The 52579-nt window shown below is 62.8% G+C and carries 42 protein-coding genes and 2 rRNA genes (2 of these 44 running past the window's edge); 19 read left to right on the forward strand and 25 right to left on the reverse strand.

The features are described 5' to 3' along the window. Positions 1–1202: the 5' portion of a homogentisate 1,2-dioxygenase gene (gene hmgA / locus K3F44_RS15425; RefSeq protein WP_150570683.1), read on the reverse strand. 94 nt of this gene lie to the left of the window's left edge; the window shows 1202 of its 1296 coding nt (coding positions 1–1202); its start codon is at positions 1200–1202; its stop codon lies off the left edge, out of view. A 185-nt stretch (positions 1203–1387) separates the two neighbouring features. Here hmgA and K3F44_RS15430 point away from each other — a divergent pair, with 185 nt between their 5' ends. Next, on the forward strand, positions 1388–2164 hold the full coding sequence (locus K3F44_RS15430) for an IclR family transcriptional regulator (protein ID WP_101322084.1): 777 nt from the start codon (positions 1388–1390) through the stop codon (positions 2162–2164). 206 nt (positions 2165–2370) lie between these two features. Here K3F44_RS15430 and yjiA read toward each other — a convergent pair whose 3' ends face one another. The 3 genes from yjiA to K3F44_RS15445 form a co-directional block, all read right to left on the reverse strand. Then, positions 2371–3342 (reverse strand): GTPase, encoded by a 972-nt coding sequence (gene yjiA / locus K3F44_RS15435; protein ID WP_101322085.1) that lies wholly within the window; start codon positions 3340–3342, stop codon positions 2371–2373. Between the two features lie 78 nt (positions 3343–3420). Further along, positions 3421–3618 carry a YbdD/YjiX family protein gene (locus K3F44_RS15440; RefSeq protein ID WP_101322086.1) on the reverse strand — a complete coding sequence of 66 codons (198 nt, stop codon included), beginning with the start codon at positions 3616–3618 and terminating at the stop codon, positions 3421–3423. A 17-nt stretch (positions 3619–3635) separates the two neighbouring features. Next, positions 3636–5702 carry a carbon starvation CstA family protein gene (locus tag K3F44_RS15445; protein ID WP_101322087.1) on the reverse strand — a complete coding sequence of 689 codons (2067 nt, stop codon included), beginning with the start codon at positions 5700–5702 and terminating at the stop codon, positions 3636–3638. Positions 5703–5868: 166 nt separating this feature from the next. Here K3F44_RS15445 and K3F44_RS15450 point away from each other — a divergent pair, with 166 nt between their 5' ends. Continuing rightward, complete coding sequence (locus tag K3F44_RS15450; RefSeq protein WP_150570684.1) at positions 5869–6231, forward strand: PilZ domain-containing protein; 363 nt, start codon at positions 5869–5871, stop codon at positions 6229–6231. A 264-nt stretch (positions 6232–6495) separates the two neighbouring features. Beyond that, positions 6496–8013 (forward strand): nucleobase:cation symporter-2 family protein, encoded by a 1518-nt coding sequence (locus tag K3F44_RS15455; protein ID WP_150573013.1) that lies wholly within the window; start codon positions 6496–6498, stop codon positions 8011–8013. Positions 8014–8088: 75 nt separating this feature from the next. Here the strand turns inward: K3F44_RS15455 and radA are convergent, their stop codons facing one another. Next, the gene (gene radA / locus K3F44_RS15460) at positions 8089–9456 is read right to left on the reverse strand and encodes a DNA repair protein RadA (protein ID WP_101322090.1); all 1368 of its coding nucleotides are present in this window, start codon (positions 9454–9456) and stop codon (positions 8089–8091) included. 187 nt (positions 9457–9643) lie between these two features. Between radA and mscL the strand changes: the two genes are divergently transcribed. Beyond that, complete coding sequence (gene mscL / locus K3F44_RS15465; protein ID WP_101322091.1) at positions 9644–10063, forward strand: large-conductance mechanosensitive channel protein MscL; 420 nt, start codon at positions 9644–9646, stop codon at positions 10061–10063. A gap of 26 nt (positions 10064–10089) precedes the next feature. Here the strand turns inward: mscL and K3F44_RS15470 are convergent, their stop codons facing one another. Beyond that, on the reverse strand, positions 10090–10866 hold the full coding sequence (locus K3F44_RS15470; RefSeq protein ID WP_101322092.1) for a ferredoxin--NADP reductase: 777 nt from the start codon (positions 10864–10866) through the stop codon (positions 10090–10092). A 320-nt stretch (positions 10867–11186) separates the two neighbouring features. On the opposite strand from K3F44_RS15470, the gene K3F44_RS15475 reads away from it, so the two are divergent. Next, entirely contained in the window at positions 11187–12311 is a 1125-nt protein-coding gene (locus K3F44_RS15475; protein ID WP_220632534.1) for a methyltransferase, read from the forward strand. A gap of 9 nt (positions 12312–12320) precedes the next feature. On the opposite strand, the gene K3F44_RS15480 is transcribed toward K3F44_RS15475, so the two are convergent. Genes K3F44_RS15480 through K3F44_RS15490 form a run of 3 tightly spaced genes read right to left on the reverse strand, consistent with a single transcriptional unit; the run spans position 12321 to position 14918 of the window. Further along, positions 12321–12464 carry a DUF2474 domain-containing protein gene (locus tag K3F44_RS15480; protein ID WP_150570687.1) on the reverse strand — a complete coding sequence of 48 codons (144 nt, stop codon included), beginning with the start codon at positions 12462–12464 and terminating at the stop codon, positions 12321–12323. A gap of 12 nt (positions 12465–12476) precedes the next feature. Beyond that, positions 12477–13484: a cytochrome d ubiquinol oxidase subunit II gene (cydB, locus tag K3F44_RS15485; protein WP_150570688.1), complete on the reverse strand. Its 1008-nt coding sequence runs from the start codon at positions 13482–13484 to the stop codon at positions 12477–12479. Positions 13485–13487: 3 nt separating this feature from the next. Continuing rightward, positions 13488–14918 (reverse strand): cytochrome ubiquinol oxidase subunit I, encoded by a 1431-nt coding sequence (locus K3F44_RS15490; RefSeq protein WP_188036650.1) that lies wholly within the window; start codon positions 14916–14918, stop codon positions 13488–13490. Between the two features lie 344 nt (positions 14919–15262). On the opposite strand from K3F44_RS15490, the gene K3F44_RS15495 reads away from it, so the two are divergent. Then, positions 15263–16528, forward strand: coding sequence for an MFS transporter (locus K3F44_RS15495; RefSeq protein ID WP_150570689.1), 1266 nt, complete (start codon positions 15263–15265; stop codon positions 16526–16528). Here the strand turns inward: K3F44_RS15495 and K3F44_RS15500 are convergent. Then, complete coding sequence (locus K3F44_RS15500) at positions 16505–17011, reverse strand: GNAT family N-acetyltransferase (protein ID WP_220632535.1); 507 nt, start codon at positions 17009–17011, stop codon at positions 16505–16507. The genes K3F44_RS15495 and K3F44_RS15500 overlap by 24 nt on opposite strands. A gap of 203 nt (positions 17012–17214) precedes the next feature. Between K3F44_RS15500 and K3F44_RS15505 the strand changes: the two genes are divergently transcribed. After that, on the forward strand, positions 17215–18510 hold the full coding sequence (locus tag K3F44_RS15505) for an NCS2 family permease (protein WP_101322099.1): 1296 nt from the start codon (positions 17215–17217) through the stop codon (positions 18508–18510). Further along, complete coding sequence (gene trmA / locus K3F44_RS15510; RefSeq protein WP_101322100.1) at positions 18507–19592, forward strand: tRNA (uridine(54)-C5)-methyltransferase TrmA; 1086 nt, start codon at positions 18507–18509, stop codon at positions 19590–19592. Before K3F44_RS15505 ends, trmA begins: the two co-directional genes overlap by 4 nt. A gap of 212 nt (positions 19593–19804) precedes the next feature. Here the strand turns inward: trmA and pcaG are convergent, their stop codons facing one another. Further along, positions 19805–20410 carry a protocatechuate 3,4-dioxygenase subunit alpha gene (gene pcaG, locus K3F44_RS15515; protein ID WP_150573010.1) on the reverse strand — a complete coding sequence of 202 codons (606 nt, stop codon included), beginning with the start codon at positions 20408–20410 and terminating at the stop codon, positions 19805–19807. Positions 20411–20421: 11 nt separating this feature from the next. Next, positions 20422–21141, reverse strand: coding sequence for a protocatechuate 3,4-dioxygenase subunit beta (gene pcaH, locus K3F44_RS15520; RefSeq protein WP_220632536.1), 720 nt, complete (start codon positions 21139–21141; stop codon positions 20422–20424). A gap of 199 nt (positions 21142–21340) precedes the next feature. Here pcaH and K3F44_RS15525 point away from each other — a divergent pair, with 199 nt between their 5' ends. Both K3F44_RS15525 and K3F44_RS15530 read left to right on the forward strand, forming a co-directional pair. Continuing rightward, positions 21341–22225: a neutral zinc metallopeptidase gene (locus K3F44_RS15525; RefSeq protein ID WP_101322103.1), complete on the forward strand. Its 885-nt coding sequence runs from the start codon at positions 21341–21343 to the stop codon at positions 22223–22225. Positions 22226–22611: 386 nt separating this feature from the next. Continuing rightward, entirely contained in the window at positions 22612–24396 is a 1785-nt protein-coding gene (locus tag K3F44_RS15530) for a methyl-accepting chemotaxis protein (protein ID WP_409077676.1), read from the forward strand. A gap of 64 nt (positions 24397–24460) precedes the next feature. On the opposite strand, the gene ggt is transcribed toward K3F44_RS15530, so the two are convergent. The 3 genes from ggt to K3F44_RS15545 all read right to left on the reverse strand — a co-directional run bounded on the left by ggt (position 24461) and on the right by K3F44_RS15545 (position 27943). Continuing rightward, on the reverse strand, positions 24461–26128 hold the full coding sequence (ggt, locus tag K3F44_RS15535; RefSeq protein WP_101323105.1) for a gamma-glutamyltransferase: 1668 nt from the start codon (positions 26126–26128) through the stop codon (positions 24461–24463). Between the two features lie 240 nt (positions 26129–26368). After that, the gene (locus K3F44_RS15540) at positions 26369–27265 is read right to left on the reverse strand and encodes a LysR family transcriptional regulator (protein ID WP_101322105.1); all 897 of its coding nucleotides are present in this window, start codon (positions 27263–27265) and stop codon (positions 26369–26371) included. Between the two features lie 87 nt (positions 27266–27352). Continuing rightward, a complete protein-coding gene (locus K3F44_RS15545) occupies positions 27353–27943 on the reverse strand; it encodes an NAD(P)H-dependent oxidoreductase (protein ID WP_101322106.1) in 591 nt (196 codons plus the stop codon). A 181-nt stretch (positions 27944–28124) separates the two neighbouring features. Here K3F44_RS15545 and K3F44_RS15550 point away from each other — a divergent pair, with 181 nt between their 5' ends. From K3F44_RS15550 to K3F44_RS15585, 8 genes are all read left to right on the forward strand, one after another. Beyond that, a complete protein-coding gene (locus tag K3F44_RS15550; protein ID WP_150570696.1) occupies positions 28125–28439 on the forward strand; it encodes a putative quinol monooxygenase in 315 nt (104 codons plus the stop codon). Positions 28440–28537: 98 nt separating this feature from the next. Beyond that, positions 28538–29143 (forward strand): CDP-alcohol phosphatidyltransferase family protein, encoded by a 606-nt coding sequence (locus tag K3F44_RS15555; RefSeq protein WP_150570697.1) that lies wholly within the window; start codon positions 28538–28540, stop codon positions 29141–29143. A 45-nt stretch (positions 29144–29188) separates the two neighbouring features. Then, positions 29189–30943: a bifunctional alpha/beta hydrolase/class I SAM-dependent methyltransferase gene (locus K3F44_RS15560; RefSeq protein ID WP_220632538.1), complete on the forward strand. Its 1755-nt coding sequence runs from the start codon at positions 29189–29191 to the stop codon at positions 30941–30943. After that, positions 30943–32268, forward strand: coding sequence for a phosphatase PAP2/dual specificity phosphatase family protein (locus tag K3F44_RS15565; protein WP_150570699.1), 1326 nt, complete (start codon positions 30943–30945; stop codon positions 32266–32268). The genes K3F44_RS15560 and K3F44_RS15565 overlap by 1 nt, the downstream gene beginning before the upstream one ends. Next, complete coding sequence (locus tag K3F44_RS15570; RefSeq protein ID WP_150570700.1) at positions 32253–32684, forward strand: hypothetical protein; 432 nt, start codon at positions 32253–32255, stop codon at positions 32682–32684. Before K3F44_RS15565 ends, K3F44_RS15570 begins: the two co-directional genes overlap by 16 nt. Before the next feature lie 10 nt (positions 32685–32694). After that, on the forward strand, positions 32695–33318 hold the full coding sequence (locus K3F44_RS15575; RefSeq protein ID WP_101322112.1) for a lysophospholipid acyltransferase family protein: 624 nt from the start codon (positions 32695–32697) through the stop codon (positions 33316–33318). Position 33319: 1 nt separating this feature from the next. Then, entirely contained in the window at positions 33320–34252 is a 933-nt protein-coding gene (locus tag K3F44_RS15580) for a phosphatidate cytidylyltransferase (protein ID WP_220632539.1), read from the forward strand. A 111-nt stretch (positions 34253–34363) separates the two neighbouring features. Continuing rightward, positions 34364–34708, forward strand: a complete 345-nt coding sequence (locus tag K3F44_RS15585) for a cupin domain-containing protein (protein ID WP_101322114.1) — start codon at positions 34364–34366, stop codon at positions 34706–34708. 120 nt (positions 34709–34828) lie between these two features. Here the strand turns inward: K3F44_RS15585 and mmsB are convergent, their stop codons facing one another. Then, positions 34829–35716 carry a 3-hydroxyisobutyrate dehydrogenase gene (mmsB, locus tag K3F44_RS15590; protein ID WP_103438574.1) on the reverse strand — a complete coding sequence of 296 codons (888 nt, stop codon included), beginning with the start codon at positions 35714–35716 and terminating at the stop codon, positions 34829–34831. A gap of 9 nt (positions 35717–35725) precedes the next feature. Beyond that, on the reverse strand, positions 35726–37252 hold the full coding sequence (locus K3F44_RS15595) for a CoA-acylating methylmalonate-semialdehyde dehydrogenase (protein WP_101322116.1): 1527 nt from the start codon (positions 37250–37252) through the stop codon (positions 35726–35728). A gap of 122 nt (positions 37253–37374) precedes the next feature. On the opposite strand from K3F44_RS15595, the gene K3F44_RS15600 reads away from it, so the two are divergent. Continuing rightward, the gene (locus K3F44_RS15600; RefSeq protein WP_101322117.1) at positions 37375–38325 is read left to right on the forward strand and encodes a LysR family transcriptional regulator; all 951 of its coding nucleotides are present in this window, start codon (positions 37375–37377) and stop codon (positions 38323–38325) included. Between the two features lies 1 nt (position 38326). On the opposite strand, the gene K3F44_RS15605 is transcribed toward K3F44_RS15600, so the two are convergent. The 8 genes from K3F44_RS15605 to K3F44_RS15640 all read right to left on the reverse strand — a co-directional run. Continuing rightward, positions 38327–38791 carry an OmpA family protein gene (locus K3F44_RS15605; RefSeq protein WP_150570711.1) on the reverse strand — a complete coding sequence of 155 codons (465 nt, stop codon included), beginning with the start codon at positions 38789–38791 and terminating at the stop codon, positions 38327–38329. Between the two features lie 38 nt (positions 38792–38829). Further along, positions 38830–40101 (reverse strand): diguanylate cyclase domain-containing protein, encoded by a 1272-nt coding sequence (locus tag K3F44_RS15610; RefSeq protein WP_220632540.1) that lies wholly within the window; start codon positions 40099–40101, stop codon positions 38830–38832. Continuing rightward, complete coding sequence (locus K3F44_RS15615; protein WP_259407075.1) at positions 40098–40670, reverse strand: YfiR family protein; 573 nt, start codon at positions 40668–40670, stop codon at positions 40098–40100. Before K3F44_RS15615 ends, K3F44_RS15610 begins: the two co-directional genes overlap by 4 nt. Before the next feature lie 71 nt (positions 40671–40741). Further along, positions 40742–42817, reverse strand: coding sequence for an exodeoxyribonuclease V subunit alpha (gene recD, locus K3F44_RS15620; RefSeq protein ID WP_220632541.1), 2076 nt, complete (start codon positions 42815–42817; stop codon positions 40742–40744). Next, positions 42814–46491 (reverse strand): exodeoxyribonuclease V subunit beta, encoded by a 3678-nt coding sequence (gene recB / locus K3F44_RS15625; protein ID WP_220632542.1) that lies wholly within the window; start codon positions 46489–46491, stop codon positions 42814–42816. The genes recD and recB overlap by 4 nt, the downstream gene beginning before the upstream one ends. Continuing rightward, positions 46488–49967, reverse strand: a complete 3480-nt coding sequence (recC, locus tag K3F44_RS15630) for an exodeoxyribonuclease V subunit gamma (protein WP_220632543.1) — start codon at positions 49965–49967, stop codon at positions 46488–46490. Before recC ends, recB begins: the two co-directional genes overlap by 4 nt. A 252-nt stretch (positions 49968–50219) precedes the next feature. Beyond that, positions 50220–50335: ribosomal RNA gene (gene rrf, locus K3F44_RS15635) — 5S ribosomal RNA — on the reverse strand. Between the two features lie 126 nt (positions 50336–50461). Next, positions 50462–52579 (reverse strand): 23S ribosomal RNA (locus tag K3F44_RS15640); it runs 775 nt beyond the window's last position.

A 52579-nucleotide genomic window follows, 5' to 3' on the forward strand; every position in this document is an offset into this window, starting at 1 on the left:
GGGCGCAGGACCTGGCTGGTCTCGAACATGAAGGCCATGGTGTTGTCGATCTTGTGCGGTGCCAGCTCGCCATTGATGGCCTTGTGGCAAGTCTCGGCATCCGGGCCATGGGCGCTCATCACCCCATGCAGCGACGCGCCACCGGGCAGGAAGCCGTCGGCCTTGGCGTCGTAGGCGCCCTGGATCAGGCCCATGAATTCGTTCATCAGGTTGCGGTGGAACCACGGCGGGCGGAAGGTATTCTCGGCGACCATCCAGCGTGGCGGGAAGATCACGAAGTCCATGTTGGCCAGGCCGTGGACGCTGCTCGGTGAAGTCAGCACGGTGAAGATCGATGGGTCCGGGTGGTCGAAGCTGACCGTACCGAGGGTATTGAAGCGACGCAGGTCGTATTTGTACGGGACGTTGCTGCCGTGCCAGGCGACCACATCCAACGGCGAATGCTGCAGTTCGCAGGCCCAGTGTTCGCCGAGAAACTTCTGCACCAACTGGACCGGGCCGCTGCTGTCTTCGTAATGCGCCACGGGGGTGAGGAAATCTCGCGGGTTGGCCAGGCCGTTGCTGCCGATCGGGCCAAGATCGGGCAGGCGCAGTGGCGCGCCGTGGTTTTCGGCCAGATAACCACGCGCCTGACCGTCGAGCAGCTCGACGCGAAACTTCATGCCGCGCGGAATCACGGCAATCTCCAGCGGTTCGACATCGAGTACGCCCAGCTCGGTGGCGATACGCAGGCGGCCTTGCTCAGGCACCAGCAGCAGCTCGCCATCGGCATTGAAGAACACCCGCTGCATCGAGCGGTTGGCGCTGTAGATATAGATGCTGACGCCGGATGGCTTGTCCGCCGCGGCGGTGGCAACCATCGGCCGCCAACCTTCGATGAAATCAGTGGCTTCGGCCGGTAGCGGCTGCGGGTTCCAGCGCAGGCGGTTGGGCGTCACCGCGCCCAGTGGCGCCGCCAGCGGTTGGCGCGCAAGGCGTTCGAAGCGCGGGTGCAGCGCCGACGGGCGAATGCGATACAGCCAGGTGCGCCGCAGTTCGCTGCGGGCCATGGTGAACGCGGTGCCCGAGAGCAACTCGGCGTACAGGCCGTAAGGCGCACGCTGGGGTGAATTCTGCCCGACCGGCAGGGCGCCAGGCAGCGCTTCACTGGCAAACTCGTTGCCAAAGCCGCTGAGGTAGTCGAGGGCGGTGTCGCGGGTCATCTGTGCCTCCAGGCTCACTGAGAGCCATGCTGGCAGGGGCTGCTGGGCTGAACCGGGCCGTATCACGGTGGCTGGCAGCGCGTCTGCATTGTTATTGTCGTAATCAGATTACGAATAACGTAATTTGCTCGCCGCCCGTCGTCAAGTTATAAAGTCGCCATCTGTCAATGTGGATTCCTTTCCCCATGTCCAAAGCCAGCACCCCTGCCGACACCGGCAAGCAAAAGGTCCGCTCGGCGGAAGTCGGCACCGATATCCTCAAGGCCCTTGCCGAGCTTTCGCCGTCGACCTCGCTGTCGCGCCTGGCCGAGCACGTCGGCATGCCGGCGAGCAAGGTGCATCGCTATTTGCAGGCGCTGATTGCCAGCGGTTTCGCCGAGCAGGATCGCGCCACCAACCACTACGGCCTGGGCCGCGAAGCGTTGCGAGTGGGCATGGCCGCGCTGGGCAGCATCGATGTGCTCAAGGTGGCGGCGCTGCCGCTGTCGGCATTGCGCGACGCGCTCAACGAGAGCTGCTTCATTGCTGTGTGGGGTAATCAGGGCGCGACCGTGGTCAGTATCGAGCCGGCGGTGCGCGCCGTTACCGTGGTGACGCAGATCGGCTCGGTGCTGCCGCTGCTCAGCTCATCGACCGGGCTGGTGTTCGCTGCGCATTTGCCCGAGCGCGAAACGGTTGACCTGCGTGAACGTGAGTTGGCCGCCATGACGCAGACATTCGACGCCTATCAGCCACTTTTGGCAGGGATTCGCGAGCAGGGGCTGCACCATGTGCATGGGCTGTTGATGCCTGGCGTCGACGCACTTTCGGCGCCGATCTTCAATGCCATGGGGCACATCGTAGCGGTGATGACCGTGGTTGGGCCGACCTCGATTTTCCATGCCGATGAGCATGGCCCGGCGGCGCAGCAGTTGCTGGCGGCCACCCGCGACATCAGCTGGCGGATGGGCTACGCGGCCTGAACAGTGACTCTTACTCGGCGCGTAAAGGTGAATGTCGCCTGAGGCTATTTTTCTCGCCGCAACAGCGGCTTATGCTGACTTCACTGGCCAGCACGCAGCGCACTCCCCCGCCCTGAGTGCAGGCCACGCTCGACGACGTTGATTTTGAAGCTCCTTGATCTAACGTCCAGATTGGCCACTGCACGTGCAGTGGCCTTTTTTTTTGCTCAGGTCAGCGCGGCAAAGCCTGCACGGATCTCGTCTTCGGGCAGTTCATCGCCGATAAACACCATCACACTTTCACGCGCCTCGTCGGCCTTCCATTCGCTGTCCCAGTCGAAGCCGTACAGCTTCAACACGCCCTGAAACACCAAACGGCGCTCATCCCCAGCGATATTGAGCACGCCTTTGTAGCGCAGCAACTGCTTGCCGTGGTTTTCCAGCAGCTCGTTCATGAACTCGCTGAGGCGATCGATATCCAGCGCCGTGCTGGTACGCAAAACCAGCGTCGAGATGCGATCCGGGGTCGCCGGCTTGAGCACCGGGCGCAGGCTGCGGGTGATACTCGCGCCCAGGTCAGGATTGAGATTGAAGCCGCGCACATCAAGCAACTCAGCCAGGTCGATGCGGCCCTGCTCGACGATGCGAATCGCCGCGCGGCCGTTGATCCGCGCCAGGCGCTCCTGCAAGGCCTCGACAGCCTCAGCCGTGACCAGATCGGTCTTGCTCAACAGCAAGCGGTCGGCAAAGCCGACCTGAGCCTGGGCAATGGCCTGGGTCAGGTGGACATCGGCGTGGGCGGCGTCGACCAGGGTGATGATGCCGTCGAGGATGTAGCGATCGCGCAGCTCTTCTTCGATGAAGAAGGTCTGCGCGACTGGCGCCGGATCAGCCAGACCGGTGCATTCGATCACCAGCCGGTCAAACGCGATGTCGCCGGCATCCAGCCGCTCCAGCAGCAGGTACAGGGCTTTGGTCAGGTCAGTGTGGATAGTGCAGCACACACAACCGTTGGCCAGGGTCATGACCTGCACCGGCTCGTCTCCGAGCAATTGGCTGTCGATGCCGGCTTCGCTGAATTCGTTTTCGATCACGGCGATCTTCAGGCCATGCTCGGCCTTGAGCATGTGCTTGAGCAGGGTGGTCTTGCCCGCACCGAGAAAACCGGTGAGGACCGTTACAGGAATAGGCGTTTGCACGCAGACATCTCCTTTGGCCATAAATGAAAGTGGGAGCCCGGTTGCCCGGGCTCCCACTCGATCACACTTGCCGCTGGTTCAACAGCACTTGGGCCCGGACTTGCCGCCGTAACGGGCTTCCTGTCGCTCGCGGAAGAACTCCTCGTAGCTCATCATCGGCTTGTCCGGGTGCTTGCCCTGCATGTGCTCGACATAATTGTCGTAGTCGGGCATGCCGACCATCAGCCGGGCAGCTTGCCCCAGGTACTTACCCAGGCGACCCAGGTCGTTGAACATGGCTGCAGTCCTCTCGTTTACGCGTCAGGCAGCGCCTGGAACGGGGTTTCTTTATCGCTGCGCTCTTTGCGACCCAGTGCCGAGTAACCGACTCTGAGGGCGAAGAACAGGATGCTGAACACCACCACCAGGAACAGGATGGTCAAGCCAGCGTTGGTATAGGCGTTGAAGATCACGTGCTGCATCTGACCAACGTCCTTGGCCGGGGCCAGTACCTGACCGGCGTCCAGCGCGACGCTGTACTTGTTCGCGAGGGCCAGGAAGCCAACAGCCGGGTTCGGATCGAACAGCTTGATGAAGCCTGCAGTAGTGGTGCAGATCAGCAGCCATACCGCCGGTACCAAGGTGACCCACATGTAGCGCTGGCGCTTCATCTTGATCAGCACCACGGTGCCGAGCATCAGCGCGATACCGGCCAGCATCTGGTTGGAGATACCGAACAGCGGCCACAAGGTGTTGATGCCACCCAGCGGATCGATCACGCCTTGATACAGCAGGTAGCCCCACATCGCTACGCAGCCAGCAGTGGCAAGCAGGTTGGCGCCCCACGATTCGGTGCGTTTGAGTGCAGGCACGAAGCTGCCGAGCAGGTCCTGCAGCATGAAGCGCCCGGCACGGGTACCGGCGTCCACTGCGGTGAGGATGAACAGCGCCTCGAACAGAATCGCAAAGTGGTACCAGAAGGCCATGGTGTTTTCACCCGGCAATACCTGGTGCAGGATCTGCGCGATACCGACTGCCAGCGTTGGCGCACCACCGGCACGGGCCAGAATGGTGTGCTCGCCAATGTCGCGGGCAACCGCTTCAAGTTGCTCAGGGGTGATCAGGAAGCCCCAGCTGCTGACCGTCTGCGCGACGCTTACCACGTCGGAGCCGACCACTGCTGCCGGGCTGTTCATGGCGAAGTACACGCCTGGCTCGATTACCGAAGCAGCAACCATGGCCATGATAGCCACGAACGACTCCATCAGCATGCCGCCGTAACCGATGTAACGGGCGTTGGTTTCGTTGTCGAGCAGCTTGGGCGTGGTGCCCGAGGAGATCAACGCATGGAAACCGGATACCGCACCGCAGGCGATGGTGATGAACAGGAACGGGAACAGCGTGCCCTTCCAGACCGGGCCAGTGCCGTCAGTGAACTGGGTCAGCGCAGGCATCTTCAGTTCAGGCGCGAGGATCAGGATGCCCAGCGCCAGCGCGACGATGGTACCGATCTTGAGGAAGGTCGACAGATAGTCACGCGGCGCCAGTACCAGCCATACCGGCAGTACAGCGGCAACGAAGCCATAGCCCACCAGCATCCAGGTGATCTGCACACCGGTGAAGGTGAACGCCGGGCCCCAGACCGGGTCGGCAGCCACCAGGCCACCGATCCAGATTGACAGCAGCAGCAGGACCACGCCGATGATCGAGATCTCACCAATCCGCCCCGGGCGGATGTAGCGCATATAGATGCCCATGAACATCGCGATCGGGATGGTCGCCATCACCGTGAACATGCCCCACGGGCTTTCAGCCAGGGCCTTGACCACGATCAGCGCCAGCACCGCGAGGATGATGATCATGATCAGGAAGCAGCCGAACAGGGCGATGGTGCCCGGGATCCGGCCCATTTCTTCACGGACCATGTCACCCAGCGAGCGGCCATTGCGGCGGGTGGACATGAACAGGACCATGAAGTCCTGAACGGCACCTGCCAGGACCACACCGGCAATCAGCCACAGCGTACCGGGCAAGTAACCCATCTGCGCGGCGAGTACCGGACCGACCAGCGGCCCCGCGCCAGCGATGGCGGCGAAGTGGTGACCGAAGAGGATGTGCTTGTTGGTCGGCACATAGTCCAGACCATCGTTGTTGAGTACCGCAGGGGTTGCCCGACGTGAGTCGAGCTGCATCACCTTGGTGGCGATGAACAGGCTGTAGTAGCGATAGGCGACCAGATACAAGGCCACTGCCGCAACCACAATCCACAAGGCGTTGACTGCCTCGCCGCGACGCAGGGCAACTACACCCAGCGCACAGGCTCCCAGTACTGCCAACACCAGCCACGGAATGTGGCGTAGCAGGCTATTATTGTTGTTCATGGTTTACTTCCAGCTGGTGGATTGGAAAGACCGCCAAGCGAGTCTAGGGCCAGTCAAGGCGCATTGCCACATTTGCTTTGTTCTAGAGCCTTTGCCGCCCGATTGCGCAAGCACATGCGCCCATACCTTCAACTATAGTCAGGATGTCTTGCAGAGGGCTTTGACCATGAGCGATCACGACGAACGTCGGCGTTTCCAGCGAATTGCTTTCGATGCCACCGCAGAACTGCGCCAAGGCTCGCGAAAATGGCAGGTAAAGCTGCTGGATATCTCCCTGAAGGGCATTCTGGTCAGCCGCCCCGAGCGCTGGGAGCCAGATGCCACGCAGGATTTTGAAGCGACGGTACACCTCAGCCCTGAGGTGCAACTGGAAATGCAGGTCGAGCTGCGTCATGAAGAAACCGGCAAGCTGGGCTTCGTCTGCCTCCACATCGACCTCGACTCGATGAGCCATCTGCACCGTCTTGTGGAATTGAACCTGGCTGATCGCACCGAAATGATGCGCGAACTGCGCGAACTCATCGAATAATACTATCTGTTAGCTAGCTAACCTGCCCCTCCTCAATGTGTTTCCTGTCTACCCAGACAGCTTCTTGCAAGCGGTCTGGGGACTTGTACACAACTTTATAATCACGCTTGCGCTCTGTTGGAACGCTTTCTGCATTCAGCTAAGACGCTGTTTACGGGCACTCTTGTGCGCGCTCCGATCAAAATATTGTATACAATTTTTGTGGCCATCCTTTGTAGGAAGTGTCTACAGTAGCCCCACAACAATAAACAGAGAGCCTGCTCCATGACGACGCCCCCTGGAACATCTGCGACCCAACGTCCCGAGGACGAAAACCTCGGCCTTGGCGCCAACCTGGCCTACGGTCTGCAGCATGTGCTGACCATGTATGGCGGGATCGTTGCGGTCCCGCTGATCCTGGGCCAGGCAGCGGGCCTGAACCCCGCCGAGATCGGTCTGTTGATCGCCGCCTCACTGTTTGCCGGTGGCCTGGCGACCTTGCTGCAAACACTTGGTTTACCGTTTTTCGGCTGCCAGCTGCCGCTGGTTCAAGGTGTGTCCTTCGCCGGTGTGGCGACCATGGGCGCGATCCTCAGCAGTGAAGGTGGCGGTGGCCTGCCGGGGGTGCTCGGCGCAGTGATGGCGGCCTCGGTGCTCGGCTTTTTGATCACGCCGGTGTTCTCGCGGATCACCAAGTACTTCCCACCGCTGGTGACCGGCATCGTCATCACCACCATCGGCCTGACCCTGATGCCGGTTGCGGCGCGCTGGGTCATGGGCGGCAACAGTGCCTCGCCAGAGTTCGGCAGCATGGCCAACATCGGCCTGGCCGCGCTGACCTTCGCCATCGTGCTGGTGCTGAGCAAACTCGGCAGCGCGACCATCTCGCGACTGTCGATCCTGCTGGCGATGGTGGTCGGTACGTTGATTGCCTGGTCGCTGGGCATGGCCGATTTCAGCAAGGTCGCCGAAGGCCCGATGTTCGCCATGCCCTCGCCGTTCCACTTCGGCATGCCGACCTTCCATATCGCCGCGATCCTGTCGATGTGCATCGTGATCATGGTGACCTTGGTCGAAACCTCGGCAGACATCCTTGCGGTCGGTGAGATCATCGATACCAAGGTTGACTCCAAGCGCCTGGGCGACGGTCTGCGCGCCGACATGGCCTCCAGCATCCTGGCACCGATCTTTGGCTCCTTCACCCAGAGCGCTTTCGCCCAGAACGTCGGCCTGGTGGCTGTGACCGGAGTCAAGAGCCGCTATGTGGTGGCTACCGGCGGCCTGATCCTGGTCGTGCTGGGGCTGCTGCCGGTGATGGGCCGGGTGATCGCCGCAGTGCCGACGCCAGTACTTGGCGGTGCTGGCATCGTGCTGTTCGGCACCGTGGCTGCGAGCGGGATTCGCACCTTGTCCAAGGTCAGCTACAAGAACAACGTCAACCTGATCATCGTCGCCGCCTCGCTGGGCTTTGGCATGATCCCGATTGCCGCACCGAACTTCTACCACCACTTCCCGAACTGGTTCGAGACCATCTTCCACTCCGGCATCAGCTCGGCGGCGATCATGGCGATTCTGCTCAACCTGATGTTCAACCACTTCACCACCGGTAACTCGGAGAACCAGTCGGTGTTCGCCGCAGCCTACGAGCGCACCATCCAGTACTCGGACATCTCCGCCCTGCGTGATGGCGACTACTTCAAGGACGGCAAACTGTTCGACGCCGAAGGCAACGAGGTGCCACTGCAAGAGGGCGCAGAGCAGGACGGCGCGGCGCGACGGCGCAACGCGGTGGCCGAGCACTGACGCCTGGCCGAGCAGTAACAAGGGGAGCCGACGCGCATCGTCGGCTCCCCTTTTTTATGCGGCGGTTTTGCCTGGTTACTCGAACAGCGCGTCGAGGGCCTGTTCAAGCCGGGTCACGGCAATCACCTGCAACCCCGGCGGAGACTCCTTGGGCGCATTGCCCTTGGGCACGATGGCACGTTTGAAGCCATGCTTGGCGGCTTCCTTCAAACGCTCCTGACCGCTGGGCACCGGCCGTACTTCGCCAGACAGGCCGATTTCACCGAACACCAGCAGGTCATGGGCCAGGGGCCGATTGCGCAAGCTCGACATTACTGCGGCCAACAACGCCAGGTCAGAGGCCGTTTCCAGCACCTTGACCCCGCCGACCACGTTGAGGAACACGTCCTGATCGTGGGTCGGGATGCCGCCGTGCCGGTGCAAGACGGCCAGGAGCATGGCCAGGCGGTTCTGGTCCAGGCCCAGGGTGACCCGGCGCGGGTTGGCCAGGTGGCTGTCGTCGACCAGCGCCTGCACCTCGACCAGCATCGGCCGGGTGCCTTCCCAGGTCGCCATGACCACACTGCCGGGGACTTCTTCCTGGGTGCGGTTAAGGAAAATCGCCGACGGGTTGGAGACCTCTTTCAAGCCGCGATCGGTCATGCCGAACACGCCCAGTTCGTTGACCGCGCCAAAGCGGTTTTTCACCGCACGCAACAAGCGCAGACGGCCATCCGACTCGCCCTCGAAATACAACACGGTATCGACCATGTGCTCGAGCACCCGCGGCCCGGCCAGCGAGCCTTCCTTGGTCACGTGACCAACGAGGAAGATCGCCGTGCCGCTCTGCTTGGCGTAACGCACCAGCAATGCCGTGCTCTCACGGACCTGGGCGACCCCGCCTGGTGCGGATTGCAGCTGTTCGGTGAAGATGGTCTGGATCGAGTCGATGACCATGACCCGCGGCTGCTCGACGCGAGCGGTGGCGATGATGGTCTCGATGCAGGTTTCGGTCATGACCTTGAGCTTGTCCTGCGGCAGGCCCAGACGCCGTGAGCGCATCGCTACCTGCTGCTGCGACTCTTCGCCGGTGACATACAGTGCCGGCATGGCGGCGGCCATGTGGCACAGGGTCTGCAACAGGATGGTCGATTTGCCGATACCCGGGTCACCACCGATCAGCACCACCGAACCATCGACCAGACCGCCACCGAGCACCCGGTCGAGTTCGCCGCTGCTGGTGCTGAAACGGGGGATTTCTTCGACGCTGACTTCGGCCAGGGTCTTGAGCTGGGCCTGCTGGCCAGTCCAGCCGGCACGCCCACTGGGCGCCGCGGCGCCACCGCTCTCGATCATGCTCTCGACCAGGGTGTTCCAGGCGCCGCACTCGCCGCACTGGCCCGCCCATTTGGGAAAGGTCGCGCCGCACTCGGTGCAGCCATACAAGCGCTTGGCTTTGGCCATAAGGCAGTCTCCTGGAAAAAATGGCCATGATAGCCGAGCCAGACGTGTCTCGAACGCAGTGGGATGCGACAAAACTATTCGATCTAAGCGCAGTCACTTACTAACCTCAGTGGCTGCAGCATCACGCATGAACCGTTCAGGTGGCTTACACTGCGTTTACTTATCCATTTGTTACAAGGAATAAACCATGGGCATGATCAGTGAATTCAAGGCATTTGCCGTCAAAGGCAATGTGGTCGATATGGCGGTCGGTATCATCATCGGCGCCGCCTTCGGCAAAATCGTTTCGTCGTTCGTTGGCGACGTGGTGATGCCGCCACTGGGCCTGCTGATCGGTGGCGTCGACTTCAGTGACCTGGCAATCACCCTGAAAGCCGCGCAAGGGGATATCCCGGCTGTCGTGCTGGCGTATGGCAAGTTCATTCAGACCGTGATCGACTTCGTCATCGTCGCATTCGCCATCTTCATGGGCGTCAAGGCGATCAACCGCCTCAAGCGCGAAGAAGCCGTGGCGCCTACCACGCCACCGGTGCCAACCCCTCAGGAAACCCTGCTGACCGAGATTCGCGATCTGCTCAAGACGCAGAATCAGAACCGTCTGCCCTGATCGAGCAAAGGGGCGCGCCGCGCCCCTTACCAGTAGTTTTCCACTGCTACCTGGCCTGGACGTTTGCTCAAGTTGAGTTGCAGATCGCGCGCCTTCAACACCTGGCGCGTGTCGTCGATCATCTGCGGGTTGCCGCAGAGCATGATCCGCGAATGCTCGGGGGATAATTCAAGCCCCGCCGCCCGCTCCAGCTCGCCGCTTTCAATCAACTGGGTAATCCGGGCATTCAGTGCACCCGGATACGCTTCGCGCGTGACGACTGGAATGAACTGCAACTTGCCGGCATATTCGGCCAGATAGTCACGCTGCTCCAGCCCGGCAATTTCATCGACGTAGGCCAATTCCGCGGCCTCGCGTACCGAATACACCAGTTTGATGTTGTCGAAGCGTTCCCAGACTTCGAAGTCCTGCAGGATCGACATGAACGGTGCAATGCCGGTGCCGGTTGCCAGCAGCCACAGATCGCGGCCAGCTGGCAGTCGATCAAGGGTCAGATAGCCGAACGCTTGGCGATCGATAAGCAAGCTGTCGCCCTGCGCCAGGCGGCTGAGCTCGCTGGTGAATTCGCCGCCAGGCACAACGATCGAGAAGAAATCCAGATACTCGTCATGCGGCGCACTGACCATCGAGTACGCGCGCCAGACCACGCTGCCATCGGCTTTGCTCACGCCCAACCGAGCGAACTGCCCTGCGCGAAAACGAAAGCCTGGATCGCGCGTCACGCGCAGGGAAAACAGGTTAGGCGTCAACGGCCGAACGTCGAGCAGAGTCTGGCGGGTGAACTTGTCGGCGCTGGCGGTCATGACGGGCTCCATAAATCAGATGCGCCCAGTTTCGCCTAAAGCTGACTGAATGAACACCGACGGTTTGCAGGGGCAAGGCGCGAAATGAATGGCGGGAACAGCGTTAATGAGAAAGAAAACAAACAAGAGGACGACTCTTTTCCTACACTGAGTCAGGCAGGTTGAGCAACGCCTCCAACAAAGCCGGCGCCATCGCCATCGCAGCCAGCCGTGGGCTGTTCTGAGCGCAACCTCCCCCCCGTGGATAAAGCCCTGTAGAATCTCGCCCCTCAAGCTCGTCGTGGTCTGCGCCGAGCAGATTCATAGCTGAGCCCCACGCCATGCCCCTGCTGACCAGCCCCTTCGCCGAACTCGATCTGATCCGCCAACCGGAACAGGCCGACGACCCGCTGCAAGCGTTCGACGCTGCCGACCAGTACCTGCTCGAGCACCTCGCCAGCCAAGGTTTGCCCGCCGACTGCCGTGTGCTGGTACTCAATGACAGCTTTGGCGCATTGGCGGCCAGCCTGTGCGACAGCCTGCAAGTGACCAGCAGCGGCGATTCGCACCTGGCCCGCATGGCTCTGGAAAAGAACCTCGTGCGCAACGCCAAGGCGTTCGACAGCGTGCCGTTCGTGCCGTCCAACCAGGTCTGGCAGGGGACGTTCGATCGGGTGCTGGTGCGGGTGCCGAAAACCCTGGCCTTGCTTGAAGAGCAGTTGATCCGCCTGCGAGGCCACCTGGCACCGGGCGCCGAGGTGATCGCCACGGCCATGATCAAGCACTTGCCGCGTGCCGCTGGCGACTTGCTGGAAAAGTACATCGGCCCGGTGCAGGCCTCGCTGGCGCAGAAAAAAGCGCGCCTGCTGACGGCCAGCTTCAGCGAACGGGCTCCGGCTCAATCGCCCTACCCTAGCCGTTACACCTTGGATCAACCGCCCCTGGAGCTGGTCAACCACGCCAATGTGTTCTGCCGCGAAGGACTGGATATCGGCACCCGTGCGTTTCTCCCGCACCTGCCGCGCGATCTTGGTCAGGCCCGGGTCGCCGACCTGGGTTGCGGTAACGGCGTGCTGGCGATCGCCTGTGCGCTGCTCAACCCACAGGCGCAGTTCAGTCTGGTCGATGAGTCGTACATGGCCGTGCAGTCGGCACTGGAAAACTGGCAGGCGGCATTGCCCGAGCGGCCGGTTGAGGTGCTCGCGGCAGACGGCCTGGCCGGGTTCGAGAAGCAATCACTGGATGTGGTGCTGTGCAACCCACCGTTCCACCAACAACAGGTGGTCGGTGACTTCCTCGCCTGGCGCATGTTCCAGCAGGCCCGCGATGCGCTGGTGGTGGGCGGCGCGCTGTACATCGTCGGCAACCGCCACCTGGGCTATCACAGCAAGCTGGCGCGGTTGTTCCGTGGGGTCGAGCAAGTTGCCGCGACCCCCAAGTTCGTCATCCTCAAAGCGCGCAAGTAATTCGCCCGGTCAATGCGTGCTCAGCCCGGCTGCGCTCATGAACATGCGCATCAGCCAAGCCAGCACACCCAGGGCGGCGACACTCGCCGCCCAGATCATCACCAGCCAACCTAGCCGCTGCCACAGTGGCTTCTTCTGTTCGACACCGGTCATGCCGCGCACCTCCTAGTGATAGCCCTGGTCATGGGTGACTTTGCCGCGGAACACGTAATAGCTCCAGAACGTGTAACCGAGGATCAACGGCAGGATGAACAGCGTCCCCACCAGCATGAAGCCCTGGCTCTGCGGCGGTGCGGCGGCCTCCCAGATCGAGATCGACGGCGGGATGATGTTTGGCCAGACGCTGATCCCCAGGCCGCTGTAGCCCAGGAAGATCAACACCAGAGTCAGCAGAAACGGCGTGTAGTGCGCTGAGCGGGCAATCGCCTTGAACAAGCCATAGAACGTCACCATGACCAGAATCGGCACCGGCATAAACCACAGCAGGTTAGGCATGCTGAACCAGCGCTCGGCAATCTGCGGGTAAGCGATCGGCGTCCACAGGCTGACGATGCCGATGACCGCCAGCAGTACCAGAGCCAGGGGCCGGCCAAGCACATGCATCTGCTGTTGCAGCGGGCCTTCGGTTTTCATGATCAGCCAGGTGCAACCCAGCAAGGCGTAGGCGACGATCAGGCCCAGCCCGGAGAACAGGCTGAACGGCGTGACCCAGTCCCAGGCGCCGCCGGCATAGTGGCGGTCGACCACCTTGAAGCCCTCGATGAACGCGCCCAATGCCACGCCCTGAAAGAACGTCGCCAGCAGCGAGCCGCCGATGAACGCCTTGTCCCACACGTGGCGCTTGGCAGCAGTGGCCTTGAAGCGGAATTCGAAGGCCACACCGCGGAAGATCAACCCGATCAGCATCAGGATCAGCGGCAGATACAGTGCCTCCAGCACCACCGCGTAGGCCATCGGAAACGCCCCGAACAAGCCCGCTCCGCCCAGCACCAGCCAGGTTTCGTTGCCGTCCCAGACCGGCGCGACGGTGTTCATCATCACGTCGCGGTCATGCTCGGCCTTGACGAACGGGAAGAGAATGCCGATGCCCAGGTCGAACCCGTCCATCACCACATACATCATCACGCCAAAGATGATGATCACAGCCCAGATCAGCGGAAGATCGATACCCATGGCTCAGTTCCTCTCGGTCAGGCTGGAGTTGGCCTCATGGCCGTCATCGGCAGCGGACAAGGGCCGCGCCGGGGTCCGTTTTTGCCCTGGGCCGCCAGGTGGCTGCTCTTCTTCACCGGTATGCGGGCCTTTGCGCACCAGGCGCATCATGTACGCCAGGCCGGTGCCGAACACCGCAAAGTAGACCACCACGAACATCACCAGAGTGAAGCCGAGCTGGCCGTAGCTGTGGTTGGAGACGCCATCGGCCGTGCGCATCAAGCCATATACCACCCACGGCTGGCGGCCGATCTCGGTGGTGAACCAGCCAGCCAGAATAGCGATCAGCCCGGATGGCCCCATCCACAACACGAAGTACAGGAACGGCCGCGAATGGTAGATCGCGCCGGTTCTACGCAGCCACAGGCTCCACAGGCCAGCGGCAATCATTAGCATGCCCAGCGCAACCATGACCCGGAACGACCAGAAGATGATCGTCGAGTTGGGCCGATCCTCTTTGGGGAATTCCTTCATGGCCGGCACTTGCTTGTCCAGGCTGTGGGTCAGGATCAAACTGCCGAGCACCGGAATCTCGACCTTGAAGCGAGTGGTTTCGGCTTCCATGTCGGGGATGCCGAACAGAATCAGCGGGGTCGCCTCACCGGGCTTGTTCTCCCAATGGCCTTCGATGGCGGCGATTTTCACCGGCTGATGCTTGAGCGTATTGAGCCCATGGAAGTCGCCGATGATCGCTTGCACCGGGGCCACGATCAGGGCCATCCACATCGCCATCGAGAGCATCTTGCGCACGGCCGGGTTGTCGCGCCCGCGCAGCAGATGCCAGGCCGCCGACGCGCCGACGAAGAACGCCGTGGCGACGAAGGCGGCGGTGGCCATGTGCGCCAGGCGGTAGGGGAACGACGGGTTGAAGATCACCGCCAGCCAATCCACCGGGATTACCCGGCCATCGATGATTTCGTGGCCCTGTGGGGTCTGCATCCAGCTGTTGGAAGCCAGGATCCAGAAGGTCGAGACCAGCGTGCCCAGCGCCACCATCAGCGTCGAGAAGAAGTGCAGGCCGCGGCCTACTCGGCTCCAGCCAAACAGCATGACGCCAAGGAAGCCTGCTTCGAGGAAGAATGCAGTGAGCACTTCGTAGGTCAGCAATGGCCCGGTGACGGCGCCGGCGAAATCAGAGAAGCGGCTCCAGTTGGTGCCGAACTGATAAGCCATGACCAAACCCGAGACCACGCCCATGCCAAAGTTGACGGCGAAGATCTTCGACCAGAAATGGTAGAGATCGCGGTAGATGCGGTTGTCGGTTCTCAGCCAGAGGCCTTCGAGAACGGCCAGATAACTGGCCAGGCCAATGGTGATGGCCGGGAACAGGATGTGAAAGGACACGGTAAAGGCGAACTGGATTCGGGCGAGCTCTAGGGCTTCTAAGCCGAACATGGTGCTTCCTCTTCAGGTGAACCGGCATTTCGGGCTTGTGGCCCTGATGCCCACTGCCCCCACGGTTATCGAGTGCGACCTGTTGGAATTGTTCTATTCGATTGCAGGGATTCACGCCGCACAGGCCGATCAATGCATTTGCAACGATTGACCCAGATCAATGGCTGTATCCAGCATAGCCCCGAATTCCGCCCCAGGGCCTGTGGCTGGATGCCGCGTGGCGCATTGCCCCACCCTCTTCCATGCAATGGCAAAAAGTGCTTGAGCAGGACTTATGCAACTCTTTGTTACAAACAGATGATAGGCTGCAGAGCCCCGGGTTTCTTATAGGTCGCAGGCTGCCGATGTCCGACTCTGCTCCGCTGTTGTTGCGTCACCACCGCCCCTTTCTCGCGTTCTGGCTGGCCCGCGTATTTACCGCGAGCGGCTTTCAGATGCTCACTGTGGCGATTGGCTGGCAGCTCTATCAGCTGACCGGCAACGTACTCGATCTGGGTCTGGTCGGCCTGGTCGAATTCGCCCCGCGGGTGTTGTTCATGCTGCATACCGGGCACGTGGCCGACCGCTATGACCGGCGCCGGGTGGCGGCGCTGTGCCAGAGCCTGCAAGCGCTGATTGCGCTGGCACTGGTGCTCGGCAGTGCCACCGACAACGTCAGCCGTGAGCTGATCTTCTGCCTGGCCTTCCTGCTCGGCGCCGCACGTTCGTTTGAAATGCCGGCGACTCAGGCCCTGCTGCCCAACGTGGTCCCGCCCGGACTGTTCCCGCGGGCCGTGGCAGCCTCGGCATCGGCGACCCAGGCCGCCACTATCGTCGCCCCTGCGGTCGGCGGCTTGTTGTATGCGCTGGGCAGCATCTGGGTGTACGGCCCGACCGTGGCGCTATATGTGATCGCCTGCGGCCTGACCCTGAGCCTGGATGCCCGCCAGCAGGTCCAGCAGCGCGGCCGGGCGACGCTGGAGTCTCTTTTGGCCGGGATACGCTTCATCCGTAGCCGGCCGGACATCCTCGGTGCCATCTCGCTGGACCTGTTCGCCGTGCTGCTGGGCGGCGCCACGGCGTTGTTGCCGGTGTTTGCCAAGGACATCCTGCTGACTGGCCCGTGGGGCCTGGGCCTGCTGCGTTCGGCGCCGGCAGTCGGCGCGCTGTTGATGTCGGTATGGCTGGCGCGCTTCCCGTTCGAGCGCAAGGTCGGCCGGACCATGTTCACCGCAGTCGGCGTGTTCGGCGTGGCCACCATCGCCTTTGGCCTGTCGACCTCGTTCTGGTTCTCGCTGGCGGTGCTGGTGGTGCTGGGCGCGGCAGACATGATCAGCATGGTCATCCGCAGCGCTTTCGTGCAGCTGGAAACGCCTGACGAAATGCGCGGCCGGGTCAGCGCGGTAAATGGATTGTTCATCGGGGCTTCGAACCAGCTCGGGGAGTTCGAGTCAGGCATTACCGCGCACTGGTTCGGCACCGTACCGGCAGTGGTGCTGGGCGGCGTCGGCACGCTGGTGGTGACCGGGGTGTGGATTAAGTTGTTCCCGAGCCTGGCCAACCGCGATCAACTGCACAGCCAGCCGGTAGCAGAAGCGCCAGCGGCGTCAGCCGCACCGATCAAAGGTTGACCCCGCCAGCAGCAGGCTCATCTGCTGCTCGTAGCCGACCCGGGCGCGAAAGCCATTGCCGCTTTCGCGCCAGCCGGTTGCACGGTACAAGGCCAAAGCGCCGAGGTTGGCGCGGTCCACTGACAACTGCAGGCGCCTGAGATCAGGCCACATGGTGCGCAAGAGAGCCGGTAGCGCCTGCATGCAAAAGCGCCCAAGGCCCTGCCCCTGAAACCTGCAGTCGACCTGCAACGCAGTCATCATCGCTGCATCAGGTTGACCCCAGGCGGGCAGGAATGCGCCACGCTGAAGCAGCAGAAACGCTCTGGGCACATCATCGAGCAACAGCGCGACGCCGCGGCGCTGATCAGAGCCGCAACCGAGTAACAGATACAAGGCATCAGCGATATCGCCGGCGAAGCACTGCTGCTCTGACGGTAGCTGGATCTCCAGCAGTTGCCCACGCTGGGCCGGGGTTAGCTGCGAGTAGTCAATCAGCTGCACAGCGGCATCTCGGCGGCGGCCGTCTGGGTGATCGGCACTGAATGCGCAGTGTATCGCGACATTGATTACCGCTCAGCAAGCATGCTGGTATGATGCGCGGCTTTTTTCTACCCCAGATAAAACCACGGCATCCGGTACGGTCTGTGCTTTGCTGATGAGGTCGATACATTAACGGCGCCCCGGAGGCGTCTTTGGGAGCGGGCATGCTGGAAAGGCTGTTTCAACTAAAAGCACACAACACCAACGTGCGCACCGAGATACTTGCGGGCGTGACCACGTTCCTGGCCATGGCCTACATCCTCTTCGTCAACCCGAGCATCCTCGGCGAGACCGGTATGGACAAGGGCGCGATCTTTGTCGCGACGTGCCTGGCTGCGGCCATCGGCTCGGCGACCATGGGCCTGATCGCCAACTACCCGATCGCACTGGCGCCGGGCATGGGCCTGAACGCCTTCTTCACTTACACCGTGGTCCTGCACATGGGCCATACCTGGCAGGTGGCGCTGGGGGCGGTGTTCATCTCGGCGGTGTTGTTCTTCCTGCTGTCGATCTTCCGCATCCGCGAGTGGATCGTGAACAGCATTCCGCTGCCGCTGCGCTCGGCCATCGCCGCCGGTATCGGCCTGTTCCTCGCGCTGATTGCGCTGAACAATGCCGGCATCGTCGTTGATAACCCAGCCACCCTGGTTGGTTTGGGCGACCTCAAGAAGCCTGCTCCGGTGCTCGCTGCACTGGGCTTCTTCCTGATCGTCGCGCTGGAAGCAATGAAGGTTCGCGGTGCAGTACTGATCGGCATTCTAGCCGTCACCGTAGCCTCGATCCTGATGGGCGTGACGCCGTTTGCCGGTGTAGTCTCGATGCCGCCATCGCTGGCGCCGACCTTCCTCCAGCTGGACATCGCTGGTGCCTTGGATGTGGGCCTGGTCAGCGTGATCTTTGCCTTCCTGTTCGTCGACCTGTTCGACAACTCCGGCACCTTGATCGGCGTGGCCAAACGCGCAGGCCTGATGAGCAAGGACGGCCACATGCCGAAAATGGGCCGAGCACTGATCGCCGACAGTACCGCAGCCATGGCCGGCTCGCTGCTGGGTACCTCGACCACCACCAGCTACATCGAGTCGGCAGCAGGCGTTAGCGCCGGTGGCCGTACGGGCCTGACCGCCATCGTGGTAGCGGTGTTGTTCCTGCTGGCGCTGTTCTTCGCGCCGTTGGCCGGCAGTGTGCCGGCCTTCGCCACCGCACCGGCGCTTTTGTTCGTCGCCGTGCTGATGGCCTCGGGCCTGGCTGAAATCAACTGGGACGACGTCACCGAGGCCGCCCCTGTGGTGGTGACTGCCCTGGCCATGCCGCTGACCTACTCGATCGCCAACGGCATCGCCTTCGGCTTCATTGCCTGGACCGCGATCAAGCTGCTGTCGGGCCGCCGCCAGGACCTGAACCCGGCGCTGATCATCCTGTCGATTCTGTTCGTTATCAAGCTGGGCTGGTTCAACGCATGAGTTCTGTTTTCGATCCATCTGCCTACCAAAGCCTGCTGGCGCCAAAGGTCGAGCGCCTGCGCGAGCTGCTGGCGCCGTTCAGCGCGCCCGAGCCTGTGGTGTTCGAGTCGCCGCGCGAGCACTACCGCCTGCGCGCCGAGTTTCGCCTGTGGCGTGAAGACGGCCAGCGTCACTACGCCATGTTCGCCCCGGGCGAAAAGCACAAGGCGATCCTGATCGAGGATTTCCCGATTGCCAGCCAACGCATCAATGCGCTGATGCCGCGCCTGAAAGCGGCCTGGCAGGCGAGCGAGACGCTGAGCAATCGGCTGTTCCAGGTGGAGTTCCTGACCACCCTGGCCGGCGATGCGATGATCACCCTGTGCTATCACCGCCCGCTCGACGACGAGTGGGAAGCTGCTGCCCGCGAGCTGGCCGCCGAGCTCGACGTGAGCCTGGTCGGCCGCTCCAAAGGCAAGCGTTTGGTAATTGGCCGTGACTATGCGGTGGAAAAACTCGACGTCGCCGGCCGCACCTTCAGCTACCGCCAGCCCGAGGGTGCTTTTACCCAGCCCAACGGCGCGGTCAACCAGAAGATGCTCAACTGGGCCTTTGAGGCCATCGGCGAGCGCGACGACGACCTGCTCGAGCTGTACTGCGGCAACGGCAACTTCACCCTGCCGCTGGCAACCCGCGTACGCCAGGTGCTGGCCACCGAGATCAGCAAGACCTCGGTCAATGCCGCCTTGCACAACCTCGACGAAAACGGCGTGGATAACGTGCGCCTGGTGCGCCTGTCGGCCGAAGAGCTGACCGAGGCACTGAACGAGGTGCGCCCGTTCCGCCGCCTGCAGGGCATCGACCTGAAGAGTTATCAGTTCGGCACGGTGTTCGTCGACCCGCCGCGCGCTGGGATGGACCCGGATACCTGCGAGCTGACTCGACGCTTCGAGCGCATCCTGTACATATCCTGCAACCCGGAAACCCTGGCGGCCAACATCGCCCAGTTGCACGATACACACCGGATCGAACGCTGCGCCCTGTTCGACCAGTTCCCCTATACCCACCATATGGAAAGCGGTGTGCTGCTGGTCCGACGCTGAACCGACCTCTGCCGGGGCTGCAATGGCCTCGGCACGGCCACCCCACCAGCATCGAGCAACTGGCCAGCCAGGCCCTGCTCGGCTACAGCCGCCTGACCCACCCGCAGCGCTTGCAGCTGCGCAGCCCGGCAGACGAGCAGTGCGATGTGCTGATGCCGGCGCCAGCGAGGCTTTTGGGGGCCTCGCTGACGTAGGCTGGTTTCAGGCTTGTATCAGAAGTCGAAGAACACCGTCTCGCCTTCGCCCTGAATCCGCATGTCGAAGCGATAGGCAGTCTTGCCGTCGACTTCGCAGCGTTTGGCAATCAGCGTCTCGCGCCGTTGCGGCTGCTCGATCAGGTTGAGCACCGGGCACTTGGCGTTGGCCTCGGCTTCGTCATCAAAGTACAGCCGCGTGTGCAGTTGGATATTGATGCCGCGGGCAAACAGGCTGATGTTGATGTGCGGCGCCATTGGCACGCCGGCGGCATTCTTGACCACACCCGGTTTGACCGTGTGCAGCGTCCAGTCACCGGAGTCGAAGGTGGTGGCGGTACGGCCAAAGCTGTTGAACGGGTTTTCCAGGTTGTACTGATCCTGGTACTGGCCGTCGGCATCGGCCTGCCACACTTCCAGGAACGAATCACGCACCAGATGGCCATTGCCATCGTAGACCTGACCGATCAGCAGGATGTGCTCACCGGCGGCTTCAGGGCGCGCCAGGGTGTTCCAGATTTCGGTCGGCCGAACCGGGTTGCCCGCTGCTTGCAGGGCCAGGCCGATGTGCACGTAAGGGCCGGCAGTCTGCGACGGGGTTTCCGGCAGCAATTCAATTGGCATGTCGCGGCTCCTCAGCGGTTTTCGAAGTGGGTCTGGCGCTGACCGCGCAGAACGATGTCAAAACGGTACGCCAGGCAATCCATCGGATTGGCGTTGCTCATGTCGAGCTTGGCAATCAGTTGCTGCACCGCTTGCGGGTTGGCGATCGACTTGACGATCGGGCACAGCGGGATCAGCGGGTCACCTTCGAAGTACAGTTGGGTAATCAACTTGGTCGAGATCGACGGGCCGCTGATCGAGAAGTGAATGTGCGCCGGGCGCCAGTCATTCGGGCCGTTGCGCCATGGGTACGGGCCGGGCTTGATGGTGCGGAAGCTGTAATAGCCATCACGGTCGGTCAGGGCCCGGCCGACACCGCCGAAGTTGGGGTCCAGCGGCGCCAGGTAACGGTCGTTCTTGTGGCGGTAACGGCCGCCGGCGTTGGCCTGCCACATTTCCACCAAGGTGTTTGGCACTGGTTTGCCGTACTGGTCGATAACTCGGCCGGCGACGATGATGCGCTCGCCGATCGGCAGGCCACCGTTGTCGAAGTTGAGCAGCAGGTCGTTGTCGTGCTGGCCAAGGCCCAGGTGAGTGAAGTCCGGGCCGGTGGTTTCACTGATCGACTGCGGGATGCTGACCAGCGCCTGGCGCGGCGAGCGGGCAATCGACGTCTTGTAATCTGGGGTCAGCGCTTTCGGGTGCCAGTTGCGATCACGGATCACGAAGCGGCTGGTGTCCTCGGCAGGCATACCGGTGTTCCTCTTATTGGAGTTGTGCGAGCGCCCGTGCGTGGCGGGCGGACTTGCAGTTTCCGATAGCCTGGATGGGATGAATATTGAAATCAGCGGTCTTAGCCATAACTGTTTGGTTATGCCTTGCAGCGTGCCTGCACAAGGCAGCAGCACTGAACTAATCTATACCCTCAACCTCGCGGTTTGGAGAAGCTCGATGGAATGGCGAAAAGGTCGGCGTAGCGACAATGTGGTCGATGCTCGCGGTGCAGGCGGCGGCGGTGGCGGCGGCATGCGCTTTGGCGGCGGCAAGGGGCTGGGCCTGGGCGCCATCCTGCTGATCGTCGGCATCGGCTGGATGACCGGCCAGGACCCGCTGCAGATTCTCGGCCAACTGACCGGGCAGATGCAGCAAAGCGCGCCGGCCAACGTCGAAGGCAAGGCGCCGCCGGCCAATGATGATCAGGCAGCGTTCGTTGCCTCGATCCTGGGTGACACCGAAGACACCTGGAAGGCGCTGTTCGCCCAGGCCGGCAAGCAATACCGTGACCCCAAGCTGGTGCTGTTCAGCGGCCAGGTCAATTCGGCCTGCGGCTTCGCCTCCTCGGCGGTCGGGCCATTCTACTGCCCGGCTGACCAGCGGGTGTACCTGGACATGACCTTCTTCCGCGAAATGGAAACGCGCTTTGCCGCCGCCGGCGACTTCGCCCAGGCCTACGTCATCGCGCACGAGATCGGCCATCATGTGCAGACGCTGCTCGGCGTCTCCAATCAGGTCCAGGCCGCTCGCCAGCGCGGGCAGAAGATGGAAGGTGACAACGGCCTGCTGGTGCGTCAGGAATTGCAGGCCGACTGTTTTGCCGGGGTCTGGGCTTATCAGGCGCAGAAACGCCTGAACTGGCTGGAACCGGGTGACATCGAAGAGGCACTTAACGCCGCCAACGCCATCGGTGATGACCGCTTGCAACAGCAAGGCCAAGGTCGCGTGGTGCCGGATTCGTTCACACACGGCACGTCGGCGCAGCGCGTACGCTGGTTCAAGACCGGCTTCAGCGACGGTGACGTCAACCGCTGCGATACCTTCAACGCACGCACGCTGTAATTCCCCGCCAATCTGCATGCAACAACGCCTCTTGAGCACTTTGCGCTCAGGAGGTGTCGTTGAATGCGCCGCTTTTTAACGCCAATGCCGCAGTAAAACCCTCGGATTTTCAGACAGTTACAAATCTGCTGAAAAAGCGTTTCAGCTAGCCCGATTGTGGCCGATAACTCATGCACGAATCAGCGGGCCCCGGGAAGAATAACGCCAGCGATTGACAACAACTGAGCGAATGATCTTTATGGAGTGCGTGCATGAACAGTTGGTTTGCCAACATCAGCGTCAACCTCAAACTGGGCCTGGGCTTTGGCCTGGTCCTGCTTTTGACCGGCCTGCTGGCCCTGACCGGCTGGAACAGCCTGGGCAGCTTGATCGACCGCAGTAACTGGATGAGCGACATCAGCCAGCTCAACAAAGACCTCACCGACCTGCGCGTAGCACGTCTGCAGTACATGATCGCCAACGGCGATGACGCCGCTGCGGCCAACACCCAGACCAAACTGGACACCTTCAGTGCCCAGCAGCAGCGCTTGGTGGCCTCGTTCAAGAGCCCTGAAAACGTCAAGCTGCTCAACGAGCTGGGCGCGATCATCAGCGACTACAAACTGTCGCTGAGCAAGATGCGCGCGGGCTACAAGACCACCCTCGCCAACCGCGAGAACATGAACCAGACTGCCGCCAAGTCCGATCAGATCCTTGATGCGATCAGCCGCGACGTGTTGGCCCAGCCGGAAGTCGACAGCGTACGCCTGGCCCAGTATCAGGCCATCAGCAAGACGCGTCAGCAGTTGCTGCAAGTGCGCGTCGATGTACGCGGCTACATCGCTGACAACAGCGCAGCCAATGAACAGGCCGCCCTGCGCCAGCTCGACGCGGCCCTGGTCGAGATCGACAACCTCAAGCGCCAGCTACCCAACGAAAGCACCCGCCTGCAACAGTTCGACCAGAGCGTGCAGGCTTACCGCTCGGCCGTGCGTGACTTCCGCGACGCCACCGCCGCCATCGCCGTGGCCCGCGCCGAGATGACCGTGCAAGGTGCCGACATCGTCAAGCGCAGCGACGCCCTGTACAAGATCCAGCTCGAGCGCCGCGACATCGAAAGCGACCAGGCGCGCCATCTGCAGATCATCTCGACCCTGCTGGCATTGTTGGTCGGGGTATGCGCCGCGATCATCATCACCCGCCAGATCACCCGCCCGCTGCGCGAAACCATGGACGCCGTCGAGCGTATTGCCGGAGGCGACCTGTCCAGTGAGCTGAGGGTCACCCGCCGTGACGAGTTGGGCGTGCTGCAACAAAGCATCAGCCGCATGGGCGGCACCCTGCGCGAGTTGATCGGTGGTATTCGTGATGGCGTAACGCAGATTGCCAGCGCCGCCGAAGAGCTGTCGGCCGTGACCGAGCAGACCAGCGCCGGTGCCAACAGCCAGAAAGTCGAGACTGACCAGGTTGCCACTGCCATGCACGAGATGGCTGCGACCGTGCAGGAAGTCGCCCGCAACGCTGAACAGGCTTCGCGCGCGGCAACGGGTGCCGATGATGAAGCGCGTGCCGGTGACCGGGTGGTGGGCGAGGCGATCAACCAGATCGAACGCCTGGCCGACGAAGTCCAGCGCTCGACTGAGGCGATGAACCTGCTGCAGCAGGAAAGCCAGAAGATCGGCAGTGTCATGGACGTTATCAAGTCGGTTGCCGAGCAGACCAACCTGCTGGCATTGAACGCGGCCATCGAAGCCGCCCGCGCCGGTGAAGCCGGGCGTGGTTTTGCCGTGGTCGCCGACGAAGTGCGCGGCTTGGCGCAGCGTACGCAGAAGTCCACCGAAGAGATCGAAGAGCTGATCGCCAGCCTGCAGAACGGCACCCAGCAAGTGGCCAACGCCATGCTGGGCAGTCGCAACCTGACTGAAAGCAGCGTCGAGCTGGCGCGCAAGGCCGGTGGTTCGCTGGAGAACATCACCCGCACTGTGTCCAACATCCAGTCGATGAACCAGCAGATCGCCGCAGCCGCCGAGCAACAGAGCGCGGTTGCCGAGGAGATCAGCCGGAGCATTCTCAATGTACGCGATGTGTCGGAACAGACAGCCGCAGCCAGTGATGAAACCGCCGCGTCGAGCGTCGAGCTGGCACGCCTTGGCAGTCATCTGCAGACGCTGGTAAGCAAGTTCCGCGTGTGACCGCTGCCTTGTGAACTGCTCAGCCCGGCCAGCGCAATGCTGGCCGGGCTGAGCAGCACTGGCGTTACTTGACGATCATGCCAACACCACGACCGCGCGGGTCGGAGGCGGTTTCAAGCTTGCCATCGGTGACGCGAATGGCCTGGATATCGCCCATCTCCCAGCCCTGATCCTCAAGCACATAGCCCATCTTTTTCAGCTCGTCGGCGACCTTGCCGGTCAACGGTGCATAGCTGTCGAAGTAGATAGTGTCCTTGGGCAGCAGCTGGTGATGCACGCGCTGCGCTGCAACGGCCTTGGCCAGCGGCATGTCGTAGTCGTAGAGGTTGTTCATCACCTGGAAGATCGAGGTGAAGATGCGCGAGCCGCCCGGCGTACCGATGACCAGGCTGACCTTGCCGTCGCGGGTCACCAGGCTTGGGCTCATCGACGACAGCATGCGTTTGCCCGGAGCAATCGCGTTGGCATCGCCGCCGACCACGCCAAAGGCATTGGCGGTACCGGGCTTGCTGCTGAAGTCATCCATCTCGTCGTTGAGCAGGAAGCCTGCGCCCTTGACCACCACACCACTGCCGTAGTCGAGGTTGAGGGTGTAGGTGTTGCTGACCGCGTTGCCCTGTTTGTCGACGATCGAGAAGTGCGTGGTTTGATGCGGCTCCAGCCCCGGGCGGACCTTGTCGGTTGCGGAAATGGCGGTTGGGTTGACCTGCTCGGCGCGTTTTTTCAGGTAGTCCTTGGCTACCAGCTTGTCCACCGGTACCTCGGTGAAGGCCGGGTCGCCAAGATAGTCGGCGCGGTCGGCGAACACGCGCTTTTCAATCTCGGCCAGCAGGTGGATGTAGCGCGCCGAGTTCTGCTCGACGCCCTTGAAGTCTGCCGCGCGGTTTTCCTTGATCCCGAGCAACTGCGCCAGCGCTACGCCGCCTGAGCTTGGCGGTGGCGCGGTGTAGACCACGTTGCCGCGCCAGTCGATGGCCATCGGCTCGCGCCAGAGGGCTTTGTAGTCCTTCAGGTCGTCTTTGCTGATCAGGCCGTTATCGGCCTTCATCTGCGCAACCAGCAGATCGGCGGTCTTGCCTTGATAGAACTCGCTGACGCCTTTGTCGGCGATGCGTTCGAGGGTCTGCGCCAGCTCCGGCTGCTTGAACAGCTCGCCGACTTTCATGCTGCCGAAATAATCGTTGAAGTTGGTCGCGGTCTTGAACAGGCCTTGGGCATCGTCGCGATACTGGTACTGCTTCTGGGCGATCTTGAAGCCGTTGTTGGCGTAACCGATGGCCGGAGTCAGCAGCTCGCTCCAGGGCAACTTGCCGAACTTTTGATGCGCCTCCCACAAGCCCATTACTGTGCCCGGTACGCCAGCGGCGCGCACGCCGACCAGGCTGAGGTTCTCGATGACCTCGCCTTTTTCGTCCAGGTACATATTGCGGGTGGCCGCCTTGGGCGCCACTTCGCGGTAGTCGAGGAAGTACGCTTTGCCGTCCACGTACAGGGTCATGAAGCCACCGCCGCCGATGTTGCCGGCTTCTGGATAGGTGACTGCCAGGGTGAAGGCAGTGGCCACGGCGGCATCGACGGCGTTGCCGCCCTTTTTCAGGATATCGGCCGCGACCTGTGCGCCATATTGATCGGGCGCGGCCACTGCGCCGCCTTCAAGAGTCACCGCGAAGGCCGACGAACAGCTCAGGATCGCGGCCCCGAGGGCCATGGACTGGAACATGACGAGACGCATGAGCACTTCCTTAGTGTTGTTTTTGTTGATCACTTATTAACACTGAAGCGTTTTGACTAAGCAAATGCACCAGACACAGGACGACGGCATTGCGTCATTCGTGTCGTTTTTAGAACGGTTCTTAGAATCGAGATTGCTGGGGCCGCGTCAGCCTGAGTGGACGCGGTCGGCGTAGGAGCGGCCTTGTGTCGCGAAAGGGGTGCGCAGCACCCCCGGCAATCCCGGACCAGTACCACGCGCTCAGCAGGCATACGCCGCCAGCTTGGCCTGGATGAAATCAAGGAAGCACTGAATCCGCAGCGCCAGCTGGGTGTTGCGGTAGTAAACCGCATGAATCGGCTGCCGGTACCCATTGTTGGCCTCGCTCAACAGCACGTGCAGGCGCCCGGCGCGGATATCTTCGTGGGTCATGAAATGCGACAGGCAGACGATACCCTGCCCGGCCAGCGCCAGCTGGCGCAAGGTCTCGCCACTGGATGCGGTCAACTGCGGGCGGATTCGCCAACTGTCGCCGTCGGCGTGGCGCAGCGGCCATTGGTTGAGGCTGTCCAGCGAGCTGAAGCCGAGCAGGCAGTGCTCGCTCAAGTCACTGACCTGGCGCGGCACGCCGTGGCGTTGCAGGTATTCGGGGCTGGCCAGAATCTGGATCGGGCTGCAGCCCAGCGAGCGCGCATGCAGGCTGGAGTCGGCCAGCTCGCCGATGCGGATGGCGACGTCGGTGCTTTGCTGGAGCAGATCGATGATCAGGTCATCGGTGTTCAGCTCCAGCTCGATGGCCGGGTACAGCGCGCGAAACTCAGCGATCCAGGGCACGATCGCGTGCAGCATGAATGGTGCTGCAGCGTTGATGCGCAGGCGCCCCGACGGCGTCTGCCGGTGCAGCGACAGGCGCTCTTCGAGCTCGCTCATCTGTTCGAGGATGGTCCGCGCGTGCAGTACAAAGAACCGCCCTTCTTCGGTCAGGTCCATGCGCCGCGTGGTGCGGTTGATCAGCGTGGTGCCAAGCTTGCCTTCCAGCCGCGCCAGGGTGCGGCTGACCGCAGACGGGGTTTGCCCGAGTTGCTCGGCAGCGGCGGAAATCGAGCCGCAGTCGATCACGCTGACGAATACCTGGAGTTCTTCTGAGCGGGTTTTCACGGCAGTGCCTGGGCCAGGATGAGGCCTGGATTGTCGGCCGTTTATTGCCGGGCAAGCAACTGCCGCGTCGGTCACGCCGCGCATCGCTTACCGGGCCTGGCCGAACACCTTGGCCAGATGCGCCTCGTAGGCTGCCACGGTAGCGGCCACATCCGGGCGCTTCATCACATCGACGGCGAGGAAGGTTGGCAGGCCGCTCATGCCGAGGAACTGGTTGGCCTTGTGGAACGGGAAGTACACCGCATCCACGCCCTTGCCTTCAAAGAAGTCGTTGGGGTCGTCGAAGGCCTGTTGCGGCGCGTTCCAGGTGGCCGAAATCATGTACTGCTTGCCCTGGATCAGGCCGCCACTGCCATACTTCTGCGAAGCGTCGGAGCGGGTCCGGCCGTCGCTGGCGTAGAGGCTGCCGTGGCCTTCGGTGAACACTTCATCCAAGTACTGTTTGACGGTGTACGGGGCACCCATCCACCAGCCGGGCATCTGATAGATGATCACGTCGGCCCAAAGGTATTTCTGCACTTCTTCCTTGATGTCGTAGCCGCCGTCGATGAAGGTTTGTTTGACATCGAAACCGGCCCGGTCCAGGTAGGCCAGCGCGGCATCGTGCAGGGTTTCGTTCAAGCGGCCGTCGGAGTGGGCGAACTGTTTGCCGCCATTGAGCAGAAGAATCTTTTTCATATCGAGCCTCTAAGGTTCTGTGTCGATCCGCAGACCGATGCACTTCAGATGGCTGCAGGTTAGAGGCTCGCCCGTGGCGGAAACAGCCAGCCTTGGGCAAATCAGTTTTGCCTTGTAATCACGAATCATCACCAGACTGTTGCTTTAAAATCGCTTCTCCACTTATTTGCAAGGTGTAGTCATGAACGCTCAACACGCCTTTATTCTCAAAGCCAAGACCCGCCCGGAAAAGGCCGAAGCATTCGAGCAACTGTTCCGCGCCTACGTCGAACCAAGCCGCCAGGAGCCGGGCTGCGTCGAATACCACATGTTGCGCGATCAGCAGGACCCGAGCCTGTTCATCTTCTATGAGGTGTGGGCCGATCAGGCGGCGTTCGATGCGCACTGCGCGCTGGCCCATATGCAGCAGTTTGCCGCGCAGCGCATGGACTATCTGGAGCGCGATTTCGAGGTGCAACGCATCGACATGCTCAGCGCCGCCTCGGGTAAACGTTGAGCCGTTCAAATAGCTGACAAATGTCGCTTGCCGCCAGCCGCCGGGCTTCTCACAATCCACCGATTGGCTTTCATTGCGCACCCGACAAGGATCTCCCCGTGCCGTCCATTTATCAGCTCAAACCCCGCTTCCAGGCGCTGCTGCGGCCCACCGTGCAGCGCCTGTACGACCGCGGGGTGACGGCCAATCAGGTCACGGTTGCCGCTGGGATAGTCTCGCTGCTGCTGGGCCTGCTGCTGGCCTGCTTTGCCGACATCCACGGGCTGTTCATCCTGCTGCCGATCTGGATGCTGCTGCGCATGGCGCTCAACGCGGTGGACGGCATGCTCGCCCGCGAGTTTGGCCAGCAGTCCAGGCTTGGTGCCTACCTCAATGAACTGAGCGACGTGATCGCCGACGCTGCGCTGTACCTGCCGTTTGCCCTGCTGGTCGGGGTATCGCCCGTGCTGGTGGTGCTGCTGGTGTTGAGCGCACTGATCAGCGAATACGCGGGGGTGATGGGCCCGCTGGCCGGTGCAGCGCGGCGCTACGACGGGCCGATGGGCAAGAGCGATCGCGCGTTTGCCTTTGGCCTGCTCGGTACCGGTGTCGCCTTTGGCCTGCTCGATCCAACCTGGATCAACGGCCTGCTGCTGGTGATTCTGCTGCTCTCGCTCTATACCCTCTACAACCGGGTACGTCAGGGCCTGACCCACGCCAACTGATCGTCGCCACTGACCGCACCGCCGCCAGCCAAAAGGACCTTTGCCATGCGCCAGGCGCAATCGCTGCACTTCTCTACCCATGACGGCGTCGAGCTGCACTATCGCTACTGGCCGGCCATCCGCAGCGAGCATCAGCCGCGTCGGGCGGTGGTGATGTTCCACCGCGGCCATGAGCACGGCGGGCGCCTGGCGCACCTGGCAGACGAACTGGACATGCCCGGCTATGACTTCTTTGCCTGGGACGCACGTGGCCACGGCCAGTCGCCAGGGGCGCGCGGCGACAGCCCGAGCTTTGCCACCAGCGTGCGCGATGTGCAGACCTTCATCGAGCACATTCAAACTCGCCACGGCATCGCCGAAGACAACACCGTGGTGCTGGCGCAGAGCGTCGGTGCCGTGCTGATTGCCACCTGGGCGCATGACTACGCGCCCAAGGTACGCTGCCTGGTGCTGGCCTCGCCGGCGTTCAAGGTAAAACTCTACGTGCCGTTTGCCCGCCCTGGCCTGAAGCTGATGAAGGCCGCGCGCGGCAACTTCTTCGTCAACAGCTACGTCAAGCCACGGCTGCTCACCCACGACCCGGAGCGGGTGGCTTCGTATGTGGCCGACCCGCTGATCAGCCGGCCCATCTCGGTGACCATGCTGCTCGGCCTGTATGAAGCCGCAGACCGGGTAGTGGCGGACGCTCAGGCGATCCAACTGCCGACCCAATTGCTGGTTTCGGGCGCCGACCTGGTGGTCGAGCGGGCGCCGCAGGAGCAGTTCTTCGAGCGCCTGGGCAGTGCCCGCAAAGAGCTGCACCTGCTGCCTGGGTTCTTCCACGACACCCTTGGCGAGCGTGACCGCGGCCATGTACTGCCGCGCATCAAGCGCTTCGTCGAGCACTGCTTCGATGCCCCGCTGGCGGCACCTTCGCTGCTCGATGCCGACCAGTCCGGCGCCAGCTGCGCCGAAGCCGAAAGCCTCGCAGCAAAGCTGCCGCGCAACTCGCCACGGGATCTGTACTGGCGCGCCACCCGCGCCGGCCTGCGCCTGGGCAAAGGCATGGCAGACGGGGTCAAGCTGGGCTTCGATACCGGCTTCGACTCCGGCAGCACCCTTGACTATGTCTATCGCAACCAGGCCACTGGCAAGGGCAAGCTGGGCCAGATGATCGACCGCAACTACCTCGACGCCATTGGCTGGCGCGGTATTCGCCAGCGCAAGCTGCATGTCGAAGAGCTGCTGCGCGAAGCGATCCGGCGCCTGCGCGAGCAGGGCCGCACAGTCGATATCGTCGACATCGCCGCCGGCCATGGCCGCTACATTCTTGAAGCCTTGCAGGAACTCGAGCAACTGCCGGACTCGATCCTGCTGCGCGACTACAGCGAACTGAATGTGCAGCAGGGCACGGCGCTGATTGCCGAAAAGGGCTTGGGCGATATCGCGCGTTTCGTCCAGGGCGACGCCTTTGACCGGCAGAGCCTGGCCACACTCGAGCCGCGCCCGAGCCTGGCGGTGGTTTCCGGGCTGTACGAACTGTTCGCCAGCAACCAGATGGTCAGCACCTCGCTGGCCGGCCTGGCTGATGCCGTCGAAACGGGCGGCTATCTGGTCTATACCGGCCAGCCGTGGCACCCGCAGCTGGAGATGATCGCCCGCGCCCTGACCAGCCACCGTGGCGGTCAGGCCTGGGTCATGCGTCGACGCAGCCAGGCCGAAATGGATCAGCTGGTTGCCGCCGCTGGTTTTCGCAAGATCACCCAGCGCATCGACGAATGGGGCATCTTCAGTGTCAGCCTGGCGCAGCGGGTCGAGTGATGGCGCGTGAAGCCGGGCTGATCCGTCGTGGGGTCTTGTGGCTACTGCTGCTCGGGCCGTTTTTCTTTCTCAGCTACGGCCTGGCCAACACCTACACGGCGGGCCGTGCCGATGTCGGCAGCCTGGTGTTCGGCTGGGAAAGCCAGATGCCGCTGTGGCCGTGGACGATCATCCCGTACTGGTCCATCGACCTGCTCTACGGCCTGTCGTTTCTGCTGCCACGCAACCGCCGCGAGATGGACCGGCACGCCCTGGCCTTGTTGAGCGCGCAGCTGATCTGCGTGGCCGGCTTTCTGCTCTGGCCGCTGCGCTTTACCTTCGAGCGACCGGAGCTGAGCGGCCTGTTCGGCTGGCTGTTCGATGTGCTGATGGGCTTCGACAAACCGTTCAATCAGGCGCCCTCGCTGCACATCGCCCTGCTGGTGATCATCTGGACTATGTTCGCCCGCCACCTGCGCAACCCGCGTGGGCGCTGGCTGATGCACGGCTGGATGGCGCTGATCGGGGTGTCGGTGCTGACCACCTGGCAGCACCACTTCATCGACTTGCCGAGCGGTGCGTTGGTCGGGCTGCTATGCGTCTGGCTGTGGCCTCGCGACGGTCAACCGCCGTTGCAAGCTGCGCGTCTGGCGCAGGATCCCAAGCGCTGGCGGCTGGCGCTTTACTACACCCTGGGCGCTGCGCTGTGCACCGGTTTGGCGAGCTGGGCCGGCGGCGCCTGGCTGTGGCTATTGTGGCCGGCACTGGCGCTGCTGCTGGTGGCCTTGAGCTACGCGGTACTCGGTGCCAGCGCGTTTCAAAAAGGCGCTGATGGGCGCCTGTCGATGGCCGCCAGCTGGCTGTTTGCACCCTACCTGCTCGGCGCCTGGATCAACTCGCGGCTGTGGACGCGACGCCATCCGCAGGCGGACGAAATCTGTGACGGGGTCTTCCTCGGCCGTATTCCGGCAGCCGGTGAGGCGGGGCAGTTTTCGGCGATTGTCGACCTGTGTGCCGAACTGCCATGCCTGGCAGCCAAACCATTGGCAAACCATTACCGTAGCCTGCCGACCCTGGATCTGGTGGTCGCCGATCTACAGCTGTGCCGCGCCGCCGCCGACGCTATCGAGACGCTGCGCCAGCAAGGGCCGTTGCTGGTCTGTTGCGCGCTGGGTTACTCGCGCAGCGCCACCGCCGTCGCCGCTTGGTTGCTGCTCAGTGGCCGCTGCACGAGCCTGGCTGAAGCCGAACTGCGCTTGCGCCAGGCGCGCCCGGGCATCGTCCTGCGCAGCGCACACCAGCACATGCTCAGGCAACTGGAGGGGCAAGCATGCACCTGCGCGTAACCGCCAGCCTGCTCGGCCGCGGCCAGCAACTGGAGCGACTGTCCGACGGCATCAGCCTGATCGCGCTGGGCTATGGCCTGGCGCCGCTGCTAGGCGCCCCACTGCCGCTACTGGGCAGTGGGTTATGCGCCCTGCTGGTGATACTCGGCCTTGTGCATAAATACCTAGCGGTGCGAGTCGCGCTGGATGCCGAGTTATTTGCCGAGCTGGCTTCGCGGAGCGACCTGCCAGCCGCTACGGGCCAGCTCGACCGCGCCTTGTTCGACCTCAACCTCAAACCCAGCGCCAGCGACCCGCGCGATTGGACCACGCGCAGCCAGGCTGCGCTCGGCCTGTTACGCCGCCAAGGCATGTGCCTGGCCCTGCAGATCGCGCTGTGCCTGACTACGCTGCTGACACTCCCTTTGATCGGATAAGACCCGTGCCATGCTCACCGCCCTGACTGCCTTTGCCATCACCTCCGCCGCGCGCCTGATCACCGGCGCCCGCGCCCTCTGGCTCGGCTGCACGCCGCAGCCGGTGCAGCGCCTGTACTTCGCCAACCACAGTAGCCACGGCGACTTCGTCCTGCTCTGGGCGTCGCTGCCGGGGCCGCTGCGCCAGCGCACGCGACCGGTTGCAGGCGCCGACTACTGGGCCAAACCGGGCCTGCGCAACTTCGTCATCCGCAAGGTATTCAACGGTGTGCTGATCGACCGGCAGCGCAGCGAAGTCCAGGCCAACCCGCTGCAGCCGGTGCTTGATGCGCTGTCCGGTGGCGATTCGTTGATCTTCTTCCCCGAGGGCACGCGCAATCTCGGCGATGAGCCACTGTTGCCGTTCAAGAGCGGTTTGTTCCACCTCGCCGTCGCCAACCCCGACATGGAAGTGGTGCCAGTGTGGATCGCCAACCTCAACCGGGTCATGCCCAAGGGCCGCGCCCTGCCGCTGCCGCTGTTGTGCACCTTGAGCTTTGGCGAACCGCTGCAGGTGCAGGCCGCTGAAGACAAGCACGCGTTTCTCGAGCGGGCCCGCCAGGCCCTGCTGAACCTGGCCCCCAAGGAAGCCTGAGATGGACCACAACACTGTTTTGCTGTTTGCCGGCATCGGCGCGCTGCTGCTGCTCGCCAGCGTCATCGGCCGCCTGCTCAAGTGGCGCGCCGGCGCCGGCCCCCATGCGGTGATCGACAACCTCAATGCGCGGATCAACGCCTGGTGGGTGATGGTGCTGGTGATCGGCATCGCCTTCCTGTTCGGCAAGTACGGCGTGATCGTGCTGTTCTACTGCGTGTCGTTCTATGCCCTGCGCGAGTTCATGACCCTGACCCCGACCCGGCGCAGCGACTACCCCGCGCTGGTCGCAGCGTTCTATGTGGCATTGCCGCTGCAGTATCTGCTGATCGCGATGGACTGGTACGGCCTGTTCAGCATCTTCATCCCGGTGTACCTGTTCCTGCTCCTGCCGATCCTGGCCAGCTTTGGCGGCGACACCACGCGCTTTCTCGAACGCGCCTCGAAGGTGCAGTGGGGGCTGATGATTGCCGTCTACTGCGTGTCGGCGGTGCCGGCGCTGCTGACCCTCGACATCCCCGGTTTCGAAGGCCGTAACCTGCTGCTGATCGCCTGGCTGATCCTGGTAGTGCAGATCAGCGATGTGCTGCAGTACGTCTGCGGCAAGCTGTTCGGCAAGCGCAAAGTGGCACCCAACCTGTCCCCGTCGAAAACCCTCGAGGGCCTGCTCGGCGGTGTAGCCCTGGCCACCCTGATCGGCGCCTCGCTGTGCTGGATCACCCCGTTCAGCTTCTGGCAGGCGGCGTTGATGGCGCTGACCGTGAACGCCATGGGCTTCTTCGGCGGGCTGGTGATGTCAGCGATCAAGCGCGACCGCGGGGTCAAGGACTGGGGGCACATGATCGAAGGCCACGGCGGCATGCTCGACCGCATCGACTCGGTGTGTTTTGCCGCGCCGGTGTTCTTTCACTTTGTGCGTTATTGGTGGGCATAACCGCGCGGCGATAGCGCGGGCAGGCAGGTAGAGGTCGAGCGCAGGCAACTGGGCCACGCGCGATAGCCCTATGGTGATGCGTCCATAAGCATCCCAAAGGGAACACCTGCCATGTCCGATTTCATTACCGTCCTGCGTGAAACCTGCCCGATCCCGGTAGTCGACGCGACCAAGTGGAAGCGCATTGGCGGTGACCCGCACACGGTCAACCTCAACGCCTACCTGTCGGCTGACGGCAGCAAGATCATGGGCACCTGGATCTGCACCCCGGGCAAGTTCGAGGTCAACTACGACAAGTGGGAATTCTGCCACTTCCTCGACGGCTACTGCATCATCACCCCGGAAGGCGAAGAGCCCAAGCACCTCAAGGCCGGCGATGTGTTCGTCATCGAGCCGGGCATGAAAGGCACCTGGGAAGTGGTCGAAACCGTGCGCAAGTATTTTGTCTTTGCCTGATCAAAGATTGAGTTGATCGGCTAAGCGCAAGGCAAAAAAAATCGCGACTCGAACCGCCCTCCCCCAGGTGCGCAGTTACAGTGGGAGGGCGCTTCGAGCCACGATCAAGACACGTGACGCTCAATCCTTCTTGCGATAGCCCTCGACGATTGCCGAGAAGTCCTTGCCGCCATCGCCGCGCAGGCTCATCGCCTGATACAGCTGCTGCGCCACGGCACCGAGAATCACCGGCTGATGCGCCTGTCGCGCAGCTTCAGTGGCCAACCCCAGATCCTTGAGCATCAGCTCGGCACCAAAGCCGCCGGTATAACCGCGCGCGGCAGGCGCCGTGTCGATCACACCCGGCCATGGGTTGTAGGTATCCGAACTCCAGCAACGGCCTGTGGAACTGTTGATGATGCCGGCCAGCACCTGGGTGTCGATGCCCAGCGCATTGCCCAGCGCCATCGCCTCGGACACGCCGATCATCGAGATGCCCAGCAGCAGGTTGTTGCAGATCTTGGCGATTTGCCCGGTACCGACTTCGCCGCAATGGACGATGTTGCGGCCCATGTCCTTGAGCACCGGCTCCAGGCTGGCAAACAGTTCAGCGCTGGCGCCGACCATGAAGGTCAGGGTGCCGCCCGCTGCGCCACCGGTACCGCCGGACACCGGCGCATCGCCCATGTCGACGCCCTTGGCCGCAGCAGCCTTGGACACTTCGCGGGCGGTCTGTGGGTCGATCGTGCTGCAATCGACGGTCGGCGTACCTGGGCGAATCCCGGCCAGCACGCCGTCATCGTTGAGGTAGACGCCACGCACATGCGCTGCCGCCGGCAGCATGGTGATGACCAGCTCGCTGTTGGCCGCAGCGTCCTTGGGTGAGGCGCTGATCTGCCCGCCAAGCTCGGCAAGTTCGGCCAGTACGCTCTGGTTGAGGTCGAACAGGTTGAGCTGATGCCCAGCCTTGATCAGGTTGCGGGCCATGGGCGCGCCCATGTTGCCCAGACCAATGAATGCAATACGCATGGAGCCTCCTTAGCGCAGGCTGATGGTGGTGTTGACGCCGTCGTTGACGCTGTCGTCATCGAACCAACGGGCCGTGACCGTCTTGGTCTGAGTGTAGAACTGCACCACCTGCTTGCCATACGGGCCGAGGTCGCCGAGCTTGGAGCCGCGCGAACCGGTGAAGCTGAAGTACGGCACCGGCACCGGGATCGGGATGTTGATGCCGACCTGGCCGACGTCGATCTCGCTCTGGAACTTGCGCGCCGCAGCGCCGCTCTGGGTGAACAGGCCGGTGCCGTTGCCGAACGGGTTGCTGTTGACCAGGGCGATGGCCTCGTCGAGCGTGTCGACTTCAAGGGTAATCAGCACCGGGCCGAAGATTTCCTGGGTGTAGATCTGCATCTCGGTGGTGACCCCGGAGAACAGCGTCGGGCCGACGAAGTTGCCTTGCTCATAGCCCGGCACGCTGACGTCACGGCCATCCAGCTCCAGCTTGGCGCCCTCGGCGATGCCGCTTTCGATCAAGCCCAGCACGCGCTCCTTGGCCCGTTTCGAGACCACCGGGCCAACATCCGTGCCTGGCTCGCAACCGGCGTTGACCTTGAGCTGGCTGGCGGCAGCCTTGATGTCCGGCAGCCACTCGCGGGCCTTGCCGACCAGCACCGCCACCGAGGTGGCCATGCAGCGTTGCCCGGCGGCACCAAAGGCAGCGCCGACCAGGGCGTTGATGGTTTGCGTGCGGTTGGCGTCAGGCAGCACCACCGCGTGGTTCTTGGCCCCCATCATCGACTGCACGCGCTTGCCGTGCTGGCTGCCGAGGTTGTAGACGTGGGTACCGACCTCGGTCGAACCGACGAACGAGATTGCCTTGATGTCCTTGTGCGTGCAGATCGCATCTACCACCTGCTTACCGCCGTGGACCACGTTGAGTACACCGGCCGGCACCCCGGCCTGCAGCGCAAGCTCGACAAGCATCAGGGTCGACAGCGGGTCCTGTTCGGACGGTTTGAGGACGAAGGTGTTACCGCAGACGATGGCCATCGGGAACATCCACAGCGGGATCATCGCCGGGAAGTTGAACGGGGTGATCCCGGCGCAGACGCCGATCGGCTGACGCAGCGTGTAGGTGTCCACGCCGCCAGCGACGTTCTCGGCGAACTCACCCATCTGCAGGGTGCCAATCGACGCTGCGTGTTCGACCACTTCCAGGCCGCGGAAGATATCGCCCTCGGCGTCGGCAATGGTCTTGCCCTGCTCGGCGCTGAGGGTCTGGGCGATGCGTTTGCTGTGCTCGCGGATCAGCGCCTGCAATTTGAGCATGATGCGCATGCGCGCCCCGATCGGCGTGTCGCGCCAGCTGGCGAATGCACGCTGGGCGGCAGCGACGGCGGCATCGACCTCGTCGACCGTGGCAAACGGCACCCGTGCCAGCACTTGCTGGGTAGCCGGGTTGACGACATCGCGCCATTCGGTGGTTTTCGACTCGACCCATTGGCCGTCGATCAGCAGCTTGACCTGCTCAATCTGAGTCTGGGTCGGGGATTGGGGTGCGTTCATCTGCGCGTTCCTTGGAATTATTGTGGGAGACGAGATCGCCAGGCGGGGCTGGCGTCGGGGCGCTGATTTCGAGTATAGATGTGCAAACATCCAATAAGAACGCACATAAAAACCGGATCATCATGCAAAAAGACCTTACCTCCCTCAGTTCGCTGAACTGGGATGACCTGAAGTTCTTTCTTGAAGTGGCGCGCACGCGCAAGGCCAGCAGCGCGGCGAAACGGCTGAATGTCGACTACACCACGGTGTCGCGGCGGATCAGCTCGCTGGAGGCGGCGCTGGGCACGTTGCTGTTCGAAAAGTCGCGCACCAATGGCTTTGTCCTGACCAACGAAGGCCAGCGCCTGCTCGGTTACGCCGAATCAGTCGAGAGCACTCTGCACATGGCCTGTGAGCAGGTATCAGGCTCCGGCGTGGCCTTGTCCGGGCACGTGCGCATGGGCTGCACCGAAGGTTTCGGCAGTTTCTTCGTCACCCCGCAACTGAGCCACTTCGTCGACGCCTGGCCGGCGATCACCGTGGACATCCTGCCGCTACCGCACTTCATCAGCCTGTCCAAGCGCGAAGCCGACATCGTTATCGCCCTCGAGCGTCCAGAACATGGCCCCTACGTGTGCTGCAAGCTGACCGACTACCGCCTGCGCCTGTACGCCACCCAGGACTACCTCGACAACCACGCGCCGATCCGCCAGGTCAGCGACCTGGCCGAGCACCCGTTCATCAGCTACGTCGACGACCTGGCCTTCAGTTCAGAGCTGCTGTACCTGGCCAACCTGATCCCCAACGCCCACGCCCACCTGCGCAGCACCAGCGTCATTGCCCAGTACACGGCAGCGCTGCAAGGGCGGGGGTTGGCGATTCTGCCATGCTTCCTCGCTGCACAGGATCCACGGCTGGTGACAGTGTTGCCGGAGGAGATCGCGATTACCCGGCAGTTCTGGATGTACTGCCGGGAGGATTTGCGCAAGCTCAAGCGGATTACCCTGTTGTGGGATTACATCCGCGAGGTGACCGAGGCCAATGCGCCGCTGTTGCTAGGCGAATCACGCGAGATGCGCTTCGCCCAGGACTGACTCAGTTGGACGCCACCACGATCGACACCCGGCGGTTTTCCGTGCGCCCGGCGCTGGTGCGGTTGTCGGCGACTGGCTGGCTGCTGCCGAGGCCGCGACTTTGAATGTTCTGCGGTTGCATGCCGATCTCGATCAGCGCCTTGGCCACGCTCTGGGCGCGGCGTTCGGACAGTTGCTGGTTGTAGGCCGCTTTGCCCGAGGCATCGGTGTGGCCGTCAACCCGGACACGCTGGATATCGACGCTGAGCAAGGCCCGGCCAATACGCTCGACGATGGTTCGGCTCTGGCTGTTGAGGCTGTCCAGATCACTGCCGAACAGCACTTTGCCGGACAGATCGAAACTCCATCCATCATCGGTGGGGGTGAAGCCCTCGCGCTTGAGCACGGCGATCTGCTCGGCAGTCAGTCCCGGCGGTGGCACACTCTGGCAACCGCTCAAGGCCAGCAGACTCAACAACACTGCCATGCAAGGCAGGCGCAAACGTACAAACAGTTGCAACACGATCAGCTCCTTTTTTCGAAATCTGCGGCGCTACTTTCCGTATGCGCCACATGCCACTGGCCGCGGCGTGCGCGTTTGGCCTGGTACATCGCCGCATCAGCGGCATTGAGTAGACTGGCCGGGTCATGGCCATCGTCCGGGTAACACGCGATGCCAACGCTGAGTGAGGCGCTGATGCTGGTGCCATCGTTCAGGGCTACCGGCAGCTTCATGCTGGCAACGATCTTCTCGGCAATCCGTTGGGCGTCCTCGCAGGATTGCAGCGGGGTCAGCAATACCGCGAACTCATCACCGCCCAGCCGCGCGACCAGATCATGCTCGCGCAACTGCGCACGCACCCGCGCAGCAACGGTGACCAGCACCTCGTCGCCAACGGCATGGCCCTGGCTGTCGTTGATCTGCTTGAAGTGATCGCAGTCGATGAACAGCAGCGCCAGATACTCCTGGTGACGCTCGGCAGTGCGCAAGGTGCGGCTCAGGCGCCCCTCGAAGAAAGCGCGATTCGGCAACCCGGTCAGGCTGTCGTGACTGGCCAGATGGGCCAGGGTGGCGTTCTCGCTGCGCAGGTGGTTCTGCCAGTTCTCCAGTTCGTCGAGCAGGGCATTGAAGTCGTTGCCCAGTTCGTTGAGCTCGGCGATGTGGGTTTCCGGTACGCGGCGGTCGAAGCTGCGCTCGCGACGGGCGGCATGGGCGACGCTGGCAAGGTTGCGCAGGGGCCTGATGATGTCGCCGAACAGGCGCCGCGACCAGTGGCTGGCGACCCAGGCGCTGAGCAGCATGCACAAGAGGATGCCGGTCAGCCCGCTGAGCAGAAAGCGCAATACGCTGCGGCCCTGGCCGGTGACTTCAATGTGGCCGACCTGCTGTTGCTGATGGAGAATCGGCATGTGCACCGGCTCGACCAGAAAGCTGCTTGCCAGCGACCGTTCCAGCGGCGCCAGCACGCCGTCTTCGGGCCTTTGCCAGCGGGCCAGCAGCTCACCATCGCTGTTGAACACCTTGGCGTCGGCCACGCCTTCGTTGGCGGCGATCAGCGCCAGTGACTCGTTGGCGGCGGCGCTGTCGTCGAACACCACCGCGGCTTCGACTGTGTAATTGATCGAGCGCGCGATCAGGTGCAGGTTCTGGTTGGCATATACGCGCAAGGCCAGCACGCCAAGCAGGGTCACGCACAGGCCAGCCAGGCCGACCGCAAGCAGGGCCACGCCCAAATGCCCGCGGCCGAGCACAGCGCGCAGGGTCGGCCGGCGGTCGCGCCTGGCTGAGCGGATCATGGCTGCACCGCGCGGCGACGCGACAGCTGCAGCACGCTGGGGTGGATACGCACACCGCTGCGGGCTACCGAATCGAGGTTGACCTCGAAGGTTACCTGCTCGTCGCTCACGCGCAGGCAGAACAGGCTACCGACCGTGCAGGGGTCGTCTGCTTCGCTGATGCTCAGCACCGGCCGGCCGCTGAGGGCATGGAACAACCGCTCGCGCTGGCCACGGTCGAGCTTGCCGATATACACCGCATCGCAAGCACCGGCGGTTTGCGGATCGTCGGCCAGAAGGCGACGGGTCTGCAGCGGCTTGCCAGAGTTCTGCTCGGTGCCCTTGATCAAGTCATCGGCGTATTCGGTCGGGCCGATCAGGCACAGCCGCAACGGGGCCGGCTCACTGGGCCAGCGCGCGTAGCTGAAAATGCCCAACACCACCTGGGTCACGGCCTTGCCCCGCTGCTGCGCCAAGGCGGCGCTGGCAGCGGTCTCTGCCCGGCTGGGGCTGGCGTAGAGCAACAGGGCGGCGAGCAGCAGGGCAAGCGCAGCGCCCATTGCGCGCGCCCAGGTCGAGACAGCCACCATCATGTGGGAATTTTCTCAAAATCTTGTCAGATGATGCCGCAACGATAGCATATTGCCGCTGCGGCAGAACGTCAGCCTTGCTCCAACATCAGGCCGGAGATGCGCCGCACGCGGCGTTCAACCGCCTCTTCGAATACTCCCGCACGCGGCTCGATCAAGCTGAAGCAGTGCTTGGCGCGGGTGATGCCGGTATATACCAGCTCCTTGGTCAGCACCGGATTGAGCGCGTCCGGCAGCACCAGAGCGGTGTGGCTGAACTCCGAGCCCTGCGACTTGTGCACGGTCATGGCATAGACGGTTTCGACTTCATTGAGCCGGCTGGGCAACACGAAGCGCACCCCGCCACTGCCATCGTTACGCGCAAAGGCCACGCGCAACAAGGCAACGCCGCGCTCGTCGGGCAGGCGCAGGGCAATGCCGATATCGCCGTTCATCAGGCCCAGTCCATAGTCGTTGCGGGTGACCAGCACCGGCCGGCCTTCGTACCACGGCTGCTGACTGTCGATCAGACCAGCGTTGTGCAGCACGCGGGTGACGCGCTCGTTCAGACCCTGCACGCCCCACGGCCCCTTGCGTACAGCACAGAGCAGCTGGAACTCCTCGAAACTGTGCAGCACCTGGCCGGCCCACTGCTCCCAGCGCGGGTCGTCTGCTGCGGTCGCGGGCGGGGGGCGCAGGCGACCGATGTTGCGCAGGTAATGGCGGTAGCCCTGTGGGCCGTCGGTGCCGCGATCAAGGCCATCGAGCAGCAGTCTGTCGAAGCGTCGATCATGCTCGCCTTGCAGCGACAGGCCGTGCACGTCGTCGAGTTTTTGCGTCAGCAGTTCGCGCGCCGCCTGGGCTTGCTGGCGGTTGACCAGGCGGGCCAGCTGACCGATCCCGCTGCCTTCACCAAAACGCCGCGAGTGGCGCAACATCACCACCTGCTGCGCAAGTGGGTGCTGCTCGGCGTCGCCGGGGGTTAGCCCGCTGTCCTGCAGGGACTGTCCGCCGACCTGCTCCAGCCAGGCGCGGGTGGCCGCCGAATAGAAACCCTCCTCGGCGTCGCGGCACAGGTCACCGAGCACTGCACCGGCTTCGACCGAGGCCAACTGGTCCTTGTCACCCAGTAGCACCAGCCGCGCCGACGGTGGCAAGGCGTCGAGCAGCACGGCCATCATCTCCAGGTCGATCATCGATGCTTCATCGATCACCAACACATCCAGTGGCAACGGGTTGCCAGCATGGTGGCGGAAATGGCGCGAGCCCGGGCGGCTGCCGAGCAAGCGGTGCACGGTGCTGACGTCGGTTGGAATCTGCTGGCGGACCTCGGCGCTGACCTCAAGCAACTCGACCTGTTGGCCTATCGACTCGGTCAGGCGCGCAGCGGCCTTGCCGGTGGGCGCTGCCAGGCGAATCCGCAGCGGCCTGCCCTGCTCCACCGCAGGCCCTTGCAGCAGTGCCAGCAGGCGCACCACTGTTGTGGTCTTGCCGGTGCCGGGGCCGCCGGTGATGATGCTGAACGAGGCGCGGGTAGCCAAGGCGCAGGCGAGCTTCTGCCAGTCGACCTGGCCTTGCGGCGCGCCACCCTTGAACAGTTGCTCAAGCCGTTCCGGCAGCGCTGGCGCGATGACTTGATCCGCTGCCAGGCGCTGGCGCAGCGCGTTGTCGATCTGCCGCTCGTAGCTCCAGTAGCGGCGCAGGTACAGGCGCAAGCCGCTGAGGACCAGTGGTCGCGCGCTGTGCCCCGGCGTATTGCCAGTGGCCACTAGCGGGCTGGCCGCGATGCGCTCGCACCAGGTGTGCTGATCGAGCTTGGTCAGCAGTTGGGATGGCAGCAGCAATGGCCCGTCGAGGGCATCACCTTCCGGTGGCAGCGACAGGGCGAAGTCCGGCTCGGCCAGGGTCTGGGCGAGGTCCAGGCAGACATGCCCGTGACCCAACTGGTGGCTGGCCAGGGCAGCGGCGAGCAACAGCAGCGGGTCGCTGCCGGGCGCACGCTCTTCAAGAAAACCCACCAGTGCGCGGTCGAGCGCGCGCAGCCAGCCGCGCTCAACCCAGCGGTCGAGCAGGATCAGCAGGTCATGGCTGCTCTGCAGCGGCGCCAGGGCAGCCAACTGCTCGGCTTGCAGGGGGGTTGGCAACAGGTCTTCAAGGCGGCGGCTCATGGCGCGGCTCCGGCAAACAGGTCCTGCTGTGCCGGTACCGGGGCACCGCGGAACAGGGCATCGAGGGCTTCGATCAGCTCACGTGGCGGCTTGCTGAAATACACCCCGTGGCCTGCCCGGCTAGCGCCACGCAGGAAGATGAACAGCGCACCGCCGACATGGCGGTCGTAATCGTAGTCGGGCATGCGCGCGCGCAACTGGCGGTGCAGCGCGAGCAGGTAGAGCACGTACTGCAGGTCGTAGCGGTGATCGAGAATCGCCTGTTCCATGGCCAGCGCGTTGTAGCTGTGCAGGTCCGGGCCGAGCCAGTTGGATTTGTAGTCGGTCACGTAATAACGGCCGTCCAGCTCGAAGGCCAGGTCGATAAAACCTTTGAACATGCCGTTGAGCTGGCTCGGCTCGGCGGCGGCACGCGCGGCGGCGCCGTGGGTATGCCGGGTCACCAACTGATCAAGCTCGATGACATCGACCTTGTGACTGGCAAACCAGAATTCCATCTCGATCTGATACTGCTGCAGGTGCGCCAAGGTCAATTGGCGATCCTCGCCATGTAACGGCAGCGGCTCGACCAGCAGATGCTGCAGCCACTCGGTGAGGCCCGGGATCCAGCCTTTCCAGTCCCGCCGGTTGCAGCGTTGGCCGACCGTATGTTCGATGAGCTGAGGCTGCTGGCTGACTTCGGCGAAGCCCTCACGCCCGGCCCACTCGAGCAGACCGTGCAGGAAGGTGCCGGGATTGGGCCCGCGTGGGAAGCGATGAATGTCGCCGCTCTGAGCCGGGATATCACGCAACTGCTGGGCGTCGATGCGCTCGTCATCGGTCAGCTGCTGGGCCAGCGAGCTGTCACCGGCAAGGCTCTGGTCGCCCACGCGCAGGGCGCTATAGGAGGCGATCCACCAGTTCTCTGCCGCAGCCCGGCGTGGCTTGCGCGCAGCAATCAGCTCGTGACCATCTTGTGGGGGCAGGTAGCGCTGTTCGTCTGCGCCAGGCAGCTCTTCACAGACGATATCCGCACAGCTCGCTTGCAGGCTTTGCAGCCACTCGGCCAGCTGTGCCGACGAGGCCAGCGGCAGGCCGCCGCCGAGCAGATAGCCCAGGGCCGAGCGATGCAGCAGCGAGTGTTTCTGGTTACCGCGTTTGAGGTCGGCGACACCGAGCCAGCAGGCGTGCTGGGCGCGGGTCAAGGCGACGTAGAGCAAGCGCAGATCTTCGGCCAGGCGCTCATCATCGGCGCGCTCGATCTGCTCTTGGTCGGGTGTCAGGGTCAGGTGCGCGTGGCCGTTGCTGTCGTGCCAGATCAGCGGCAGGCGCTGGCCATCGACCGGCTTGCTGGTGCAGATGAACGGCAGATACACCAACGGATACTCAAGGCCCTTGGACTTGTGAATGGTCACGACCTTGACCAGTTGCTCGTCGCTTTCCAGGCGCAGGATCTGCTCTTCGCCCGCCTGCCCGGAGCCGGCCAGGTTCTCGCCCAGATGGCGGATCAAGGCTTGCTCGCCATCCAGTTCACCAGCGGCCTGCTGCAGCAGTTCGGCCAGGTGCAGCAAATTGGTCAGCACCCGCTCGCCGTCGCTACGGGCGATCAGCCGGCGCGGCAGTTCGAAGTCATGCAGCAGGCGCCGCAGCATCGGCAATACGCCCTGGCGCTGCCAGGTTTCGCGGTACTGGCGGAAGCGCATGACCCAGTCTTCCCAGACCCGCTCGTCCTGGTTCAGCCGCTCGAGTTCAAGCAGTGACTGCTCGAGGGTCGGGCTGGCCAAGGCGGTCTTGAGCAGGCGCTCGGAGTCGGGTTCGGCGCAGGCCTTGAGCCAGGCCAGCAGGTCGTGCGCCTCCTGGGCGGCGAACACCGAGTCTTTGTCCGACAGGTACACACTGCGCACATCGCGCGCTGCCAGCTCGGCGCGGACCAGCTGCGCTTCGCGACCGTCGCGCACAAGGATGGCGATATCCGAAGGCAGGCACGCCCTGAGTTTGCCATCGATTTTTCTGAATCCACTGACGCCCTGTTGACCACCGTTGAGCAGCCCGACGATATGGCTGGCGCAGCTGGCGGCCAGTTGCTGACGATAGAGAGTGCTGGACACCGGTTCGTCGCTGTCCAGCCGCCAGCAATGCAGCGCGGCGGATGGCTGGTCGTTGATCAGCAGTTGCTCGCTGCGGCCCTTGGCGTGGACCTCGATGAACGGCAAGGGATTGTCTTGCCCCTCACGGAACAGGAATGCGCCGCGGCCACTGCTACGCCCTTCTGCGGCGAGGAACAGGCGGTTGACCGCACTGACCATGGCTTTGCTGGAACGGTAGTTGGTGTCCAGGCTGTGCAGGCGCCCGGCAGTGGCGCGGCGGGCCGCCAGGTAGGTAAAGATGTCGGCACCGCGGAAAGCGTAGATCGCCTGCTTCGGGTCGCCGATCATGAACAGGCCGGTTTCGGCGTGGTTCTGGCTGATCTGGTAGATGCGCTCGAAGATGCCGTACTGGACCGGGTCGGTGTCCTGGAATTCGTCGATCAGCGCGACCGGGAACTGCTCGCGGATGAGCGCGGCCAAGCGTTCGCCGGACTCCTGATTGAGCGCGTGCTGCAGGCGCAGGAGCATGTCGTCGAAACCCATCTCGGCGCGCCGGCGCTTCTCCTGCTCGAAGCGTGCCGACACCCAACTGGCGGCATGCTCGAGCAAAGGCACTTCGGGGTTGGCTAGGCCTTGTAGCTGCTGGCGCAGGGTTTCCATGGCGCGCAGGGCCGGGTGATCGGGTGGGTCACCGTGCTTCCAGGCTTCGGCCATGCCGGCTGGAGTCAGGCGGGTGAAGCCAGTGCCCAGATCCAGTTCGAGGACCTGATCATCACCGGCCCAGGCGCGCAGTTTTTCGAACCACGGCTCGAAGTAACGCGCCTGCAGCTTGCGCCCATCAGCGTGCTTGGCCGCAACCGCCGCGTGGCAGATCTGCTGCAACTCGTCGGCCCAGACGCCCCAAGGCGCCTTGAGCTGGCACAGCTGCTGCGCGCGTTGCTCCAGAGTGGTCTCGATGAGCGCCTGCGGCTCGATATCATCGGCGCTGCTGGCGACACGGCCAAACAGCGGACGCAGGCGCGGCAACAAGGCATCGGGGCTGACCCAGTTGCCGCGTACCCAGTTCAGGGACTCGCCGCGCATGCCATAGCAGAAGCGCCGCCAGTAGTCGCGCATGACCTGGCCGAGCAGTTCGCTGTGATCGGTCTCAAGACTTTGGGTAAACAGGCTGCCGCTGTCGAAGGCGTGTTCGCGCAGCATCCGTTGGCACCATCCGTGAATGGTCGACACGGCGGCTTCGTCCATCCACTGTACGGCCACTTCCAGGCGGCTGGCGCAACGTGGCCAGAGCTCTGCCGGGTAGTCGGCACGGAGCATCTGCAGCAGCGGGTCGGCGTCGCCCAGCTCGTCACGGAAGAACCGTGCGGCTTCGGCCAGTCGCGTACGAATGCGCTCGCGCAGCTCTTTGGTGGCCGCATCGGTAAAGGTCACCACGAGGATCTGCGGCGGCAACAGCTCGCGGCCAAAGCCGTGCGCATCGCCATGGCCGAGGATCAGCCGCAGGTACAGCGCCGAGATGGTGAAGGTCTTGCCGGTACCGGCGCTGGCTTCGATCAGCTGGCTGCCATGCAGCGGGAAGCTCAAGGCCAAGGGGCGGGCCTGGGTCATGCGGCACTCTCCGGATTGCCCTGGGTTTGCCAAGGCGCGGCGAACAGGGGGCGGTACAGGGCTTCACACCAGCCTTCGAAGGTTTCATCGGCGCTGAGTGCGGCGAAGTCGCGGAACTGGCGCGCCAGGGCGAGGCTTTCGCTGCGTTCGCCAAAGCTGTTCTGGCCGTCGCCTTCGTAGGCCCGGGCGGCAGCGGCCAAGGCCTTGTCCGGGTCGTCCTGGCCGAGCCAGGCGAAGGCGGTCTTGGCCGCCACCGGCAGCGGCGCGTTCATGCCGGCCTGGCGTGCGACCAGCAGATCAGCAAGCCGCTCACTGGCCTCAGCCTGTGGCAAAGGTTCCAGCAGCAGGGTCAGGTCGCTGGCCACCAGTGCACTGTGCAGCGGGTAGCCGGCAGCGCAGGCAGCCAGGTGCATGACCCAGGTCGGAATCAGCCGATGGCGCTTGAGGTTGTTACGCCCGGCACTGATGGTGTTGGGGATGGTAGTGATGCTCAGCAGGCTTTGGTCGGCCGCCTGATACACCCGCCCAAGCCAGCCTTGCAGGCGCTCGCGGCCATGCTCGAAGTGAATCGGCAGCGCGCCTTCGACCAGGCTCGGCCAGCGTTGCAGCAGGTGTCGATGACGTTGCAGCAGATTGGGCAGGGGCTCGATCAGCTCGGCCTGGAGGATCTCGCCAAAACCGGCCAACGGCAGCAGGCCATGGCCTTGCAGGCGGCGCGCCTGGGCGTACAGGGCCGATTCGGCGTTGCCTGGGTCAGCCAGGGCGGCATCCAGCAGGCTTTCGCTGAGGCCGTAGCGCTGCAGTGCGTCGAGCACGAACGGTTCTTCGTCCGGGGTCGGTGCCTCGAGTGACTCGAAGAACACCTTCAAGCGCTGGCGGAAGAAATGCCGCACCGGGTGGCGCAGAAAGTCCTGCAGTTGGGTCAGGCTCAGCGGCTCGTCATTGACGTAGGGCGCTAGCGTGTCGTCTGCGGGCGGTGTGGCAGCCTCGGCCTGATGCAACAGTTGCCACTCATGGGCGTAACTGAACAGCGGGCTACCTTTCTGGAAGTAGCGCTGGCTGAACGGCTGCAGCGGGTGCTCCTGAGTCAGGCCGTGCAGCAGTTGCTGGCCGGCGTCTTCGCGCAGGCCTGGCTTGGCGTTGGCGGCTTGCCAACCGGCGGCCAGGTGATCGCGCAACTGGCCGATCAGGACCGAGGCCGGCCGCTCGCTGTTGTCGCGGATGCTGCGCCCTACCCAGCTGACATACAGCTGGTCGCGGGCAGACAGCAGGGCTTCGAGCAGCAGGTAGCGGTCATCCTCACGACGCGAGCGGTCGCCTGGGCGGTAGTCACTGGCCATCAGGTCGAAATCCAGCGGCTGCTGGGCTCGTGGGTAATCGCCGTCGTTCATGCCCAGCAGGCAGACCACCCGGAAGGGGATCGCTCGCATCGGCATCAGCGTGCAGAAGTTTACTGAGCCGGCGAGAAAGCGTTGCGAAAGTTTGCCTTGATCGAGACCTGACAGCCACGCCTCGCGCACTACCGTCAGTGGTAGTGGCTCGTGCAGGGCGACCGTATCGCAGGTTTGCAGCCAGGTGTCGCGTAGGTCCTGAAGCTGTACCAGAAGAAACTCGTCATGCTCGTTTTCGGCGAGGAAAAACACCTGCAGCAGTGCATTCAGGCGCTCGCCCCACTCAACTGCTGTTGCCGCTTGAGCGAGCTCGACACAGGCCACATCAAGCGCATCGAGCAACGCCACCAGCGGCCCGATCAAGGCGGCATCGAGGCCGCCGATCTCGTCGTAGGGCTCGATGCCATCGCAGCCCTCGCCTACGCCCACTGCGTAACCGAGCAGCATCCGGCGCAAGCCAAACCGCCAGCTGTTCTGCTCCAGCCCTTCGGGCAGGCCGAGGCTGGCGCGCTGGGCGGCACTCAGGCCCCAACGGATGCCGGCGCCTTCGATCCAGCGATGCAGAGTCGGCAGGTCGCTTTCCTGAATGGCGAAGCGCGCGCGCAGTGCGGGCACGTCGAGCAGATCGAGTACTTCACTAACGGCAAAGCGACTGTCGGGCAGCTTGAGTAGATGCTCAAGAGCGATCAGTAAAGGGTCACGGCCACGCTGGCCCTGATCGGTCAGGGTGAACGGGATATAGCGCGGGTCGTGGCGATCGAGCTGGCCGAACACCGCGCGGATATGCGGGGCGTAGTCATCGATGGCCGGCAGCATGACGATGATATCGCGCGGGCGCAGAGTAGGATCGGCGCTGAAGCGGGCCAGCAACTGATCGTGGAGGATCTCGACTTCACGCTGGGCGCTGTGGGCGATGTGAAACCTGACAGAGCGGTCCTTGGTCGGGTCCACCGCGGGCCAGACTTCGCGGGTTTCGGCCAATGGCCGCAACTCGAGGATGTCATCCTGCAACTGGTTGAGCAGATTGCCTGGCTGGGCCTCGCTGAACAGGTCGATGCGGCCTTCGTTGAACACGCCAAGGTAACTGGCAGGGTCGTCGTAGCTGTCGAGCAGGTTGATGTAATCACGGCCCTGTTTGCCCCAGGCAGCGAGCAACGGGTGGGCATGCTGGTGCAGGCTCTCGTCGTCCAGTTGCAGGGGCATGCCCTGCTTGCGCTGTTGGCGCTTGTACTGGTGACGGAGCAGGTCCTTGTCGGCAACGATATCGCCCCAGTGGTGACGACATGGATTGTGCACGCAAAGCAGCACCTGGCTGAAACGGGCCAACGCCGCCAAAGCCTCGAGTGCCTGCGCCGGCAGGGACGAGATACCAAAGACGATGACTCGCGCTGGCAGGCCCTTGGGCGGCTGCTCGAGGCTGTTCATACGCTCGATAAAGCGCTGGTGCACGCCGGCACGGCTCTGCTCCATACCGGCCTGGCCGACATCTTCGAGCAACGCCCGCCACAGTTCGGCCTGCCAGCAGTTGCCGGCAGCCAGTGGCTTGCGCTGGGCGCGGGCGGTGTTGAGAACATGCTTACCGGCTGCCCAATCCTGCAGCCAGTCGGCGCGGTAGACCTGATATTGGTCGAACAGGTCAGCCAGGCGCTCGGCCAGCTGGTAGCGCTTGCGCAGGTCGCTGTCGTCAGTCAGAAAGCGCCGTAGCGGCTCGAAGTGCGGGCGCTCGATCAGTGCCGGCAGCAAGCGCATCAGGCGCCAGGTAAGTGGGGCCTTGTCGAGCAGGGATACTTCAGGGATTTCGTCGCGGCCGAGCACCTTGCGGTACAGCTGCCACATGAACGTACCGGGCAATTGCACATCGATGGCGGCAGCGATGCCACAGCCGCCGCTGTCATCGTCTTGTGGGTCTTCGGCCAGGGCGAGTTTCAGCCATTGGGCGATGCCATTGCTTTGCACCAGGGCGACTTCGTTTTCCAACGGGGCCAGAGGGAAGCGGCGCATCATACTCACCACCAGGCTGCGCAGGTCGTCCAGGCGGTTGCCGTGAACAATCATGAAGCCGGGGTGCAAGCGGGTATCTGCCATTGCGCTCTCTCTGAAAGGCGTTCGTCCTGAGGAGGAACCATATCATGGCCGAGCATCGCGCTCGTGTAGGAGCGGCCTTGTGTCGCGAAAGGCCAGCATAGCTGGCCCGGCAATATCGGCTGCGAAGCTGAGATCTGGGGCCGCTACGCAGCCCTTTCGCGACACAAGGCCGCTCCTATACAAGGAACCGTGCTCGGCCGGAAAAGACAAAACCCCTACCTGCTTGCGCAGATAGGGGTTTTGCGAAATGAATCTTGACGATGACCTACTCTCACATGGGGAGACCCCACACTACCATCGGCGATGCATCGTTTCACTACTGAGTTCGGGATGGGATCAGGTGGTTCCAATGCTCTATTGTCGTCAAGAAATTCTGTAGCCAGAACGTCCAGATGAACGGCCCAGCAAATTCGGATATGTGATGTTTGTGTACGAATCTTCAGCGTTTCGTCTTCACCACCGCAATCTGCATGAGCAAATTGCTTGGGTGTTATATGGTCAAGCCTCACGGGCAATTAGTATTGGTTAGCTCAACGCCTCACAGCGCTTACACACCCAACCTATCAACGTCGTAGTCTTCGACGGCCCTTCAGGGGATTCTAGATCCCAGTGAGATCTCATCTTGAGGCAAGTTTCCCGCTTAGATGCTTTCAGCGGTTATCTCTTCCGAACATAGCTACCCGGCAATGCCACTGGCGTGACAACCGGAACACCAGAGGTTCGTCCACTCCGGTCCTCTCGTACTAGGAGCAGCCCCTCTCAAATCTCAAACGTCCACGGCAGATAGGGACCGAACTGTCTCACGACGTTCTAAACCCAGCTCGCGTACCACTTTAAATGGCGAACAGCCATACCCTTGGGACCGGCTTCAGCCCCAGGATGTGATGAGCCGACATCGAGGTGCCAAACACCGCCGTCGATATGAACTCTTGGGCGGTATCAGCCTGTTATCCCCGGAGTACCTTTTATCCGTTGAGCGATGGCCCTTCCATACAGAACCACCGGATCACTAAGACCTACTTTCGTACCTGCTCGACGTGTGGGTCTCGCAGTCAAGCGCGCTTTTGCCTTTATACTCTACGACCGATTTCCGACCGGTCTGAGCGCACCTTCGTACTCCTCCGTTACTCTTTGGGAGGAGACCGCCCCAGTCAAACTACCCACCATACACTGTCCTCGATCCGGATAACGGACCTGAGTTAGAACCTCAAAGTTGCCAGGGTGGTATTTCAAGGATGGCTCCATGAGAACTGGCGTCCCCACTTCAAAGCCTCCCACCTATCCTACACAAGCAAATTCAAAGTCCAGTGCAAAGCTATAGTAAAGGTTCACGGGGTCTTTCCGTCTAGCCGCGGATACACTGCATCTTCACAGCGATTTCAATTTCACTGAGTCTCGGGTGGAGACAGCGCCGCCATCGTTACGCCATTCGTGCAGGTCGGAACTTACCCGACAAGGAATTTCGCTACCTTAGGACCGTTATAGTTACGGCCGCCGTTTACCGGGGCTTCGATCAAGAGCTTCGCTTGCGCTAACCCCATCAATTAACCTTCCGGCACCGGGCAGGCGTCACACCCTATACGTCCACTTTCGTGTTTGCAGAGTGCTGTGTTTTTAATAAACAGTCGCAGCGGCCTGGTATCTTCGACCGGCAAAAGCTTACGGGGTAAACCCTTCACCTTCGCCGGCGCACCTTCTCCCGAAGTTACGGTGCCATTTTGCCTAGTTCCTTCACCCGAGTTCTCTCAAGCGCCTTGGTATTCTCTACCTAACCACCTGTGTCGGTTTGGGGTACGGTTCCCGATTGTCTGAAGCTTAGGAGCTTTTCTTGGAAGCATGGCATCAACCACTTCGTCGCCTAAAGGCAACTCGTCATCAGCTCTCGGCCTTGAGATCCCGGATTTGCCTAAGATCTCAGCCTACCACCTTAAACTTGGACTACCAACGCCAAGCTGGCCTAGCCTTCTCCGTCCCTCCATCGCAACAATCGGAAGTACAGGAATATTAACCTGTTTTCCATCGACTACGCTTTTCAGCCTCGCCTTAGGGACCGACTAACCCTGCGTCGATTAACGTTGCGCAGGAAACCTTGGTCTTTCGGCGTGCAAGTTTTTCACTCGCATTGTCGTTACTCATGTCAGCATTCGCACTTCTGATACCTCCAGCAAGCTTCTCAACTCACCTTCACAGGCTTACAGAACGCTCCTCTACCGCATCACCAAAAGGTGATACCCGTAGCTTCGGTGCATGGTTTGAGCCCCGTTACATCTTCCGCGCAGGCCGACTCGACTAGTGAGCTATTACGCTTTCTTTAAAGGGTGGCTGCTTCTAAGCCAACCTCCTAGCTGTCTAAGCCTTCCCACATCGTTTCCCACTTAACCATGACTTTGGGACCTTAGCTGACGGTCTGGGTTGTTTCCCTTTTCACGACGGACGTTAGCACCCGCCGTGTGTCTCCCATGCTCGGCACTTGTAGGTATTCGGAGTTTGCATCGGTTTGGTAAGTCGGGATGACCCCCTAGCCGAAACAGTGCTCTACCCCCTACAGTGATACATGAGGCGCTACCTAAATAGCTTTCGAGGAGAACCAGCTATCTCCGAGCTTGATTAGC

This window comes from Pseudomonas sp. S07E 245, from assembly GCF_019599025.1.
GTDB classification, from domain to species: Bacteria; Pseudomonadota; Gammaproteobacteria; order Pseudomonadales; family Pseudomonadaceae; genus Aquipseudomonas; species Aquipseudomonas shirazensis.

Excerpts from the sequence above, each read along its gene's own strand:
- ggt (WP_101323105.1), bottom strand. The coding sequence starts at position 26,128 with ATGCGTCTCGTCATGTTCCAGTCCATGGCCCTCGGGGCCGCGATCCTG.
- K3F44_RS15445 (WP_101322087.1), bottom strand. The coding sequence starts at position 5,702 with ATGAACAACAATAATAGCCTGCTACGCCACATTCCGTGGCTGGTGTTG.
- mscL (WP_101322091.1), top strand. The coding sequence starts at position 9,644 with ATGGGCATGATCAGTGAATTCAAGGCATTTGCCGTCAAAGGCAATGTG.
- K3F44_RS15450 (WP_150570684.1), top strand. The coding sequence starts at position 5,869 with ATGAGCGATCACGACGAACGTCGGCGTTTCCAGCGAATTGCTTTCGAT.
- recB (WP_220632542.1), bottom strand. The coding sequence starts at position 46,491 with ATGACCCAGGCCCGCCCCTTGGCCTTGAGCTTCCCGCTGCATGGCAGC.
- K3F44_RS15585 (WP_101322114.1), top strand. The coding sequence starts at position 34,364 with ATGTCCGATTTCATTACCGTCCTGCGTGAAACCTGCCCGATCCCGGTA.
- K3F44_RS15595 (WP_101322116.1), bottom strand. The coding sequence starts at position 37,252 with ATGAACGCACCCCAATCCCCGACCCAGACTCAGATTGAGCAGGTCAAG.
- cydB (WP_150570688.1), bottom strand. The coding sequence starts at position 13,484 with ATGGGTATCGATCTTCCGCTGATCTGGGCTGTGATCATCATCTTTGGC.
- K3F44_RS15565 (WP_150570699.1), top strand. The coding sequence starts at position 30,943 with ATGGCGCGTGAAGCCGGGCTGATCCGTCGTGGGGTCTTGTGGCTACTG.
- K3F44_RS15560 (WP_220632538.1), top strand. The coding sequence starts at position 29,189 with ATGCGCCAGGCGCAATCGCTGCACTTCTCTACCCATGACGGCGTCGAG.
- radA (WP_101322090.1), bottom strand. The coding sequence starts at position 9,456 with ATGGCCAAAGCCAAGCGCTTGTATGGCTGCACCGAGTGCGGCGCGACC.
- K3F44_RS15580 (WP_220632539.1), top strand. The coding sequence starts at position 33,320 with ATGGACCACAACACTGTTTTGCTGTTTGCCGGCATCGGCGCGCTGCTG.
- K3F44_RS15475 (WP_220632534.1), top strand. The coding sequence starts at position 11,187 with ATGCCCCTGCTGACCAGCCCCTTCGCCGAACTCGATCTGATCCGCCAA.
- K3F44_RS15610 (WP_220632540.1), bottom strand. The coding sequence starts at position 40,101 with ATGATCCGCTCAGCCAGGCGCGACCGCCGGCCGACCCTGCGCGCTGTG.
- K3F44_RS15545 (WP_101322106.1), bottom strand. The coding sequence starts at position 27,943 with ATGAAAAAGATTCTTCTGCTCAATGGCGGCAAACAGTTCGCCCACTCC.
- K3F44_RS15455 (WP_150573013.1), top strand. The coding sequence starts at position 6,496 with ATGACGACGCCCCCTGGAACATCTGCGACCCAACGTCCCGAGGACGAA.
- pcaH (WP_220632536.1), bottom strand. The coding sequence starts at position 21,141 with ATGCCTGCCGAGGACACCAGCCGCTTCGTGATCCGTGATCGCAACTGG.
- K3F44_RS15530 (WP_409077676.1), top strand. The coding sequence starts at position 22,612 with ATGAGCGACATCAGCCAGCTCAACAAAGACCTCACCGACCTGCGCGTA.
- K3F44_RS15505 (WP_101322099.1), top strand. The coding sequence starts at position 17,215 with ATGCTGGAAAGGCTGTTTCAACTAAAAGCACACAACACCAACGTGCGC.
- K3F44_RS15430 (WP_101322084.1), top strand. The coding sequence starts at position 1,388 with ATGTCCAAAGCCAGCACCCCTGCCGACACCGGCAAGCAAAAGGTCCGC.
- K3F44_RS15615 (WP_259407075.1), bottom strand. The coding sequence starts at position 40,670 with ATGGTGGCTGTCTCGACCTGGGCGCGCGCAATGGGCGCTGCGCTTGCC.
- recC (WP_220632543.1), bottom strand. The coding sequence starts at position 49,967 with ATGGCAGATACCCGCTTGCACCCCGGCTTCATGATTGTTCACGGCAAC.
- recD (WP_220632541.1), bottom strand. The coding sequence starts at position 42,817 with ATGAGCCGCCGCCTTGAAGACCTGTTGCCAACCCCCCTGCAAGCCGAG.
- mmsB (WP_103438574.1), bottom strand. The coding sequence starts at position 35,716 with ATGCGTATTGCATTCATTGGTCTGGGCAACATGGGCGCGCCCATGGCC.
- K3F44_RS15600 (WP_101322117.1), top strand. The coding sequence starts at position 37,375 with ATGCAAAAAGACCTTACCTCCCTCAGTTCGCTGAACTGGGATGACCTG.
- K3F44_RS15490 (WP_188036650.1), bottom strand. The coding sequence starts at position 14,918 with ATGTTCGGCTTAGAAGCCCTAGAGCTCGCCCGAATCCAGTTCGCCTTT.
- K3F44_RS15470 (WP_101322092.1), bottom strand. The coding sequence starts at position 10,866 with ATGACCGCCAGCGCCGACAAGTTCACCCGCCAGACTCTGCTCGACGTT.
- K3F44_RS15550 (WP_150570696.1), top strand. The coding sequence starts at position 28,125 with ATGAACGCTCAACACGCCTTTATTCTCAAAGCCAAGACCCGCCCGGAA.
- K3F44_RS15605 (WP_150570711.1), bottom strand. The coding sequence starts at position 38,791 with ATGGCAGTGTTGTTGAGTCTGCTGGCCTTGAGCGGTTGCCAGAGTGTG.
- K3F44_RS15575 (WP_101322112.1), top strand. The coding sequence starts at position 32,695 with ATGCTCACCGCCCTGACTGCCTTTGCCATCACCTCCGCCGCGCGCCTG.
- K3F44_RS15480 (WP_150570687.1), bottom strand. The coding sequence starts at position 12,464 with ATGACCGGTGTCGAACAGAAGAAGCCACTGTGGCAGCGGCTAGGTTGG.
- K3F44_RS15525 (WP_101322103.1), top strand. The coding sequence starts at position 21,341 with ATGGAATGGCGAAAAGGTCGGCGTAGCGACAATGTGGTCGATGCTCGC.
- K3F44_RS15495 (WP_150570689.1), top strand. The coding sequence starts at position 15,263 with ATGTCCGACTCTGCTCCGCTGTTGTTGCGTCACCACCGCCCCTTTCTC.
- K3F44_RS15570 (WP_150570700.1), top strand. The coding sequence starts at position 32,253 with ATGCACCTGCGCGTAACCGCCAGCCTGCTCGGCCGCGGCCAGCAACTG.
- K3F44_RS15440 (WP_101322086.1), bottom strand. The coding sequence starts at position 3,618 with ATGTTCAACGACCTGGGTCGCCTGGGTAAGTACCTGGGGCAAGCTGCC.
- trmA (WP_101322100.1), top strand. The coding sequence starts at position 18,507 with ATGAGTTCTGTTTTCGATCCATCTGCCTACCAAAGCCTGCTGGCGCCA.
- pcaG (WP_150573010.1), bottom strand. The coding sequence starts at position 20,410 with ATGCCAATTGAATTGCTGCCGGAAACCCCGTCGCAGACTGCCGGCCCT.